Annotated in this window: 25 protein-coding genes (1 of these 25 running past the window's edge); all 25 read right to left on the bottom strand. The window is 42.6% G+C overall.

Annotated features, from left to right (window positions below):
- A partial coding sequence (locus tag FHX64_RS14230; RefSeq protein WP_183414491.1) for an S-adenosylmethionine:tRNA ribosyltransferase-isomerase occupies positions 1-732 on the bottom strand: 732 nt, incomplete at its 3' end.
- A gap of 185 nt (positions 733-917) precedes the next feature.
- Positions 918-1,613, bottom strand: coding sequence for a tRNA pseudouridine(55) synthase TruB (gene truB / locus FHX64_RS14225; protein WP_183413469.1), 696 nt, complete (start codon positions 1,611-1,613; stop codon positions 918-920).
- A 21-nt stretch (positions 1,614-1,634) separates the two neighbouring features.
- Positions 1,635-2,438 (bottom strand): undecaprenyl-diphosphate phosphatase, encoded by an 804-nt coding sequence (locus FHX64_RS14220; protein ID WP_183413470.1) that lies wholly within the window; start codon positions 2,436-2,438, stop codon positions 1,635-1,637.
- Complete coding sequence (locus tag FHX64_RS14215; RefSeq protein ID WP_183413471.1) at positions 2,435-2,710, bottom strand: DUF3098 domain-containing protein; 276 nt, start codon at positions 2,708-2,710, stop codon at positions 2,435-2,437. The genes FHX64_RS14220 and FHX64_RS14215 overlap by 4 nt, the downstream gene beginning before the upstream one ends.
- Before the next feature lie 37 nt (positions 2,711-2,747).
- The gene (locus tag FHX64_RS14210; protein ID WP_183413472.1) at positions 2,748-3,626 is read right to left on the bottom strand and encodes a cell division protein FtsX; all 879 of its coding nucleotides are present in this window, start codon (positions 3,624-3,626) and stop codon (positions 2,748-2,750) included.
- A gap of 130 nt (positions 3,627-3,756) precedes the next feature.
- Positions 3,757-6,237, bottom strand: a complete 2,481-nt coding sequence (locus FHX64_RS14205; RefSeq protein WP_183413473.1) for a YfhO family protein — start codon at positions 6,235-6,237, stop codon at positions 3,757-3,759.
- A 63-nt stretch (positions 6,238-6,300) separates the two neighbouring features.
- Complete coding sequence (miaB, locus tag FHX64_RS14200; protein ID WP_183413474.1) at positions 6,301-7,674, bottom strand: tRNA (N6-isopentenyl adenosine(37)-C2)-methylthiotransferase MiaB; 1,374 nt, start codon at positions 7,672-7,674, stop codon at positions 6,301-6,303.
- A gap of 303 nt (positions 7,675-7,977) precedes the next feature.
- The gene (locus FHX64_RS14195) at positions 7,978-9,204 is read right to left on the bottom strand and encodes a hypothetical protein (RefSeq protein WP_183414490.1); all 1,227 of its coding nucleotides are present in this window, start codon (positions 9,202-9,204) and stop codon (positions 7,978-7,980) included.
- Positions 9,205-9,435: 231 nt separating this feature from the next.
- Entirely contained in the window at positions 9,436-11,616 is a 2,181-nt protein-coding gene (locus FHX64_RS14190) for a glycoside hydrolase family 3 C-terminal domain-containing protein (protein ID WP_425487975.1), read from the bottom strand.
- A 159-nt stretch (positions 11,617-11,775) separates the two neighbouring features.
- Positions 11,776-13,962 carry a beta-glucosidase gene (locus FHX64_RS14185; RefSeq protein ID WP_183414488.1) on the bottom strand — a complete coding sequence of 729 codons (2,187 nt, stop codon included), beginning with the start codon at positions 13,960-13,962 and terminating at the stop codon, positions 11,776-11,778.
- Positions 13,963-14,132: 170 nt separating this feature from the next.
- Positions 14,133-16,466 carry a glycoside hydrolase family 3 N-terminal domain-containing protein gene (locus FHX64_RS14180; protein WP_183414487.1) on the bottom strand — a complete coding sequence of 778 codons (2,334 nt, stop codon included), beginning with the start codon at positions 16,464-16,466 and terminating at the stop codon, positions 14,133-14,135.
- A gap of 418 nt (positions 16,467-16,884) precedes the next feature.
- Positions 16,885-18,681, bottom strand: a complete 1,797-nt coding sequence (locus FHX64_RS14175) for a glycoside hydrolase family 2 protein (RefSeq protein WP_183414486.1) — start codon at positions 18,679-18,681, stop codon at positions 16,885-16,887.
- A gap of 128 nt (positions 18,682-18,809) precedes the next feature.
- Entirely contained in the window at positions 18,810-21,224 is a 2,415-nt protein-coding gene (locus FHX64_RS14170; RefSeq protein WP_183414485.1) for a glycoside hydrolase family 2 TIM barrel-domain containing protein, read from the bottom strand.
- Positions 21,225-21,521: 297 nt separating this feature from the next.
- The gene (locus tag FHX64_RS14165) at positions 21,522-24,332 is read right to left on the bottom strand and encodes a glycoside hydrolase family 31 protein (protein ID WP_183414484.1); all 2,811 of its coding nucleotides are present in this window, start codon (positions 24,330-24,332) and stop codon (positions 21,522-21,524) included.
- A 1,101-nt stretch (positions 24,333-25,433) separates the two neighbouring features.
- On the bottom strand, positions 25,434-32,084 hold the full coding sequence (locus tag FHX64_RS14160; RefSeq protein WP_183414483.1) for a right-handed parallel beta-helix repeat-containing protein: 6,651 nt from the start codon (positions 32,082-32,084) through the stop codon (positions 25,434-25,436).
- Positions 32,085-32,532: 448 nt separating this feature from the next.
- The gene (locus tag FHX64_RS14155; RefSeq protein ID WP_183414482.1) at positions 32,533-33,924 is read right to left on the bottom strand and encodes an ammonium transporter; all 1,392 of its coding nucleotides are present in this window, start codon (positions 33,922-33,924) and stop codon (positions 32,533-32,535) included.
- Positions 33,925-34,036: 112 nt separating this feature from the next.
- Positions 34,037-34,393 carry a P-II family nitrogen regulator gene (locus tag FHX64_RS14150; protein WP_183414481.1) on the bottom strand — a complete coding sequence of 119 codons (357 nt, stop codon included), beginning with the start codon at positions 34,391-34,393 and terminating at the stop codon, positions 34,037-34,039.
- A 759-nt stretch (positions 34,394-35,152) separates the two neighbouring features.
- On the bottom strand, positions 35,153-35,926 hold the full coding sequence (locus FHX64_RS14145) for a DeoR/GlpR family DNA-binding transcription regulator (protein ID WP_183414480.1): 774 nt from the start codon (positions 35,924-35,926) through the stop codon (positions 35,153-35,155).
- A gap of 5 nt (positions 35,927-35,931) precedes the next feature.
- Positions 35,932-36,555, bottom strand: a complete 624-nt coding sequence (ribB, locus tag FHX64_RS14140) for a 3,4-dihydroxy-2-butanone-4-phosphate synthase (protein ID WP_183414479.1) — start codon at positions 36,553-36,555, stop codon at positions 35,932-35,934.
- An 84-nt stretch (positions 36,556-36,639) separates the two neighbouring features.
- Positions 36,640-37,503 (bottom strand): sugar ABC transporter substrate-binding protein, encoded by an 864-nt coding sequence (locus tag FHX64_RS14135; protein ID WP_183414478.1) that lies wholly within the window; start codon positions 37,501-37,503, stop codon positions 36,640-36,642.
- A gap of 59 nt (positions 37,504-37,562) precedes the next feature.
- Positions 37,563-38,567, bottom strand: a complete 1,005-nt coding sequence (locus tag FHX64_RS14130; RefSeq protein ID WP_183414477.1) for a GRP family sugar transporter — start codon at positions 38,565-38,567, stop codon at positions 37,563-37,565.
- 119 nt (positions 38,568-38,686) lie between these two features.
- Positions 38,687-40,105: an L-fucose/L-arabinose isomerase family protein gene (locus FHX64_RS14125; protein WP_183414476.1), complete on the bottom strand. Its 1,419-nt coding sequence runs from the start codon at positions 40,103-40,105 to the stop codon at positions 38,687-38,689.
- 94 nt (positions 40,106-40,199) lie between these two features.
- Positions 40,200-41,681, bottom strand: coding sequence for a glycerol kinase GlpK (gene glpK / locus FHX64_RS14120; RefSeq protein WP_183414475.1), 1,482 nt, complete (start codon positions 41,679-41,681; stop codon positions 40,200-40,202).
- A gap of 103 nt (positions 41,682-41,784) precedes the next feature.
- Positions 41,785-42,738 carry a transketolase family protein gene (locus FHX64_RS14115; RefSeq protein ID WP_183414474.1) on the bottom strand — a complete coding sequence of 318 codons (954 nt, stop codon included), beginning with the start codon at positions 42,736-42,738 and terminating at the stop codon, positions 41,785-41,787.
- On the bottom strand, positions 42,735-43,413 hold the 3' portion of the coding sequence (locus FHX64_RS14110) for a transketolase (RefSeq protein WP_183414473.1). It continues 170 nt past the right edge of the window; only the last 679 of its 849 coding nucleotides appear in the window; its start codon lies beyond the right edge, outside the window; its stop codon occupies positions 42,735-42,737. The genes FHX64_RS14115 and FHX64_RS14110 overlap by 4 nt, the downstream gene beginning before the upstream one ends.

Genomic DNA, 43,413 nt, shown 5'->3' with positions numbered 1-43,413 from the left:
TGCAGTATCCGGGGTAAGCAACATTTGCTCGGAATCCATCTTGTTCTTGGTCAGATCCTCAACATCAATTTCACGGTAATTGCACAAACCGGCATGCAACGTTAGAAAAGCAAAGTTTACGCCTAAAATTTCAAGACGTTTCATCAACTCGCGACTAAAGTGCAATCCTGCAGTGGGAGCAACGACAGCACCTTCGTTTCGGGCAAAAATCGTTTGATAGCGACTCGCATCTTCCGGCTCAACTTGCCGTTGAATAAAACGGGGAAGAGGAGTCTCTCCCAAAGCATAAAGGGTCTTTCGGAAGTCTTCATATTCACCATCATACAGAAAACGGACAGTCCGGCCACGTGAGGTTGTGTTATCAATGACTTCGGCAACCAACTCATTATTTTGTCCAAAATAAAGTTTGTTCCCGACACGAATTTTACGGGCAGGATCAACCAGCACATCCCACATGCGCAGGTTATGATTTAATTCCCGCAACAAAAAAACTTCGATTTTTGCCTCGGAATTATCTTTTGTCCCGTATAAACGGGCAGGAAATACCCGTGTATCATTAAAAACAAATACATCCTGATCGTTGAAATAAGCAAGGATATCGGTAAAATAGCGATGTTCAATTTCTCCGGTTTTTCGGTGTAAGACTAAAAGGCGTGATTCGTCTCTGTGTTTAGTAGGATAGAGGGCGATTAATTCGTCAGGTAATTTAAATTTGAACTGGGAAAGCTTCATAATATGAATTAATTAGATAATAAAGAATCTCGCGATTATTTGATTAAGCTTATTAGAATAGATCACAGATGAGATTACAAAACAGCAAATTGTGTGCAAAAGTACGCTTTGCAGATAGGCAATGTCAATAGACAAACGGTTAAATTACCGTAACATTTGACTGAGAATGTGCTAACAAGGAAACTTTAGGGCTCCTTTTGTGGTAATTTAAGGAACTTTTCAAAATCCTCCGGCGTCATGCACTGGTCAATGGTAACATTTCCAATGCGTGTGCGTGTAAGTTCGGTAAGATGAGCTCCGCTGTCGAGTGCTTGCCCGATATCTCTTGCCAAAGCCCGGATATAAGTTCCTTTGCTACACACGATACGAAGTTTTAAGACAGGCAGGTCAAAAGCAAGGATTTCCAGCTCGTCAATGACCAGCGTTTTTGAAGCCAGCTCTACATCGGCACCTTCACGTGCATATTCATACGCTCTTTTCCCATCCACTTTCACGGCGGAGTAAACGGGTGGAATCTGCTCTATAGAGCCAATAAACTGTTGCAATTTAGTCTCTACTAATTCTCTTGTGATATGGCTTGTGGGATATTCTTTATCAATTGGTTTTTCAAGGTCGAATGAAGGCGTAGTGGCGCCCAGAAAAAGCGTTGCCACATATTCTTTTGTCTGATATTGAAAAGATTCAATCAGTTTGGTGGCCCGCCCGGTACAAAGAATCATCACGCCGGTTGCAAGAGGATCAAGCGTTCCGGCGTGGCCTACCTTTATTTTTTTGACTTTAAGCTGTTTACTGATTAACCAACGAATTTTGTTGACTAAGCTAAATGAAGTCCAATGCAGGGGTTTATTGAAATAAAGAACTTCTCCTTCGATAAAATCCATGTAAAAAAATTTCGTATCGCATTAAAAGTCAACGTGGACGTGCAATAGTAACAGTACAATAATGATAAAACCGAAGATAATACGGTAATAGCCGAAAAATTTGAATCCGTGTTTGGTTAAATAAGCAATAAAACCTTTGATGGCAAAGATAGCTACCACAAACCCGATAAAGTTACCTGCTGCGAGCAGCATAAGGTTATGGTGCGTCAGCAATTCAGGAGTTTTCTTATAAGCATCCCAAAAGCTTACTACAAATGCGCCTGCCAGGGTAGGCACTCCAAGAAAAAACGAAAACTCGGCAGCGGCTTTACGCGTCAGTTTTTGTTGCATCCCGCCGATAATTGTCGAAGCGCTTCTGCTCAATCCGGGAAGCACAACCGATAATATCTGATACACACCGATCATCCATGCTTTTTTATAAGGAATTTCTTCTTCGGAATGAATCGTTGGATTCAGGAACCATTTGTCAACGAACAAAAGGACAAAGCCACCTCCGAACATGGTAAACGCAATCATCAACGGAGTTTGCAGGGCGTTGTCGATATAACTCTTCAACAACAAACCAACCACAGCAGAAGGAATCAATGCCAGGATTAATTTGAGATAAAAATGCCAGCTTTTGAAGTCAATAAATTTTCTCCAATACACAACAACCACCGATAAAATGGTTCCAAACTGGATATTCTCAATAAATAATTTAGTAAAAGCGTTTTTATCAATGCCCATAAAAGCTCCGGCTAAAGCCATGTGACCAGTTGATGAAACGGGCAAAAATTCGGTAAGGCCTTCTATAACCGATAAGATGAGGGTATGTAACCAGGTCATTTATTCTCGTCCTCCTTTTTGTTACGCCACATGATAGAAAAGAACATAGATAAGAAGCCAAATAAAGAAATCATTGGGCCAACAGTGATGCGTCGTGTGCTAAAAATATCCGGATTAAATACCGATCCTGACTTACCGCCTGTCATGAGAAGAAAACCTAAAATGATCATAAACACAGAAACGCCTATTAAAATCCAATTGGTCTTTCCCAGGGCAAAATCCCTCTGGTTTTGCGTTTCATCGGTTTTTACCGGTTGTTTTGTCTGTTTCATCAGTAGAAAGTATTAATGTTTTGGTAAATACTATGGACTAAATAAAATACATATCATTAGTTCGCATCCGTATATAGCGGTTTACGGCAAAAAGGGCAGCAAAGAAGCTGATCAGCAATCCGAACAGGACTACTACCCCGCTAACCATCAGCTCAACACGAAGGTTGTACAGATTAAAGTTGACGCCAAGGGCAATCTGAACATAATAGGCAGCAACACCAAGCAACGCCAGCGCTATTACAGCGGCAATGAGTCCGTTCCACAAATACCGCCACACAAACGCCCGGCGGATAAACCATGCCTTAGCGCCTACCAAACGCATGGTATTAATCACAAACCGCTTGGAATAAATACTCAACCGGATCGTATTATTCAGCAATACCGTCGAAATAAAGATCAGAATAGCCGCTATCCCCATCAGGAAATAGCCTGTCTTGGTTAAATTATCATTTACCAGCTGGATAATATCTTTTTGGTAAATAACCTGCTTCACGCCGGCATATTTTTTCAACCGTTTCTCGATATGGGACACACTGTCTGTATTAGCATAAAAAGAGGTCAGTTTCACTTCAAAAGAAGCCAGCAAAGGATTGTAGCCCAGAAAATCGGCAGGATTTTCTCCCAAATCGCGGATATGATCTTTTAAGGCCTGCTCCTTGCTGATATATTCATAGGATTTTACACCAGGCATTGTTTGAATCAATTGCTGCACCACCTGCAAATCATGCGGGGAAATGCTATCCTCGATGACAACTGACATGTTCACGTTTTCCTTCACATAGTTTGATACATCATTCCCAATAATAACCAGTATGGAGATGAGTCCTATGAGGAAAAGTACAAATGCAATACTTATCGTGGAGATAACATGCAAGTTAAAAAACCGCTTTTTTTGCCTTGATGCACGATGTGACATTCTCTTTCTGCTTTAACCGTGTTTCCTGTAAATGCTTCAGAATAATCCTTCCCGAAAACCGGGTTGGTTTCACGCCTGCAAAGATAGCGTTTTATGTCTGTTATTTATCCGAAGCTAACCAATCAATCGTTTATTGTTCTCTTTTTTTCCTGCATTTTCTGAAAAGCAAAAACAGACCACCCAGCACAAAGAGGATCAACAGGATAGAAGAAATCATCGAAATGGCATTTCCAAGTGAATATGATTTCGGATCAAACCGGAACATAATCTGATACTGACCTGCATTAAGCGCCATTGCGCGCAACAGGTAATCTGCTTTGACAAACGGCACCTTCTTCCCGTCAATATAAGCGTTCCATCCTTTGGGATAATAAATTTCCGAGAAGACAGCAATCTGGGGACTCTTTGACTGATAATCATAGACCAGTTTATTGGGTTCATATTTCTGCAGGGTAATTGTAGCTGTAGTATCGCTCCCGAATGACGATGGCAGAGTAGTTGCCACAGATTGTGTCACTACTGCCTCATGTTTGGTATCAATCTGTCCTACTTTCTGAAGGGCAGCTGCCTGATCGGGTACCGTAACGACTTTCCGGATCAGCCATTGGCTTCCGTTAGCATATGGATTAAGGATCGGGGGAGCCTGCGGATCGTAGATCAGGTATTTCATATCAAGCATATTCAACACTACCTGTGCTGCCAGGGGCTGTTGTATGTCTGCTGCTGTTTTGGCCTGTTTGAACGAACTAAAGATGGATTCAATTTCAGGAATCAGTTGTGCGTCTATCAAATCCTGATATTCGCGCAATTTTGCGCCATGATAACCTCCGATGCTCTTATGAAAATAGGAAGTCGAGGCATCATTAAACGGACTTACCGATAAATTCAGCACACGATAATACGTTGTGTCCTGCAAAATGGCTTTATCGGCAACACTGGGTTTAATGCTTGCAGCAACTGTCTTCGATTCAAAGTTGCTATCGTTCAGATAGCGTTTTGCGACGGGATACATGTCAAGTAAAATCAAAACACCAAGACTGATGTAAAGCCATGAGGTATTGATTTTCTTTTTTGTAAACAACCAGATGGCAGCTCCTGCCAACAGGATGAAGATGAACGAACGGAACGCGTCAGAGCGAAGCAACGATTCACGGTCTATTGGCAATGTGTTTTGCAGGAAAGCATAATTTCCGGTAAACTGGTTATCTGACGGTGACATAAAATTACCGGCCAGCGAAGGTATCAGCGCAAAAAGCAAACTCAGACCTCCCGTGATGCCCAATGACCAGTAAAGCGCTTTTTTGAATTTTTCCTGATCATATTCGCCCTTCACAATACGCTGTATGGCCAACACGGCCAAAATCGGCATGGTATATCCGGCAATGACCAGAATCATGGATACCGTTCGGAACTTATTATACATAGGTACATGATCGATAAAGAAGTCTGTCATCAGTCCGAAGTTTTTACCCCATGCCAGCATAACAGACAGGATAGTAGCTGCCAGAAGCCACCACTTATAACGTCCTTCCACCAAAAACAATCCAAGGACAAAAAGGAAGCAAACAATAGCCCCTACATAAACAGGGCCTGAGGTCATTGGTTGGTTCCCCCAGTAAAGCGGCCATTTTTGAGTACTCATTATCTGTGAAGCATCCGCTCCCAAAGCGTCGAGCTTCTGACCCGTTGCCGAATTCTCCGTCAATGTTCCATCGCTTGCACCGCCACGGAAATCGGGGATCAGCAATGTTAATGTTTCTCCAATCCCATAACTCCATTGGGTAATATAATCCTTATCCAGTCCGCCTTTGTTACTCTGGTGATTTTGAGAGGCCGATGATCCTTGTCCCCGCATCGAATACTGGCCATATTCATAAGTGGTAAGCAACGTTGTGGCATTAATCCCTACAGCCAGCACCAGGCTGATGCCCAATGCGCCAAGTGTTTTCAGAAAGTCACCAAACTGTTTGTCTTTTATGCTGTAAATCAGTTCCGAAATGCCCAGGATAAGAATAATAATCAGCACATAATAGACAATCTGGAAATGTCCTGCTTTAATGCCCAGTCCCAGGAAGATAGCAGTCAATATTGCCCCGAGCCATCGTCGTTCCCTGAAAGCCATCACCACGCTGCCAATCACAGGCGCCATGTAGGCAATTGTAATCGCCTTGCTGCTATGTCCGGCGGCAATGATGATAAAATTATATGAAGCAAAAGCAAACGCCGCCGCACCTATCATGCTCAGCCACGGATTGATGCGCAAAGCAAGCATTAGGATATAAAAACCGATTAGATATAATATCAGGTAGTAAACCGGACGTGGGAAAACCGTAAAAAAGGAATAAATGAAGCTCACTGCGTCGGCAGGTGTTTTCATTGCAATCTGATAGGTCGGCATTCCGCCAAACATACTGTTTGTCCATAGCGTAGGCGTTTTATGGGTGGCATTATAATCCATTGTTTCTTTTGACATGCCCGCCCATGTCTGGTTATCATGGCCAATCACGACCTTTCCTTCAATAACCGGACTGAAATAGATATAAGAAACGATAATGAAAAAAAGAATTGCCACAAGGTGCGGTACTGATTTCGACCAAATTTGTTTGTTCATTTGTGCTGTGTTTTTTAATGTTTTACGGCAATATCTGATGACTCTTCAAGTGTTTTGAAATAATTATGAATGCATTATGGGTTCTCCCTGGAGGGTTGCCGACGAAGCATCGGTAATGCGTACCTCAACCCGGTCGCCGATGTGATAACCCGCCTTGGGGAAAACAACCACCTTGTTCTGGGATGTCCTTCCAAAGAAATGTTCACGCGACCTTTTTGAAAATCCTTCCACCAACACCTCAAAGGTTTTGCCAATAGCTGCTTTGTTGCTTTCGGCCGAGAGTTGGTTTTGCAAATCAATGATCTCCTGCAACCGTTTCACTTTTACCGGCTCGGAGATATCGTCCGGCAAATGTTTTGCGGCAAAAGTGCCCGGCCTTTCCGAATATTTGAACATAAAGGCGGCGTCGAAACCCACCTCACGCATCAATGAAAGGGTCTGTTCATGATCTTCATCCGTCTCTGTCGGGAATCCGCAAAAAACGTCCGTCGTGATGCTCGCTTCAGGTAAGATCCGCCGGATAGCTGCAATACGGTCCAGATACCACTCGCGTGTGTATTTGCGGTTCATCTTGTGCAATATGCGATTGCTTCCTGACTGCACGGGAAGGTGGATATTTTTGCATAAATTCGGATAAGCCGCCATAACTTCCAGTGTTTTATCGCTCATGTCCTTGGGATGTGATGTTGTAAAGCGGATACGCAATCCGGGAGCTGCTTCGGCAACGAGTTTCAGCAATGCGGGGAAATCAATGTTGCTATCGGGTTGACGCGACAAATAAGAGTTCACGTTTTGCCCCAGGAGGATCACTTCGCGGTATCCTTTTTGCTGCAAATCGGCCACTTCCTGCAAAATACTTTCCACATCACGGCTGCGTTCGCGCCCCCGGGTGTAAGGCACTATGCAGTAAGAACAAAAATTGTTGCATCCCCGCGTAATGGAAACATATCCCGAAATAGAAGCCCCAATACGTGCCGGAAGCACTTTGCTATACGTCTCTGTTGTGGAGAGATTCACATTGATGGCTTTTTCGCCCTGCAACGCGCTTTGCATCAGATGCGGAAGATCAAGATAGGCATCAGGGCCGGCAACTACATCAACACCATAATGATTGATGAGATCTTCTTTTGCCCTCTCGGCCATACAGCCGATAACGCCTACGATCAACCGTTCCTTTTTCTTTTTCAGGCTGTCAAACTGCTGCAAACGGTGGATGACACGCTGCTCTGCATTGTCCCTCACGGAACAGGTGTTCATCAGGATAGCGTCCGCTTCGTTCAGCTGATCGGTTAGCTCGTAGTCATCCATTTTCAGGATGGAAGCCACAACCTCCGAATCTGCTGCATTCATCTGGCATCCATAAGTTTCAATGTATAATTTTTTAGGAAGAGCAGGCGTTCCTGTCTCTTCTGTATCTTTGTTGTATGTTGATTGCATGAATAGTAAGCACTTAATTTGTGGCAAAGATACGCATTTTTTGAATATTGTTCCATGACGCGGGAAAGGGAGGAAAAGGGATCGTTTCTCTTCATCCGGTAATCTTTAACTCTGCCCAAGAAACAATGATATTCCAGAAATCTTTCCTGGAATGGACCAAAATACATAGATACTGAGGCACATGTGCATCCCAATATTAAAGCCGTTCCCTAAATTCCTCTAACACAAGAGAGGAACTTTATTGATTTCAATCGGGAAGATTTACAATATTATTTCCTACTTAAATCACTAAGGATAAATACGTTATTTCTGATATTTTGTCCTTGTTCCGAATATCCGGATCCCAACTATAAGGGCTACTCTGTTGTAATTAGAGTCCCAATTAATATAATTATCCAGAAAGTTTGTAGAAGTATAATACCGGAGTTCCACGCTAAGCAGAGAATAACCGAATCCTCCTCCTATAGCAAAACTTCCACCGACTCTTTTTATTTTGTAAGGCGTCTCAAAATAAAAAGGATCTACCTGGAAGTTGGAATTGAATGTCAGTCCATAATCATTGGTATAGAAGCCATCAAGGAATAGCTTCCAGTTCTTAAAGACAAAATAACGCCGTAGTCCTACCGGAAATTCAACAAAACTCAGATGCACGGTGGAACTTGAGCCTTTAGGATGTGCATTAAGCAATTGATATGCCGGTTCAATGACAACACCCCAATTATGATGATTAAATGGTAACAGGAATTCTCCTTCCAATCCTATTCTAAATACTGATGCATGTCCATAATCTGCATATCGCGGTGAGCCAACAAAATTATTTTCAATAGCTAATGATGTAACGTCGATTCCTGGGGTGATCCTTATGTTTACTGGGACTTGTATATCCTGCGTTGTTTCGAACTGTGCAGATGCGTATGCTCCCGAATATTCGGTGTTATATTTATTAAAATAATGCTCCAGATCACTTACGCCGTACGAGATATAACGCATAGAATTCATTGTTGCTCCTTTTGCCCTGACATACAACCATAATTGATTTTGATAATCGGAGTTCGTCGCTATTCCGGTTTCACCTGTCAGATATTCTTTATAAATCAACTGCTGAATAGGAGTGCTTGCCACCGAATAGAAGAATCGCACAATGTATCCATTATCATAATAATAAAGAGAGGCCTTCCCTTCAAGAATCACTTTCAGAAACAATGTATCTTTTTCCCAAACAGGATTTCGTGTGTTGGAAAGATCGGATGTTAACATTGGAGAACGATCGATATTGACAGAAGTTCTTACATATTTTGAATAACCATCTATGCCAAACTCTTTGACAGTAGCCAGATTTCCCTGTTTAACCTCACCCCTTTCATTGATCTTATATTCAAATGACTTCGGATTATTTTTCCAGTCATCATTTTTGATCAAACATTCTGTCTTTTGGTTGCTATTGTTTATGAAATATCCTTTTTTAAAGGGAGCCTGGGCAAAACAACCGGTTGCAACAAAGGCAAGCAGGACAAGTACATGTGTTCTCATACGATTAGTAATGGTTTATGATTGCTTATTATCATTCAACTCATTTTCATTGATATTTTTTGGTAACATAGCCAAGTCGCGATGTTAGGAGGATATCTGTTCGAATAAATATTAACGTAATAGCTTTCATATTAAAACTTAATACAAAGATATGAATTATATTGTGTGAGATTTATGGCCATGAAATGGCATATAAATTCTTTACATTCAAGATATGATAATAGGGAATGGTCATTCATAATTGTCTATTTTCACGTTCTTGTGCAAGCGTATATCAGTTGATGAAGCGCCTATTTTCAGGATTACTTTGCCAGGTTCGATGGTAAAGGCATGTTTGGTTGTATTCCAATAGGCAAGATCGGAAACTTTCAGCGGGAAGGTGACGGTTTTTGTTTCTCCCGTTTTGATAAAAACGCGTTGAAATCCCCTGAGTTCTTCCATGGGACGGGATACTTTTGAATCGGGGAATGATACATATAATTGAGGGACTTCATCTCCGTCATATTTTCCCGTGTTTTTTATAGCAACTGAGACCAGCAAGGTGTCGTTGGGATGTATAACGGTAGCATTTGTTTTCAAATGCGAATAGGCGAAAGTAGTGTAGCTAAGCCCATAGCCAAAAGGATAAAGGGGGTTCCCTTTAAAGTACATATAGGTACGTCCGTCGCGAATGTTATAATCCATCATTGGAGGGAGGTCGGCAATAGATTTTACCCATGTTTGTGTAGTGCGTCCGGCAGGGTCGACCTTTCCGAACAGGACATCTGCCACGCCGTTGCCTAGCTCCTGGCTGCATTGTGTGACGTGTAAAATAGCCGGCAGATGTTGTTCCGACCAGTTGATGGCAAAGGGGAAACTGCTAATAAGGAGTAATATGGTATTGGGATTGGCTTTATAAACTACTTTGGCCAGGTCTTCCATTTCGAGCGATAAGGCTTTGCGGTCAACACCCTCGCGCCCGTCACTTGGGATAGGCGAATACATCCATTTCGGATCGGTTCCATAGGGATGGTTCCCTATACATACAATGGCTACATCGGACGCTTTTGCAGCATTGGCCGCCTCATCCATCTGGTCGGATGGTGCATAGCGTACGATGACATTCTTTCCGACGGCATTTCTAATTCCCTGCAATACTGACACTCTATAGGGAGGTGTCCCGCTGTACCAGTCGAGAATCACACTGTTTGCCCGCGGGCCGATGACGGCAATGGATTTGATTTTATGCAAATCGAGCGGGAGCAAATGGTCATTGTTCTTGAGCAATACGATCGATTTAGCAGTAACGAGCCGCACGAATTGATGCACCTTCGGGCTGCGCCAGGGAGCTACCGTATCGGTGACGCCGATATTGGCATAAGGCACTTTGGTTTGATTTCCATCCAGGAGTCCCAGCCGGAGAGCAACGTAAAAATTATCTTTTAATACCTTGTCAATGTCTGCCACAGTGATATATCCTTTTCGCAACGCTTCGTAAACAGCCGGTTTGTAATTGTCCAGAAACTGACCGACACCTGCTTTGATAGTGGCAGCCGCTCCCTGTGCCAATGTTGGATAGGCATGATGTGCAGTAATGAGCAGCTTCAGTGCGCCGCCGTCGGTACAGATAATGCCATGATTGCCCCATTCTTTGCGCACGACATGGTTCAAAACAGGGTTGACACACATGGGTGTGCCGTTCCACGAGTTGTAGGATGCCATTATGGCTTGCGCCCCGCCTTCAGTGATGCCTTTATAGAATGGGTACCCATAATATTCGCGGAAGAGCCGTTCGTCAAAATTTGACGACGTAGAGTCGCGCCCGTCTTCGTTGCTGTTTGCCATGAAATGTTTCATCAATGAAGCCGTTTTCCAATAGCGTGGGTTGTCGCCTTGCAATCCTTTTATAAATGCAACAGCCATACATGAAGTAAGATAAGGATCTTCCCCATAACTCTCTTCCGTTCTGCCCCAGCGAGGATCACGCGCCAGATCGGCATTGGGCGCCCGCACAACAAGCCCTCCTTTTTCGAAGTTCGGATTTTGTACATAATATCGTACTTCCGTTGCTTCCACATCAGCTACCTTGCGAATGAGCGCAGTATCCCATGTTTCTCCCAAACCATAGGCTTGCGGAAAGATGGTAGTAGGATAAGTAACAGGTTTAGGAGAACCATAGCTTCCCCAATTGGCTGGTCCTCCGAGCGCCATGCCATGTAAGCCTTCGGAATGGCCTATAGCACGGATGCCAAGTCTAGGCACACCGAAAGATGTTGACAATGCATTGACCTTTTCCGCCAAAGTCATCAATGAAATAAGATTATTGATCCGCACGCTGTCCGGTAATTGGGGATTCTGAAAAGGATAACATTGCGCAGATAGGGGAAGAGAAAGGACAGCACAAAGGAACCAAATAAAAATACGTTTCATGATGAGTATGTATGGATTAAATTATTTGCCGAATCAATTCTAATTTGCATTGTTTCATGTTTTATAATGACCTATAATCCTGATGAATGGATTTAATGATATTACATCAATAAGGGAAAGGGTTATGATGTTATTCATTTTCTATTTCGATGCATGGGAGGATTACTTCACCACTACACTTGCTTCTCCCTTAATATCACTTGATGAGCTTGCCAATAACAAATTATAAGCTCCGGGTTCGACTATCCAACCGTTTTTTGCCTCATCATAATAGGCCAGGGACTTTACAGGTACCGATAAAATGACAGCTTTTGTTTCTCCGGGCTGCAAGAATACTTTCTGAAAGGCTTTCAATTCTTTCTCGGCGCGCATGACCTTCGATTGGGGTTTGCTTACGTACAACTGGGCGGTTTCGGCTCCGGCTCTTTTCCCGCTGTTGGTCAATCTGAACCGGACATGAATCGTGTCATTCAAAGCATACTCGTGCCGGCTGGCTTCGGGTTTCGAATAGGCGAATGTGGTGTAGGAAAGTCCGAAACCAAATGGGAATAATGGCCGGATATGTTTCGTGTCGTACCATCGGTATCCTACCAGAATGCCCTCTTTGTACACTTCTTTCTTGTCGATGCCAGGATAGGCGATGGCGCCGAAAGAATGCGCCCCGCAATCAGACAGTTTCACCGGGAAAGTGAAAGGTAATTTCCCCGAAGGGTTGACATCACCACTGAGAATATCGGCAATGGCGTTACCGGCCTGCGAACCAAGATACCACGCCTGCACAATGGCTTGCACATCGTTAGCCCACGGCATGGCAACTGCATTTCCACTGACCAGAACAACTACCACATGCTTGTTGACTTTCTCCAGACTGTCGATTAACTGATCCTGCCCGTAAGGTAATCCGTATGACAACCTATCCGTCCCTTCACAATCTTGGTGAGGATCTTTATTCAAACCTCCGATGAAAAGGACAATATCGGCTTTCTTCGCCACATTGATGGCAGCTTGCCTCAAGGAATCGGCTTCGGCACTGTTTTTGACTTCGGAGCTATATCCGATAGAATACAGCAGTGTATATTCGTTGCCAAAACGGGCTTGTAACCCTTCAAGAGGGACAATTTCCTGCTTTACTTTCAATGATGAACTTCCTCCTCCTATCGTCATTCTGTGGGTAGCATTTTCACCGATGACAGCGATAGTTTTGATGCTACTGGAAACGATTGGGAGAATATGATCTTCATCTTTTAATAGCACAATCCCTTCATCGGCTATCTTGCGGTCTGCCTCGGCATGAGCTGCCGTAGCAAAGCTTCCCCACGGACGGTGCGTGTTCATCGCCGTACGGAAAATAAGGCGCAAGATCCGGCGGGCCTTGTCGTTCAATCCACTTATGCTGTACTTTTCTCCCTTTAACCCTTTAAGATAAGGATTGGCAAGATAATAGTCCGAGTAAGAAAATGAGCTGTTGGTTGTCAATCCGTTGGTGTATGTCCCCATTTCAATGTCCAGTCCGTTATTGACCGCCTGAGTGGTATTATGAACTCCACCCCAGTCGCTAATCACCACACCGTCAAATTTCCATCGGCCTTTCAGTATCTTATTCAACAAGAGATTATTTTCACAGCAGTGTTCTCCCCGGAACTGGTTGTAGGAACCCATGATCGCCCATGCTTTCCCTTTGGTTACGGCTGCTTTGAATGCCGGCAAATAGATTTCATGTAGCGCCCGGTCGCTGACATTCACATCCACATCGCCACGCCATGTCTCCTGGTTGTTGAGTGCAAAGTGCTTGACACAGGCAGCTACCCCATTTGACTGTACGCCTCTGATATAAGGGACAACCATTTGCGATGCAAGGAAAGGATCTTCTCCCATAAACTCGAAGTTTCGTCCGCCTAAAGGAGTCCGGTAAATATTTACGCCGGGGCCAAGCAAAACGCTTTTGTTACGGTAACGTGCTTCTTCTCCGATTGATTTTCCATACAGATAAGCCATCTTCGGATTAAACGTAGCGGCTAAACAGGTTAAGGCAGGAAATGCTGTGCAGGAATCGTTGGTCCAATGAGCTCCGTTCCATTCATCCCAATAGACTTCTTCCCGGATTCCCATCGGGCCATCATCCATCCATAGTTCAGGAATTCCTAAACGGGGGACACCTTTTGAACTGAATTTTGATTGCGCATGGCATAAATCGACTTTTTCCCGGGTAGTCATCAGGGAAAGAGCATTCTCCACCCGTTGTTCGATGGGCTTTGTGACGTCCAGATAAACAGGGAGCTTTTGTTGTGAATAAATGATGAATGTGCCAGAAAAAAAGACACTTAACAGAATTTCTTTTAGATAACGCATGGTATATGGAATGAGCTGCAAAGCAATGAATTTGGCTGCAAAAGATAAATAATCAAAGTAATGGGAAAAAAGAACGGATGATTCTGTTGTCTCCTCATCTCTCTGGTTAGTGGAGAGATGAGGAGTATTGCATGAATAAAGGGAACAACAGAATAGGAAGAATCAGAAGCTTATTCTTTCAGGTAGTTCTGCCAGATTTTAGTGGTGTCGGCATAAATTTTCAAGGATTGACTGCCGACATGAATGTCGAACGCACCTTTTTCGAGATGCCACTTGTGATCTAATCCGATAAACGAAAGATCAGAAGCTTTCACTTTTAATGTGACCACTTTGGTTTCACCCGGGGCAAGTTCAATTTTGTCAAATGCTCGCAAGCGGCGGTTATCGGGTGTTATCGAGGCAACTTCTTCCGATGAATAGAGCAAAACAGTCTCTTTACCGGCTACTTTACCGGTGTTCTTCACATTCACAGTAAAGATTAATTCATCATTGGGCAAGAAATGTGTCTTATTCACCTTCAAACCGGAATATTCGAACGTAGTGTAGCTTAATCCGTATCCAAAAGGATATTGAACAGTGTTGTTAGCAGCATAAAAATAAGTTCCATTCATTGTAGCCCGGTTTTCACAGGGTTTGTAATCGTAGGTTGTAAGTAAATTAGTATATTTGGGATACGTAAATGGCAAACGACCTGAAGGATTTACCTCCCCGAACAGGATATTAGCCAATGCTAATCCACCTTCACTTCCGGGCAGGTAGATATCGAGCACAGCTTTTGTAAGCGGTTCAATGCCTGAGAAGATTCGTGGACGGCCTTCATTTAGAATCAGGATAATGGGTTTTCCTGTTTTTGCAAGTTCTTTTACCAATTCCTGTTGATTTTCTGATAATTGCAGGTCGTTGAGGTTCCCGGGTGTTTCGGCGTAAGAATTTTCACCAACACAGGCAACAATCACGTCGACATCTTTAGCTGCTGCAACGGCTTTGGCAAAGTCGGGCTTGTTTTCGGCATAATATGGCCCATTCATATCGTATGTAACGCCTGGTTCGTAAATGACGTTGTCTTTGCCTACTTTCTCCTGAAGCGCTTTCAGAATTGTGATGCCGTTTGGCAGGTATTGATCTGCTTTATCTCCTTGCCATGAGATGGTCCATCCACCGTTAAGCGTACGCATTGAATTGGCATTTGGACCGGTAAGCAAAATTTTGGTATTCTTTGAAAGCGGTAAAATATGATCATCATTTTTCAGCAAAGTAATCGATTCATCAGCAGCTTCTTCAGCCAGTTTTTGATGAGCATCGGAGGCATATTGTGTATAAGGTGCGATATTCCAGGTGGGTTTTGAGAATAATCCCAGGCGGTATTTCAATCGCAGGATACGACGCACTGCATCATCAATGCGCGATATGGAAACTTTCTTTTCTAAAACCAGTTCTTTCAGGTCACTGCAGAATGAAGGATCATAAGGAATCATCGCCATGTCGATACCTGCATTAATAGCCAGGCGAATGGCATCTTTATTACTGGAAGCAACATGATCACGCACGTAAAGATTGTTGATATCCTGCCAGTCGGTTACTACCACACCATCAAAATGAAGATCATTTTTCAATACATCAGTAATCAAATGATGATTGGCATGTACCGGTAAATCATTGACAATACTTGAATTGACCATTACGGAAAGTGCGCCGGCTTTAATTGCTTCTGCAAAGGGTTTCAAATGCCGCTCAAGAAGTTCGATTTGTGGAATCATGGCCGGTGTCCGATCCTGACCGCTGACGGGAACTCCATATCCGACATAATGTTTCAGGCAAGCTGCTACATTGTCCATGCCGATTTTGTTTCTATCTTTTCCCTGGTATCCTTCTACACAGGCTACGCCCATTGTGGAATTAAGATAGGTATCTTCTCCATATGTCTCCCACATACGTGGCCATAACGGCATCCGTCCCATATCAAGTACAGGAGAAAAGCTCCATGGAATATCACATGCCCTTGTTTCGTAAGCACTTACCTCGGCACCTTTGTAAACAAGTTCCGGGTTGAACGTAGCTCCCATTGCGATTTCTTGTGGGAACAGTGTTGCACCACGCGAATATGTTCCGCCATGAATGGCGTCAATTCCATAAATCATAGGGATTCCTGTCGCCTTGATTGCTTCTTTTTGCATTTCAGATATGATCTTTTCCCATAAAGCAGGCTTTTGAGCTACGCCGGCAGGTACATTCAGGATCGATCCTGCTTTTAAATGGCCCAGAATATAATTGACTTTGTTCGTATCGAGTTCAATTGGCTCTACAGGAACATTGTCTTTCGTTTTCAGCAACACATCAATGGCAAATTGGGACATTTGCCCAATCTTTTCATCCAATGTCATTTTTGACATCAATTGTGTAATTTGATTTTCGTACGGAGAAACCTCTTGTGGCGGTGTAAAACTGTATGACATACATCCAATCATTAATAGGGTGATCCCGGTTAGTAATTTCCTTGCTTTCATAATCTTCTCATAATTTGAAATTGGGTTAATACATTATATTTCGTCTTTCTCATTCAATCTACATAATACCGTACATTTTGTTCCTTTTCTAATTTGATTTCACAGGAACGATTGCCGGTTCATTCGTCTATACACAGATATTCGTCTGTCACAACTCCTGCTTTTGTATCGAAAATCAAATAACGAAACAAAAATAATTTTCCTCTTTCTGGTTGTCATTATATATATACTCTACAAATTCTCTATTCAGGTAAAAGTACACCTCTATTAATCTTCTACACAAAAGCAAGCAAATAATTATTTGTCAATTAAATAAGCGATGATTCAAAATGATTTTTTATAGTTCAGTCAAAAAATGTTTTTATGAAGGCATCTGGTCAAATGGAACTTAACCCTGTATTCATAGAAGGTCACTTTCTTATTTATGCTTGTACCATGCCTGTAATACATAAAATGCCTCTTTCTTTTGGCCCTGGTCAGAAATGAGTCCCTTACGATTGAATCCATCCTGAATATGCGGCAACACCCGTAGCGGAGAACGAAAGTCTTTAAGAATCCATGGAGACATTCCGGCAATTTTAGGCATACGCTCATCAATCATCTTCAAGGTCTTTCGGTAGAACTCAGCCTGGTATTCTTCAGTCCACCGTTCCGTAGGTGATCCGTGCAACCCGGCAACAGCACCGGCTCCAAATTCACTGATGATTAATGGTTTGTTGTAATCAATCTGCCAGCTAACCTGATCAATACGACTGTTGTCTCCTTCGTACCAACCCACATATTCATTAAAGCTGATAACATCCACCTTGTTGGCCATGCTATCATTAACCGAAAGCAGGTTATGCGACTTATCACCCCGTAACATGGCCATACTGACAAGGCGTGTATTATCGTGAGTGTGGGTATAATCTACAAGATTGGAAAGAAACCGGTTTCGGGCAGGTGTTTGAGGAGTTTCATTGGCCATTGACCAAATAATGACATTCGCTCTGTTCTGGTCACGCGAAATCATTTCACTGACCTGATTCAGGGAATTGGCATAAGTCTCTGGATTATTCCATTCAATATCCCAATAATTTGGCACTTCCTCCCATACCATAATCCCCATCTTTTCGGCTGTACGCACCATATCTTCGTTATGAGGATAGTGTGCTAACCGTACATAATTACATCCCAGTTCTTTTGCCCAGGTAAGCAATATCTTACTCTCGGAAGCTGAAAAAATGCGTCCGTTTCGATAGGCAGCTTCATCATGAATACTGATTCCTTTCAGAAAAACAGGTTTCCCGTTGAGTAAAATATCACGCCCTTGTGTCTCAATACTTCGGAAGCCTATGTCATCTTTTACCGTGTCATCTTTTGTCGCAATAGTGACTTCATACAATTTAGGGGTCTGAGGAGACCAGAGTATTAGTTGCTTAGCAGGAAGATTAAGATTAACAGCCACATATCCTTTTGCATCAGTGGTAAATGTCCGGACAAGTTTCAGTTCCGGAATAGAAACCGTAACTGCCTGCGAGGGTGTTGTTCCATTGAGTTGAACATAACCTGCCACATGATGCAGACTCTTTTTTTGCAGTTGTATTTTGTAATTTTCAATGAATGTTGCGGGTTCTTCGAGCAAACGCACTTTACGGGTGATACCTCCATAATTAAACCAATCGTATTTCAAGGTTGGTACACCATCTGCCTGCCGTGTATCGTTAACCCATACAATGAGACTATTCTCGCCCTCTTTCAATTGAGATGTAGCATCTACATTAAAGGGAGTAAAGCCCCCGATATGTTCTCCTATCTTTTCCCCGTTGAGATAGACAATAGCACGGTAATTTACTGCTCCAAAGTAGATAAAATAACGCATGCCGGATTGCGGATGAAACAGAAACGCTTTTTTCAACCACATGCTTCCTTCATAATTCAGCAATGTGGCATTTTGGGTATTCCAATCCCCGGGAACATTCAAAGTGGGCGATGTTGAAAAGTCATACTCTTTAAACGTAGTCTTATTATCCACATGGGGCTCTTTAAAATATCCGTTTGCAGAGAGTCCGTTATTCATCGGATCGAGAATATAGTTCCATTTCCCGTCAAGCGACATGAAATGACGTCCCTGTGGATTTTGAATCAAAGGAAGTAATCCGGGTGTCGTTTGAGCCTGAAGGAAAGTCGCGACAAACAGGATTATACAAAATAGAGTTGCTTTTGTGGCGTTCATGCGATCATAATTTATTTTTTATGGTTGCATGAAATTCGCATGCCGATGTTATCATAATTATGGATGTAAAATTGGTTCAAAAATAAGAAGCCTGATTCTGAAAAGTCCCAGGCTTCTTATGGCGTAATTTATTTACTGAAAATAGGCAGATTCCGGGCTGGCAATCCTTCCGAAGTGGCAGTCAAATGAATGACTCCCGGTTTATGGGTCGATTGGATCACTACCAGGCATTTTCCAAAGAATGCATGGCAATAATTTGCCTTAAACGGATCGTGGTCAATCTCACTGCCATTGTCTACGCCTACGATCTTTCCAGGCCCGGTAACGGTGAAATGTACCAGATTATCTGCCGTCGGCACCATGGTTCCGTTTTTGTCTGTTATCTTTACCGTAACAAAGGACAGGTCGCTGTTATCGGCATGGATCAAATTCCGGTCTGCCGCCAGGGTAATATGGTCTGCTGGCCCTGCCGTCCTTTCCTCTACCATTTTCACCGCCTTGCCGTTCTTGTAGGAGACAGCCTTGAGAACCCCCGGTTCAAAGGGCACGCTCCACATTACATGGAGTTCATCTCCTGTTTTATGCCGTTTCCCCAGTGACTTCCCGTTAAGGAACAACTCTACTTCGTCGGCATTGTTGTAATAGCACCAGATATCCACCATTTGTCCGGGCTTCCAGTTCCAGTGCGGGAAGATATGCAATACGGTCTTGTGTGTCCATTCACTTTGGTACATGTAATAAACATCTTTCGGGAAGCCGGCCAGATCAATGATCCCGAAATAGGAACTGCGTGATGGCCATGTGTAGGGAGTGGGTTCCCCGATGTAATCGAATCCTGTCCAGATAAACATTCCCGATATGTAGGGATGGGCTTTCACAACTTTCCATGTTTCTTCGTGTGTCGATCCCCATGGAGCAGATGTGTTATCGTAAGCTGAGCATAAATGGTTTGGCGTGCTATAGGGTATATTCCATTCTTTGGGTACCCGGATAATTGAATCAGAAGGCATCCTGTACCATCCACGGGTCTCCAGTGCTGAAGTGGATTCGGTAATAATGAGTTTCTTCCCCGGATATACCTTGGGGAAGGTAAGCCAGTCTTCAATATGATAATTCATTCCTATCAGGTCAGTTGCCCCGCAGCTAATCAATGGATTTGTGGGTTCGGGATTGCTGTTGGCGGTAACAATAGGGCGGGTGTCATCCAGACCGCGGACGATCGAACACAGCTCTTTCATTATAGCAGCTCCCCTGTCTTCCGGACTTCCTTTCTTGGCAGCCTGTTCAGGTATCTCATTTCCCACGCTCCAGATGATAACACTGGGATGATTCCGGTCACGGCGTATCTGGTCACTCAGGTCTTCTTTGTGCCATTGGGCAAAGTAGCGTGAGTAATCATATTTCGTCTTGTGAATCATCCACATGTCGAAGGCTTCATCCATGATCAGGAACCCCATGTGATCGGCCAGATCCAGCAGTTCCGGTGCAGGGGGGTTATGGGAGGTACGGATGGCATTGCAGCCCATGTTTTTTAATATCTCCAACTGACGCTCAATTGCTCGTTTGTTGACGGCACTTCCCAGACAACCCAGGTCGTGATGGTCGCATACGCCCAGGATCTTCATCGGTTTCCCGTTCAGGGAAAAGCCTTTATTCACATCGAAATTAAAATAACGGATCCCTACACTGGTGCTTACCTGATCCTCTATTTTGTTTCCAACATAAAGTGAAGAGACCAGAGTGTAGAGGTAAGGGTCTGTTGTTGACCACAGGTGGGGGGTGTTAATTTCTATCGTAGTGGCATTCAGGGTGTCCTTAACGGGAATTGCTTTTGCTGAGGCTACCAGTTTCCCGTGTGCATCATAGAGTTGTGCCTGGATAGTAACCGGCTCTTTCGTGGGTTCTACCTTGGTTTGGAATTGTACTTTTACTGTCGCTTTGGCCTGGCTCACTTCCGGGGTGGTGACATAAATGCCCCAGTGGGCAAAGCGGTCCTGATGGGTAAATACCAAATGAACATTACGATAGATGCCCGACCCCGAGTACCACCGGGAATTAGGTTGTTGCGAGTTGTCCACCTTCACGGCGATCACGTTGGGTTTGTCCCAGTGGAGATAGGGTGTGAGATCATACCGGAAAGAGATGTAACCATAGGGGCGGAAGCCGAGCTCATGCCCGTTAATCCATACGGTGCTGTTGCGGTATACGCCGTCAAAATCGATAAATACTTTTTCCCCTTTTTGGGATGGGCTCAGTGTAAAGGTTTTCCGGTACCATCCCAGACCTCCGTTGAGATAGCCGCCTCCGGCACCTGCAGGACTGTTCCTGTCAAAACGGCCTTCGATGCTCCAGTCATGGGGTAGGTCAAGTTTACGCCACATGCCATCATTAAAGGTTGGGGATTGCGCATTGAGCGTGTCTCCTAAATGAAACCGCCACCCTTCATCAAAATTATTCACCTGCCGTACATGTCCTGTCGACCGGCACGAAACCGACATAAACAAACAACTTACCACAAAGAAAAACTGTACCACATTTTTCATACTCCGATCATTTAATACGTTAACAAATTAGAAATTGAGATAGTAAAATAAACTGTTCCTGATCTTCCTGTTATTTTTAGATGAACAGAATTGTTTTATATCTCAAAGGTATTCATAAATTGCAATCATTCAAACTAATTGTTATATTATTTTGCCAAACTGTATAGATAATGGTCTTGTATATCATGATCAAAATAATCAGTGATTTCCCATCATCCATTTGAAAAAATGCAAGGGATATGGGTGCGAGCATACAACATATCCCTATGCAAAAATCAACAATCACATCTTGTTTTGTCAAATAGATACAACTACTTTGTGCCCATTATAGTGAACTAATACCGGTTTTGATTCTCCCTTTTTATCAATTAATACGATTTTGAAAATACGATTTTTGAGCATTCCGTTGAAGTTGCCTATCCTGTCGCCGATGCTCAGGGTCTTTGTTTTATCGTTATACCTGAAAGGGATATTGGAATAGTCTCCTTTTTCATAATTATAATTGATACCTTCGTCTTCATAAAGAGAAAATAGCCCGTTGCATCCGGCATAAACCCGTATCTCCAGTTCTGTAGCAGGTGTCTGACGGGTATATTCCATCACCGGCCCCATAGGTAAAATAGCGCCGGCAGCCACATAAAGCGGCATCCGTGATAAAGGCGCTTCTACCTGTTTCTTTTCTCCTCCTGTAATATATTGGCCGGAATAAAAATCATACCATCCTGCCGATGCGGGGAAATATATTTCACGAGTGCGTGCCAGGTATTTATACACAGGGCATACCATCAAAGCAGGGCCAAACATATATTGGTCTTTCACGTCAAAAGTTTTCGAATCGCTTTCAAAGTTCATCGCCAGGGGACGCATAATAGTATAGTTATCCAAATAGGTCATTCCGTCCAGGGTATAAATATAAGGCATCAGGCGATATCGCAACCGGTCATAATATGCCATGATATTATATATAGGGCTATTGACAGGTGAAATGTTATAAATCTCACGATAAGGGAACTGTCCGTGACTACGGAAAAGCGGACAGAATGTGCCAAACTGGAACCATCGGGCATTCAGTTCTCTCCATTCTGTCAAATCAGAGGATCCTTCTTTCGCAGTTTCGTAACGATGTTCCACACAGAATCCTCCGATATCCATTGTCCAGAACGGAATCCCCGACATAGCAAAATTAAGCCCGGCAGGGATTTGTGCCTGCATATCTTCCCAGCGGGTACCAATATCGCCACTCCAGGTAGCTGCTGCATAATGCTGAGACCCGGCAAAAGCCGAACGGGTCAATATAAATACCCGCTTATTGGGATCGGTTGTCCGCTGTCCTTCATAGATACCTTTGGCATTCATCAATGCATACGCATTAAAGTATTTATCCGAACTTCCCAAAGCGGTCGGATTCATCAATGCTTTGCGGTATGTAATGCTGGAGTTTGATTCGATATCCGGTTCGGAAGCGTCCATCCACCATGCATCTATCCCTTTGCTGAAGAGATTTGCATTGATCTGATCCCAGAAAAGTTTTCGTGCTCCGGGGCTATATGCGTCGTAGAAAGAACCGACATAACCTTTTCCAACCCAATCCCGGATGCTGTCATGAATGGCTCTCATATACATCCAGCCATGTTGGGCAAATTCCTTAAAGTGTTTGGTGGTTGCATAAAATTTTGGCCAGACTGAGATCATAATATGTGCATGCATCAAATGAACCGAATCAATCATTGCGGTAGGATGGGGGAACCGTTGCTTGTCGAATCTATGACTGCCCCATGCATTTTCAGGCCAGTAGAACCAGTCCTGCACAATGTTGTCCAGTGGTAACCGGAGTTTCCTATACTCTTTTACCACCGACAAAAGTTCTTCCTGCGTTTTATAGCGTTCCCTGCTTTGCCAGTAACCCATTGCCCAACTTGGCATGATAGTTGCCTTTCCCGTAATGGTGCGGTATCCGCTGATCACCTGATCAAGTGAGTTGCCATCTATAAAGTAATAATCAATTTTATCCCCAATTTCAGACCAGAATGAGATATTGCCATTTTTTTCTATCGGACAAATGGACAATGCTTTTAGTCCGATGTACGAAATACCTCCGTCAGGATGCCAAACCAGTTTAAGACGAGTCCGTTTACCGGCTGTCAGGTGAATCTGATAACGATATGTATTTGGATTCCATGCCGTACGCCAGCGTTCCGGGACAATCAATGAATCATTCATATAGACGGTGGTGTATCCTGCGTAATAAAGGTTGAATTTGTAATCTCCCGATATTCGGGGTTCAATCCATCCTTCCCAGGTAATAGTTGCGTTGTTGAAGTTAAAGTGATCAGGAAAATTTTTCACAGTGGTCAGATTCTCATAATCGATGCTGTCTTCCTGTCTGACAAAAGAATGACCATTTGCTTCGGTATATGTAGCTGTTAATGAACCTTGTTCCCCGTTTTTATTAAACAGGACAAACTGGTTCAGATTGCAATAGTTCCGTGGATCGCCATATTTACTCAGGGAATAATTGTCCCACAAAATGCCATAATTTTTGGTAGAAGTAATAAAAGGAATTGATACTTTGGTGTTGTATTGATACAATATTTCGCTTTTATGTTTATAGTCAAGAACGTCCGATTGCTGTTGCCCAAGGCCATAAATAGCTTCTCCGGAAGATCCGTTGAATACCTGTTGAATGGTATATCCTTTGTCCTGACCTGCTTGAGCCGGATGAAACATGCTGCTATCCTGCATCTCGGATAAAATTGGACTTCCATCCCGGTGTGCAAATGCAACAACGCCTGTTTTCAACGAAACACTAACATTAAGTTTCTGAGTCGAAAGGATAATCAGGTCTCCCTTCTTGGTAACCGAAAAGTGGGCATATTGTTTCGGTGGTATGGCGATAAGGCTTTTTTCTTCAGGCATGATTGAAGCGGGAGATTCGGTCACATGAATAATGGCAGCGGTAACCGGTTCGAGTTCGATTAAATGTTTGGTATTTGCGTGTGTAGGATGCAACGTAATTAAGATGCCGGAAGGAAGGACTTTGTATGACTGGCAGAATCCGGTTGCTGTTATAAAAACCAAAGAGAAGACAAATGCGAAGCGTTTTTTCATGCGTTTTGATTGTTTTTTATGGCTGTATCATATAAAGAATAAGGTTTGCCTGATCTTCAATCTATTGCTACTAAGGTTCAGCTACTTTCAAAATAAGGCTTTAATCGTATCGCTAACTATTTTTCTGGCTTGGGTCTCCTTTGGTAGAAAAAATATAACCAGGCTAATAATTGACCTTTAAGTAGATGCAAACGTAGCGCTTCTTCCCCAAAACGAAGAGGATAAAATGTCAAAAAAGAGGGCATCATTTGTCAAATATATCAATGACATGATCATCAAGTGCGGAGGGGTTGGAAATCAAATCACTGAATAATAGAACCATTTATAGGGGCGTTAGCCCTGTAATCTTCGTAGAAAGGAATCCCAAAGGAAGAAAGGGGCGTTAGCCCTGCGATCTGTTTTATTCATATGAGCCTGGATTGCCAAATTATCAGGAATTAAAGACGTCACCGCTACGCGGCTATTTTGATGTAATTGATGCCGTTTCCTATGAAGATGCCAGAGCTACACTCCTTATGATGCTGAAGATCCGGCAGATTTACTCCCCGCTATTGGAGGGGATGGGGGAGGTCAAATGCTGCCTGCCTACTGCCTGCCCCCCATCGGATTTGTAAATCCGGCGTGACAGGGAACTTTCCTTCAACATAAGGGAAGAGGAATCTGCCAAACAAGCCAATGCTGCCATGGTTACCAATACATGATCATCAAGTGTTGTCCCCTTTGGCTAAAGGGGACGAGCGGAGCGGAGGGGTTGGAAATCAAATCACTGAATAATAGAACCATTTATAGGGGCGTTAGCCCTGTAATCTTCATAGAAAAATGGATCCCAAAGGAAGAAAGGGGCGTTAGCCCTGCGATCTGTTTTATTCATATGAGCCTGGATTGCCAAATTATCAGGAATTAAAGACGTCACCGCTACGCGGCTATTTTGATGTAATTGATGCCGTTTCCTACGAAGATGCCAGAGCTACGCTTCTTATGATACTGAAGATCCGGCAGATTTACTCCCCGCTATTGGAGGGGATGGGGGAGGTCAAGTGCTGCCTGCCTACTGCCTGCCCCCCATCGGATTTGTAAATCCGATGAGACGGGAAAGAGATTTTACCAGCTAACGAGTTTTTTTGTAACGACTCCCTGTGCGGTAACGATTTTGAGCAAATAGAGAGCCGGGGTTTGGGGCAGTTGTAGGGAAACCTGCGTTGCCATGGGATTGCTGCTATAACAGATTTGTCCGTTTTCACCCACAAGCATGACCTGTTGCATGGATGAGACACTGGTGACCCATACCTGGCGGTGGTCCTGAATAACGCTCACGCCCTTGTCTGCTTTGGTAGCTGAGAGGGCTGTAGAACCAAACACCAGGATATAGTTTAGGGAGAGTCCATCCTGTGCAGTGGAGAAAGTATATCCACCAGTAGAAAGGTTATGCATGTTTCCCAGGGAATCTTCCAGCAGTACGGTCTTTGCAATGGTGTCCGACTGGGGCATGGTAATGGTGTAGCTTCCGGCTTTTGGAGCATATAGTTGTAGGGGCACGGTCATGGATGATCCGGAGAAAGGAAGCCTGTTTATAGCCAGCGGCATTGAACTGCCGGTAGCTGTTGTGCTGAGCTGCAACGCAGGATCCCCGGAAATACCCCCCATTGTTGGGTTATCTTCCATCGGTTCCATAGCGGTATGGGCACGGGAATCGAAAATGACGTAGGTATTGGAATAGTCTCCGCCACCTGTGATATGGAACTGGAAAGTGGCAGGCTTAGTAGTAGTGGTAGCAGCCGCAGCCATTGCGGGACGGGAGTATGCCACGGATTGCAAAACAGGGTTTGATGCACTTGTTGACTGAAAGGCAGTCGTTGCCCCATTTACATCGGTTTGTACAAAGAAGGCTTGCCCCGGTGCAATCGTAGAGTTGGCTGTGGCAGCAATAATATCAGAGGCCGGAACGACATTGTAACTATCCGTATAGGGTTTGTACACATAGACGGCTCCATAGTATGAAGAGGATGAAGAGTTCCACATCGTACTAATCACTGAGCTTTGAGGCAACGGGTTTGCAATCAGGTTCCATCCGCAGTTGTACCAAAGGGGACTTGGTGTACCTGACGGGGTTTCAGCTAGCGTCATATTTTGCGTTACAGGAGATGCTGTCTCATTAAAAGTAACCTGCGAAGGCGATGGGAAGATTACCGTTTGCCCGATATCATTCTGAGGCACCTTCTGATTAAAGGAGAGGGCATATCCTTTGCCGGCCCGCATGGTGGAGTCAGCCGTTAGGCGGGCAGATGCCCAGGCGTAGCCAACGCCGTTGACAGCCCTTGCATTTTCACTGTATCCTTCGATACGTACCGTATTTTCATCAACAGCGCCGTCAAGGGAAGATAAAGAAGCTGTAGTCAAGGGTAATCCCAGGAATGTCCAGATACCGAGCGATCCATCCGCTCCTGGCAATGTTTTTGAGAAACGGCGTACATAGAGGACCGAGTCCGCTGTTAATGTTCCGATGGAGAGCTGTGCGGCTAAATGGGTTGATACGGTATCCTGCATAAGTTCGAGCCAATGAGTGTCGATGGAAGCATTTCCCATAGCAAAGTTAGTTCCGGGAGTAACACAGATTTCCAGGCTATCCTTTGCAGCAGCGGCTAATGTGGCGGGAGTGTATGAGGTTCCGGTGCGGATATCGGATAGAGTGCTGCCATTCACGGTGACGCCATCCCATTTTTCAAATGCGCCCATGTCAATGGTACTGTTATAGGTACGGGGATTTCCGTTGGCATCGATGGTAAGAGGATTGGCAGCTACCGACCCGTTTCCCAAACAGGGAGAGATCAGCAGGAGTTCGTAGTTCCGGTTAAGGATATTATTGTTCTTTGGATTTTTGAAGTTGGGAGAACGCTGCAGCAGGTCAATATCTCCTGTACCAGACGACCATGTCATGCTTCCATAATTGGAAGAACCGGCACTATAGGTAACAGCCGGTGCTGTTGATCCCGAGAAGTTGTTATAGTTGTTCCATACAATGGAGTTTGCCACTGTATTAGATCCGTCGCTGCATGCAATAGCGGCTCCGGTGTTATTGGTAATAGTTGCATTAACTACCTTAGCCGAAGCACCTGCAAAGTTAATTCCTACGCCGCTGTTATCGGCTACCAGAAGATTAATGGCTTTCGAAGTACTGCCTAAACTAAGGCCTCCTCCGCTATTATTAATGATTTTGCAGTTTTCTACTTTTACTGTATCTGTAGGCGTTACCACGGCAAAATTTCCGGTGGTAGCGCCGGTAATTGTAAATCCGTCAAGTAAAGCGGCAATACTTCCCACGGATGCATAATTTGAGGCAGGCCCTACTACCGTTGCAGATGAATTTCCTGCTAATGTAGTCTGATGTACCTTCAAATTACGATGATTCAAAATCGTACTTATCATGGATAGAGTAGTAGGATATTCCGTTGCCTGATTCCCGGCAAAACCTCCGTAGATAGACATGTTCTTGTTCAGGAGAAACGAAGAACCTGAGGCGGGGGTATAATTTGCGTTTCCGGCAGCTACCCAAATCTGGGGATAATCATATTGACTGTACTGGCTGATGGCGTAGGAGAGCGTCTTATAGGGATTCGACCAATTCAACCCATAACCTGCAGCATCCGTTCCGGTGGCATTATTTACATAGTACAGCCTCGAAGCCAGTTCGTAACACCCGATATCCGGGATGGCATCCCTGAATACTCCCCGGATGTCTGTGGTGGGAACTAAACTGCTCACACTATAACTCCCTTTGTTCCATAAAGCAGAAGAAGAGCTTTGTAACCGATAATCCGCTGCTGCACTTGTGGTTGGATTTACAAAATAAGGTGCGATTGTTCCAGTGTTTGAACTATTCAGCACAAAACTACCTGTACCTAAAGTTCCACTGTATCCGTTAGACCATGCATTGTCTTGTTCATTAGCTTGTGTTACTCCAGATACACATGTGTAGGAAGCTGTTCCATTCCAAACGGCATTATTGTAAAAGTAGCATACACCACTACCTCCAAACACATGAATTTCAGCGCCATTACTCGAAGTAGACACTGTGTTTTGCGACATGGTGTTATTAATAATATAACACGGTGTAGATGTGCTCGTATATAAATTAATAGACATACTGCCTCCGGCCATATACATATGATTATTGTATATTAGGCAGTTAATTACATTTGATCCTCCGGATCGAATATTGATTGTGCCGGCAGAACTATTACCAGTCCCATTATTATTATGTATTATACACCCCAAAACAGTTCCCCCATTCATTTCAACTGCTGCTCCATCATTAGAACTACTGCCAACAGTATTATTTTCAACCATGCAATTGGATAAAGTGCTATTGGCAACCGTAAATGCACCTGCACCGCAGACATCATCACCTCCACCGGCATTATCGGGGATATTCGCTCCGGTCAGGTCAAATCCATCCCATTTGGTAGGAGTGGTAAATCCGCCTCCCCCACCTATTGGGGTAATAGAATATACCGGTCCCAATACACGGTAATCGGTAGTGGTTGCTCCCTGAGGTCCTGCGTGTAAAATGGTTTCGTAAAGAGCATGCGTACTTAACGGCTCTCGCATGGTAGTATCGGCAGCAACGCCGCTCTCATTTGTGTTATTGGCATTACCGAATTCCGGGAAAGCTCCATACACGTTCACCCCTTGACGCATTACAAACGTATTTGCCCAACCATTCCAATTGCCATTCGAATATTTTGCATAATCACCTGTAGTGTAATTTGGATCCTGATAATAGTCTCCTGCTGCAACATAGACAGGCAACTTTGTAACCATCGAGTTCGATGTTTCAACCGCTTTCTGAACTGTAGCCATTGCATTTGACCAGGAAGATCCATCTTGTCTGCCATAACCTCCTTTTCGTACATAAATGGCTCCATGAAAAACAGTACCGGTTATGGTGAAATAGGAGGTGCCTGACGGGAAAGGAATCGTGGTGCTATATAGTGTTCCTGAAATATGAGTCAAAGGATATTCTGTTCCTCCACTGCTAAAATTAGTATTGTTGTCTACTAAAATGGCATAAGCACCGGATGAAGGATAACCGCTGAGATCGATCTGAAAATAAACGGCTCCTACGTTTCCGGTATTTTGTACTTTCCATGTCCGGTTGACAATCTGGTAAGGACCTGAAGTTGTCCAAGTACTACTACTGATGGCGTTGCCGTTATCTCCCCAAATCAGGTATTGTCCGTTAGTCAGGGAGGTTCTGCTGCCGGAAAGGTTGCTGGAAGTAAAATCATTGGTGGTTGCCATCACAATACGCGATGATGTGCTGGATGGGAGATTGTTACTTGCAGATACTTTCTGGTTCAGTCCATAGGTATTGTCATCCCCTAAGCCGGCAATATTATTGGCATACCCCGAAATAGCATAGACGTTTGTTGATCCATCCCCGGCGATGTAATCATGACCAAGCGTAATGCCATATTTAATTGCCAAATAGGTTTCCACGCTGTTTTGATGTGTTACAGAGCCTGCAAAGGCCATAACCTCGGCAATATTTCCCCAGTAAGGACGTGGTGAAAAATAATAACCTCCCAAATAATATTGCAAATTCAAGGACGAACTACTGGTTTGGGTGACGATGTGCCATCCTGTAAATGAAGAAGTTCCGCTTGTTCCATTGATCCAGCTTGTTCCATTGCTTCCGTATACCCAATCATTCCCATTAACATCTCCGTTCCAGTTGTAAGGGGAAGTTGTGGCCCCTACCCGTATTCCATTATCAGTGGTAGCTCCAATAAGACCACCAAGATGTTGTGTGGTAGATGATGAGATATTGGGAAGGGTAACAACAACAAATGATTTTACACTGGCACTGGAGTTGGTCAACATTTGCCGACTTACATTTGTAAAAGCAAGTGAAGGGTTAAAGTTGATGGTATTGTCGGCATAGGTAATTGTTCCTGTTCCTGTTGTCAAAACAGTGGCATTATTGTTTGCTCCTGACTGGTCGTTCCATTGGGTGATTCCTGTACCATTCGTCGTCGTACTGGTTCCGAAATCAGCCTTATACCAGAAAGATGGTGTGGGAATACTATTGATATTGACATAAAACGTTTTTACATAGCCATTGGCATCAGTGGCAGTAAAAGTAACAGTCCCCGTATTGAGTAACTTTACATTTTCTGCTGTGCTTCCATTGGAAAAAGAGAGCATGCCCGAAGGAGACTGGTTTCCCCATGTCAATGTACTACTGGCAGTGCCGGATGATGTTAACGGTGCCGTGAAGTTATAATTCACACTATTACTGTTATCGGTACTGTTTAGATTAAGAGGAACTGCTGAAAGAGATGACCACCCATTAATAACTGCATTTGCGTTGTTGTAAAACACCGTTAGCTGAGGGTAATAGCCGCTTACATTGGTATAGCCGGATATAGATAAAGAACTTATTTGTGAAGTTGTCTCTCCTGTGATACTACCATATCCACCAGATGTTTGTCCGGTACCTTGAGTGTCAAAATAACAATTAGAAAAAGTACCACCCGCACAGCTCCCAACATAACCATTTGCATTAGAACTCCCAATAACACTACCTGTAGCATAACAAGAAGTATTTGTAACCCAATTTTGGGTTTTACCAACAAATCCACCTACATTAGAGCTACCAATAACACTACCTGTAGCATAACAAAAGGTATTTGTAAGACCATTGGCATATCCACAAAATCCCCCCGCATATTGATTACCAGAAACACTTCCCATTGCATAACAATTTGAAATATTAGACCCATTATTAGTTGGTTCATAGCCAATAAAACCACCTATATAGTTATTGGATCCAGAAATATTTCCCGCAGCATATGAGCTAGAAATACTGCCTCCTCCATCCCAATAACCCAAGAATCCTCCTATGTAGTTATTAGCTGAAGTCCCAATATTTCCAGTAGCATAACAATTACTGATAGTTGCTTGTCCTGACAATCGCCCGATTAACCCTCCTGTATAGTCTCCTCCTGAAATGGCACCTGTAGCACTACAGTTTGTCATGGTAAAACTTCCCGAAGTAACATACCCTATTAAGCCTCCTGTATAATCATTATTATTAGTACTAGTTACACTGGCTGAAGAAGAACAACCACTCATAGTCACGCTGTTATTCAGGCTATAATAGCCAACCAATCCCCCAACATAAGCGTTATTACTTTCTGTTGAAGCTGTCACGTTACCAGAAACTGAACAATTAGTTATAGGTACTTGCCCAGAAATATAACCAACCAATCCCCCAACATAAGCATTTCCTGTAATAGTTGCATTAGTAATGATAAGATTTTGTATGGCCGCTGTTGGAGTTGGCCAATACGTAAACGTGACATACCCAAAAAAACCAATATCATTAGATGAAGAATTCACTGTCACATTTGAAATAATATGATTTTGACCGTTAAATACTCCATAGAATGAATGATTACTCGAAGTTCCTATAGGAGTCCATACGTAATTACTTCCGTTTAAGTCTATATCTACATTCAAAATAATAGTTTGGCCTGCAAATGTTGTTGTGCCATGATTCACCAGATATGCCATCTGAGCTAGGTCCTGGGAAGAATTAATATATAGCGTAGAGCCTGAATAAGACCATGAGGTATTTCTTGTTCCATCCCACGTATCAGCTAACATACTATTACCCCCAATAACAAAGAATAAAAGAATTACCCACGCAATTCGGCGGCATGACGTATAAAAAAAAGGCAATATTTGCATAAATAGTCTGTTTAGAAGGTAAATAAGTACATTAAACGCATCTTCGCACATTATCGGTAAGATTATCATCAAAATGGTACCTCGCTACTAATCATACCATTAACAAGCATCATTATCTTCTATATATCCAACCGAAGTTGAGAACAAAAATAAGCACAAAAACAGGTAGAAACAAGGAAAAGAAGAGATTAAATCAATTTCATCAAGATCACCTTATATTTAGACGCAAGAAAGAATGAAAATGAAGGAGAACAATCAAAGTTTTATTGCAACACAAGAATCCTTGTAGTATAATACGTTTGAAAAAAGATATTGTGTAGATCTGTGGGTTCAACAGAAGACAAAACAAGAAGGGGTTTAGTTCACTATCCGCGACTAAACCCCTTCTTCACTCAAAATCCAGCAATTGACGCTCTGCCAACCGCTGGATATCTATAAGACTCCTTCATCAATCAAATGTTGTATAAGCTGTTTCTCCGTGCATAGATTCGTCCATGCCGAGTGCTTCTTCTTTGTCGTTGGCACGTAATCCGAAAATTTTGTCAACAATTTTAAAGAGGATAAATGTCCCTATTGACGTATAAACTATCGTCGATAGAACCGCAATCAATTGGACAATAAGTTGGTGAGGATTACCGTAAAACGCACCACTATAAGCTGCCTGAATAGCAGGAGTTGCTAATAAACCTGTAAATATTGCCCCTACAATACCACCTATACCATGTACGCCAAAGGCATCCAGAGTATCGTCGTACCCCAATTTTGGTTTTACGTAGGCCACCATAAAGAAACAAACCAATGAAACGACAGCTCCAATAATGAGCGCTCCCGTGACATCAACAAATCCGGAAGCGGGGGTAATGGCAACTAATCCGGCAACAGCTCCCGTTGCAATACCAACAAGAGTTGGCTTTTTGCCGATAATCCAATCCAGAAGCATCCATGTTAAAGCAGCAGCAGCAGTGGCAATATGAGTTGCAAGGAATGCACTTCCAGCCAGGCTATCAGCAGCCAATCCGCTACCGGCATTGAATCCAAACCAGCCAAACCACAGCAGGGCAGCTCCAATGGCTACAAAAGGGATGTTATGTGGAGGTATAGCATGCCCTTGGTAGTCCCGACGTTTACCCAACATCAGGGCCATGACTAAAGCTGCAATGCCGGCATTAATATGCACTACTGTTCCTCCTGCAAAATCAAGAGCACCCAATTTTGCTAGCCAACCATTCGACGACCATACCCAGTGGGCAATCGGATTGTAAATAAATAGTGCCCACAGCAATGAAAAAACTACAAAGCCTTTAAATTTGATACGTTCAGCAAAGGCTCCAATAATTAAAGCTGGAGTAATTACAGCAAACATCATCTGGAATAAGATAAACACAATGTGAGGAATGGTTCCTATCATTACAGGAACACCGTTGACTACTTCTCCGCTTGGTTGCGAATGGGAAATAAAATATGGGCTTAAATCGCCAATATGAATTCCGTGTAAAAACGACCATTGAAATCCACCAATAAAAGGTGCTAATGCGCCACTCGAACTTCCAAAGGCAAGACTATAACCACAGGCTACCCATTCGATACTAATAACAGCAGTAATAACAAAACATTGCATCAGTACATTTAATACGTTTTTACGACGAACCAACCCCCCGTAAAAGAGAGCCAACCCAGGTATGGTCATTAACATCACCAAAGCAGTGGCTACAATCATCCATGCAGTATCTCCGGTATTAATGGTAGGCGCCACAGCAGTACCCGCGGAAGTGCCTTGTGCCATTGCAGGCAAACTCGTCAAAGTCAAAAGAGCCATAATTGCTATACTTATTTTTTTCATTGTAATTCGGTTTACGATTATAATCCATCCCAAGACTATTACTCCCCCTAAGAATCAATCTAAATGATCCTGGAAAGTCTTTTATGTTTTACAATCAGTTAGTTAACAGATATTATTCTTCCTTTTCTTTATTGTATAATGCCTCAGGACCACTTTCGCCCGTGCGGATACGGTAGGATGATTCAATATCCGACACAAAGATTTTTCCATCCCCCATGTCCCCTGTACGAGCCGCATTCATAATAGCATTTACGGTCTTTTCCAAATTCTGGTCGCGTACAACAATCGACAGCATGTGCCGTTGTATGTAATTGGACTGAAAAATCTGTCCTCTCACTACTTGTTCTTCCGTCGATTTCCCCAAACCCGTAATATCCCAGTAGGAAAACCACTCGATCCCTGCTTCATACAAAGCCTCTTTGACATCTTCGAATTTTGATTTGCGAATAATCGCCTTAATCTCTTTCATGTTTTTACTGTTTTATTGTTTATATGCTGATGGTTGTACTTCCTAACTGATATTGATAAAAACGACAATGGATTTTTGATTGAGATTATATCCAAATCATGGGATAGTATCTTGAATTACCTGACTAATGTTTCTATGTTTAATATAAACTAAAAAAATGCCCTCTACTTCAATTTTAGATGCATTTGTTCATCAGGGAACAAGATCTCTATTTTTGATACCGAATTATATATACTGCATGTTTTTTTCAGTGCAAATGTACATATAAGTATATATTCTTCCAAATAAAATGTGTTTTTTGAACTAATACCCAATTATTTTTGGGGGTAATTTTCATTTTCGTGATTTTTGTGCAAAAATAAGCCATTAAAGATTACACAAAAAACATTTTGGTAATTATAATAGATAAATAAGTTACATTTAGATACTAATACACCAAATATTCAATACATAATCCAACAAAACAAGGCATTATTATGCCATTTAGACATTAAGCAATCACCGCAAAATGCAAAATGATATATTGAGCATTTTAAATATAATTTATACGAGAAATAGATCTCACGGAAAGGGTATGTCTATTACACCCTACATGCGGAGCAAATGTTTTATAGAAAAACAGCGGAGCCAACGTCAGATTTAGATAATCAAACAGAAGCTAATAAGAGGGAGCAAACAAAAAAAATACTTTTGCAAAAATTAGAAGCAAAAGTATTTTATCAAAATGATTTACATGAAATTGTGACTGAGATTGGTTGGTTATTCTGTGGCTTCGGCAATAATAAATTGCACATCATAATTTTTTAACCACTCAATATCTTCAGGCTTAATTTTAGAATCAGTGATAAGATAATTAATAAGAGATAAAGCACCGAGACTGGCAAATGAACTCTTCCCAATTTTAGTAGAATCTGCCACAAGATATATCTCATCCGCTGACTCAATCATAGCTCTTTTGACGCAAATATCGCTGATACCAGGATAAGTTAGCCCCGATTTTAGGGCTATTCCGGCTGTAGCAAGGAATAATTTGTCAACATGTAAGCTTTGGAAAAAATCTGCAGCTTTCTCTCCTGTCAATGAAAGAGTAGGTGCTTTGAACTCACCACCTGTAACTACAACATTGATCCCCATTTGAGCGCCTAATATTAAAGCGATATTAAGAGCATTGGTTATAACGGTTAATTCCTGATATCCGGTCAGTAATTTAGCTATTTCTGTAGTAGTGGAACCGGAATCAAGAATAATCGTATTGCCATCGTGGATAAATTCAACGGCTTTTTGGGCGATAGCCATTTTTTCGGCAAGATTTTGCTGATTCTGCAAGCTAAAATTGCGGACATTCGAATCAATATCTTTTAAATATGCTCCTCCATGTTCACGAACAATCAAGCCTTCCTTCTCAATCCTTTCAAGATCCTGACGGATAGTTACTTCTGTTACTTTAAAGATGCGACTTAAATCCAACACCTTGGCATGTCCATCTTCCCGTATTAATTCTAAAATTTTTTCGCGTCGTTGGTTTGGAAGCATAATCGTTACTTATTATATTGTTTTCTGTATTCTGCGAGCTGTGTAATAGAAATCAATTTAATGGAATGGTGCTGTGCCACTTTTACCAAATCATCCCAACGGGCCATTGTTCCGTCGTCATTCATCACTTCTACCAAAACACCACATGGATTCAATCCAGCCAATAAAGGAAGATCTACTGAAGCCTCGGTGTGCCCCATCCTTCCCAAAACTCCTTTAGGGTGTGCAATAAGAGGAAAGATGTGCCCCGGACGGGCAAGATTTTCCGGCTTTATTGCTTTATCTACCAATGCTCTGACCGTTTTAGCTCTGTCATGAGCTGAAATACCCGTTGTACAACCATGACCTTTTAAATCGACGGATACCGTAAAATTAGTTGCCATCAAAGCCGTATTACTTTGAACCATTCGCTCAAGCGCTAACTCATCACTCCGTTCCTGCGTTATTGCGACGCAAATAAGTCCCCGTCCATATTTTGCCATGAAATTAATAACAGAAGGAGTAACCAAATCGGCAGCAGCTATAAAATCTCCTTCATTTTCACGAGCTATATCATCAAATACTAATACAATTTTGCCTTTTCGAATATCTTCTATTGCCTCTTCTACTTTATTCAATTGTAATGACATTTTCTTCCTTTAATGCTACGAAAATTTTCTATGTGCAAAGATAAGGCTTTATTTTAAATTTACTAAAGATGAAATGCGGTCTCTTTATAGGTTAGCCAAAGATTCAATTAATTTGAAATCAGTGGCATAAGAACCTTTATTGTCCAGCCCACCTATTATTTTGAGCGCATATTCAATGCCTTGTACAGCCATTTGTGATCCAAATATATCAATCGTAGCAACCATTACCCCTGATATCAGATAAGGTTGTATAGACGCATCATTATCAAAGCCAACCACAGGAATACTCCCTGCTTTACCTTTTCTCTCAAGCACCTTGATAACGCCTAAGGCCATGGCATCATTACTGCACATTACTCCTTTAACATCAGGATGTTGATAAATTAGATTGCTAAAAACTTCTTCTGCTTTCTTTGTCTCCCAATCGGCAGGTTCAGAAGCGATCAAGTCAAGCTGATGTTCTGTTACTGATTTCAGAAAACCCTGCTTGCGCTGTTGTGCATTTTCGGCAACTGGAAGTCCCTCAATGAGAATTACCTTTGCTCCTTCGCCTATTTTTTCAGCTAAGACATCTCCAACTAATTTCGCGGCAGTCACATTATCAGGCCCAACGTATGTAAGCTCGATCCCATATTGTTGCAAAAGATCTTCATCCAAACGAATATCAATATTAACCACTTTAACTCCAGCCAATACAGCTTTAGCCACAACGGGGACCAACGCCTTGGAATCAATCGGGATGACAACCAATCCATCTACTTTCTGTTGAATAAGTGACTCAATCAGTTCAATTTGAAGTTCAATTTCTGTTTGAGAATTCGTTCCAGTGGTGATTAATTGAAAATTATTTTGTTCAGCTGCAAACTTCAAAGCACCTTTTCGCATTGTTTGAAAGAACTCTGCTTTCAATGACTTCATGACTAATCCAATAACAGGTTTTTTCTTCATATGAAACATAGATGAATAATTATCCCTTGCAATTTATTTTCAACAAAGATGCGGCATGATTATGCTTTTGAGAAGGTGATTAACACCAAACCTAAAATAAAAAGAGCAAACATTGCCGTTAGTAATTTGTTAGTTCCACGAGGTGCCGTCCTGAATTCTTTCCAGACAAAGACACCCCAAAACATTGCCACAACAGGTGCTCCATTAGTCAATGCATATGAAATTGTAGGCCCTGCTTTAGGAACTGACATGAAACTGATCACCATCCCCGACATCCATATTATGCCACCCAATACACCAGTAAAATGAGTCTTCAAATCACCTTTGAAATATTCTTTATAAGAAACTACATCTCCGTGAACCGGGTGTTTCATTACAAAAAGATTAAAAAAGGGAGTACTGATTACAGCACCAATCGTAAAGAAAAATACGCCGGTAAATGGAGTAAGATTCCCGCTTCCGCCACTGACATATGCCGGATCGAGGGATTTGACAACCAATCCATAGAAAAATGCGATGGTGACGCCAGCCAATAGAGAGACGATAATACCCTTCGAAGTGGTTCCCTTCTGCCCTGTCGCCAATTTCTTATAAGCAAACATACAAAAGATGATAGCTGCAACAATAAATGCCACTCCTAGAAATAAAAGGACAATATTATTTCCCTGAGAACCAGCAATAAAAAAGTTTACAATAATGCCTAAAACCCAAGCAAGTCCTCCTCCAATAGGAAACCCGACAGACATGCCTGCAATTGCCATAGCTGCAACCAACAAAAACGTTCCAAGATTCCAAACAACACCTCCCGCAAATGCATACGCAATACTGGCAGTATCTGCCTGATGAATATCCTCCAAAAAGCTGCGGCCATCAGGGCCAAAACTACCTAGGGTAAATGCAGCAACAATTGCAGTTAATAACAGTCCCCAGACAAAATCAAAATAAAAGAGCTCAAAACGCCAGGCTTTTGCTGCCATTTTTTGTGTGTTTGCCCACGATCCCCAGCATATCATGCTAAATATGAGAAATAAAACAGCCGGAATATAATGTTGGATTAGCGTCATTGTCTATTGTATTAAAATGGTTAGGATAAGGCAGATATGAGTGTGATAAAATTAGAAAAGATAAAAGGGAATTCCCCCCTTATCTTTTACCCGAAAGTGTAAGAAACCAATTATCAGGATTATTCGTGTTTATATAATGACCAGCCGAGATACGTATTGATAGATTCTTCGAGAATATCAGCCACATATCCCCGTGCCATGGCAACATGGTGTTCAAATCCGTTTTTACACATATATTTGAGCAGCTTCTGTAAATTGTTTACTTCAGACACGGCGATACCTCCATCCATACCGTAAGGATCATTCGTAAATTTACCTTCTCCGAGATATGATTTGATAATTCCGTTGGTATCATCGGTAGAGATACGGAAGAATGTGAACGGACCTTCGGTGACTTTGCCTTTAACGGCTCCGAAGGTATTGACTTTCCCCAAAACATTTCCTAATACGCCAAGTGTTCCTAATTCGATATCATTCTGTGTAAAGCTCTTTGGGAAGTTTCCACAGTGTGTACAAACGCATTTATTCCTTTCTTCAGCAAAATTATTGTTCCAATCGAGCAATGCAGCAGGATTACCGGACGCAAGCATTAAGGCATACATGGAAACAGCTCCGGCAATATCCACTTCACACGCACTTGGCATCATTTTTTCTCCCATCATACTCATGGTGACGCATGCGGCACATCCATAATTTTTTTCAAGAGAATCCCAACACTGAACAGCCGTAGCATCAACCTCATTTTCTGCTACCCATTCATCAACCGCTAATCCGAATTTTGCTTGTGTAATAAGCTTCTCTTCATAAGCCGCTGGGACTTTGGCATACGCTTTGATTTCTCCAAGTCTGGATTTTAATATAGCAGCCTGGTTGTCAATTTTATTTGCTGATGCTATTATCTCTGATAAATCGACAGGTACAACGGTTATACCGGTTGCTTGTAAAATTTTTTCACTGGCGCGTACTGTCTGAAATCCTGCCGGACGTGTCCCTATTGCTCCAATGCGGGCATTACGTAATCCGTTTACAGTACGGCATACTCCTGCAAAAAACTTCAGGTCTTTTTTAAACGTTTCACTGTGGATTGAATAAGTGTGGAAAGTAGTATCCGTAAAGGGAATCCCGTATTGATAAAGGTTATTGCAAACTGACAGCTTGCCACAAAAAGCATCGCGACGTTTATCAAGCGTCACTTTATCATTTTCGTCGTCGCAAGCTTGTACTAATATAGGAACACGGAGTTCTGACAAGCTAAGAGCATTGATAATTCCAATTTCAAAACCGAAATTGGGTAAGGAAATGATAATCCCGTCAATACGATCTCTGTTTGTACGGAATAGCTGAGCGCATTTTTTCCCATCTTCCCGCGTTTCAATACTTCCTGTTTGAGTTTCCGCTTCGTCGAGGATAACATAGTCATATCCTTGAGCTTCAAGTTCTTTAAGCAGGGTTATCCGGACATCTCCTGCCAGATCCGAATTGAAATAATTCCGTGTGCCGATAATTATCCCGAAAGTGAGTTTTTGTTTGTAAGCCATTGGTTAATATTTTAGATTAAAGGATTTGTTGTTGTTTTTTGCACGATAAATATTAATAAATCAACAGTAAGAAATAGCGTGTGGAGACTGATGATTATTTCATCAGAGTGCGTTTCACAGCATTCTGCCATTCACCATACAGCCTGTTTACGTTTGAAATTTCCATAGAGGGAATAATGTAATCATTTCCCAACCTTAACTTCATTGCATCTTCAACATCAGCCAATTGTTTCATCGCAAATTGACTCATCAGGACAGCTCCTAATGCAGAAGCTTCTTCAATGGGACTACGGTTTATTTTTGACTGAAGCATATCAGCCTGGAATTGCATGAGAAAATTATTTTTTACCGGGCCTCCGTCTACCCGTAACTCATTCAATTCTACTCCAGACCGTTGAATAAGTTCTATGAGATCTTTCACTTGAAATGCAATAGATTCTAAAGCAGCCCGAACAACATGCGCTTTATTGGTACCACGGGTCATACCACAAATCAACGCCCTGGCATCATTGTCCCACCATGGCGCTCCCAAGCCGGCAAAAGCAGGGACCAGATAAACGCCATCAGTACTTTCGATGGATGTTGCCAAAGCTTCCGTTTCTTCTGCAGACTGGATAAGCTGCAAATCATCTTGCAACCATTTGATAGTAGCACCTGTACAATGAATATTGCCTTCGAATGCATAATATATTTTGCCTTTTGCAGCAAATGCAATTGAGGTAACTAATCCTTTCGGAGCGGTTAGTGCTTTCTCCCCGATATTGATCATAATGGATGATCCGGTTCCAAAAGTTGCCTTCCCCATACCGCTTGTGAAGCACATCTGTCCGGCTAATGCGCCGTGTGAATCTCCCAACACACCGGCAATAATGGTTTCAGGAATTAACCCGTTCAACGTTGTTGATCCATATATGGCATCGCAGGGCAATACTTCCGGGACCATTGAAGATGGAACAGTAAACATGTCAAGAAGCTCATCATCCCAGTTCAGAGTATGGATATTAAACAATAAGGTACGCGAAGCATTGGTATAGTCTGTTGCATGATTTTTCCCGTTCGTGAAATTCCAGATTAACCAGGTATCCATAGTCCCTATCAGCAGTCTTCCGGCTTCTGCGTGCTCACGTGCACCTTCGACATTATCGAGAATCCATTTTACACCACTGGCGGAAAAATAGGGATTGATAATTAATCCTGTCTTGGCCGACACCTCCGATTCGCGTCCTTGACGAATTAATTCCTCGCAGATATGGGCGCCACGGTTGCATTGCCAGACTATCGCGTTATACACTGGCTTCCCAGTATTTCTATCCCAGACAACTACCGTTTCGCGTTGATTGGTAATAGCAATCGAAATAATATTTTTCTTTACCGATTTATCTTTTTCTAAAATCAGTCCAATGGCTTTATATGTGTTGTGAAGTATTTCTTCAGGATCATGTTCCACCCACCCAGGCTGCGGATAAAATTGTTTATGATCGACAGAAGCACGGCTAACCAGCCTTGCCTTTTCATCAAAAAGCATTGCTTTGGTTGTTGATGTGCTTTGATCAATAGCTAAGGTGTATTTCATCATGGATAATTTAATGATTATGGAATATGCCCTATATTATTAACGATACATTGCTTCTTGTCGGATAAGATAAAAATTTCTCCAAAGTTAATACTACCTGCTCTTTTTATTGACACATCTCCACAGCGGTTTTTACAATACCATCTGCATCAATATTATAATAATGAAAAATCTCCAGTGGTTTGGCATGAATAGCATATTCATCGGGAATTCCGAGAATTCGCATTGGGACTGGATGGCACTCTGCTACAATTTCAGCAACAGCGCCTCCTAAACCTCCGTTTACACTATGCTCTTCCACAGTGATAATACGCCCGGTTTCTTTTGCCGCTTTTTCTACAATATCTCTGTCAAAAGGCTTAAGAGTATGCATATCGATTACCCTGGCATTAATACCTTGTTCTTTCAGCCTCTGCCCTGCCTGCAAGCAGTGATAAACCATTTCACCGGTGCCAATGATGGTAAGATCGTTGCCATCTGCCAAAAGATTAGCTTTCCCTATTTTAAATTCTATATTCTCCGGATCGTAAATATTGGGAACAGCATTTCTCCCTACGCGGACATAGACAGGAAAAGGATAATCTATCAACTCCTGAACCAACTTACGGGTTTGATAAATATCACTTGGCAGCACAATATGCATGCCCGGGAAAGTTCTCAATGCGGCAATATCGTGCAAACTATGATGTGAAAATCCGAGTGCTCCATAACTTACGCCTCCACTAACTCCTAAGATTTTAACAGGATTAGCCGAATACGCTATATCGATTTTCACCTGTTCAAGGCTGCGGGCAACATAAAAGCAGGCAGGACCACACACAAAAGTTTTTTTCCCTGCCGAAGCCAATCCGGCGGCAACTCCAACCGCATTCTGTTCGGCAATCCCCATCTCTATGAACTGATTTGGAAGTTCTCTTGCAAAAACGTCCAGGGTTACCGAACCACGTGCGTCTGTTGTCACCGCCATGATGTCTTTATCTTTTTTTGCCAGTTCTACCAACGTGTCGGTGAACATTCTACGGCAAGGCACCGTGTTAGTATTATCTATCTTAATATTCATCCCCTCAAGTTGTTAATACGTTCTTCAATTTCAGCAATTGCCTCTTTATACTGCTCTTCGTTAGGTATGCCATGATGCCATTTAGCGACTTTTTCCATAAAAGTAATTCCACATCCCTTTGTTGTATGAGCAATAATCAACTTTGGTTTTGAATTGTTGTAATTTATGTTTGCAAAGGTGTTGATAATATCTTCCATATCATTCCCTTCCATATCAAACACTTCCCATCCGAAAGATTCCCACCGTTCACGCATAGGCTCAAGCGACATTACATCTTCGGTACTTCCGCTTATTTGCAATTGATTCCGATCAATAATTGCTACAAGATTATCAAGCTTATAATGGCTTGCCGACATGGCAGCTTCGTATATAGACCCTTCCCCTTGTTCTCCATCACCCATGAGAACATAGGTTTTATACCCTTTTTTATCCCGTTTTGCAGCAATGGACAAACCAACTCCGACAGACAATCCATGGCCTAAAGCTCCACTATTTAACTCTATGCCTGGAATTTTCTTTATTGGGTGACCGGCAAGCATGGAATTAAACTTCCCGTAAGTATTTAATAAAGCGTCATCAATAAAACCTGCTGCGGCCAACACTGAATAAAGAGCTTCTACACTATGACCTTTGCTTAATATGAAACGATCGCGATCGTCTTTTTGTGGATTCTTC

Origin of the sequence: Microbacter margulisiae (assembly GCF_014192515.1) — a bacterium.
Taxonomy (GTDB): domain Bacteria; phylum Bacteroidota; class Bacteroidia; order Bacteroidales; family Paludibacteraceae; genus Microbacter; species Microbacter margulisiae.
Note: the sequence above shows the minus strand (reverse complement) of the source record. Positions and strands in the feature narration are given on the sequence as shown.

Excerpts from the sequence above, each read along its gene's own strand:
- FHX64_RS14150 (WP_183414481.1), bottom strand. The coding sequence starts at position 34,393 with ATGAAAGAGATTAAGGCGATTATTCGCAAATCAAAATTCGAAGATGTC.
- FHX64_RS14135 (WP_183414478.1), bottom strand. The coding sequence starts at position 37,503 with ATGAAGAAAAAACCTGTTATTGGATTAGTCATGAAGTCATTGAAAGCA.
- glpK (WP_183414475.1), bottom strand. The coding sequence starts at position 41,681 with ATGATGAAATACACCTTAGCTATTGATCAAAGCACATCAACAACCAAA.
- FHX64_RS14165 (WP_183414484.1), bottom strand. The coding sequence starts at position 24,332 with ATGAAAAAACGCTTCGCATTTGTCTTCTCTTTGGTTTTTATAACAGCA.
- ribB (WP_183414479.1), bottom strand. The coding sequence starts at position 36,555 with ATGTCATTACAATTGAATAAAGTAGAAGAGGCAATAGAAGATATTCGA.
- FHX64_RS14115 (WP_183414474.1), bottom strand. The coding sequence starts at position 42,738 with ATGAATATTAAGATAGATAATACTAACACGGTGCCTTGCCGTAGAATG.
- FHX64_RS14155 (WP_183414482.1), bottom strand. The coding sequence starts at position 33,924 with ATGAAAAAAATAAGTATAGCAATTATGGCTCTTTTGACTTTGACGAGT.
- FHX64_RS14215 (WP_183413471.1), bottom strand. The coding sequence starts at position 2,710 with ATGAAACAGACAAAACAACCGGTAAAAACCGATGAAACGCAAAACCAG.
- FHX64_RS14220 (WP_183413470.1), bottom strand. The coding sequence starts at position 2,438 with ATGACCTGGTTACATACCCTCATCTTATCGGTTATAGAAGGCCTTACC.
- FHX64_RS14195 (WP_183414490.1), bottom strand. The coding sequence starts at position 9,204 with ATGAGAACACATGTACTTGTCCTGCTTGCCTTTGTTGCAACCGGTTGT.
- FHX64_RS14160 (WP_183414483.1), bottom strand. The coding sequence starts at position 32,084 with ATGCAAATATTGCCTTTTTTTTATACGTCATGCCGCCGAATTGCGTGG.
- miaB (WP_183413474.1), bottom strand. The coding sequence starts at position 7,674 with ATGCAATCAACATACAACAAAGATACAGAAGAGACAGGAACGCCTGCT.
- FHX64_RS14175 (WP_183414486.1), bottom strand. The coding sequence starts at position 18,681 with ATGAACGCCACAAAAGCAACTCTATTTTGTATAATCCTGTTTGTCGCG.
- FHX64_RS14125 (WP_183414476.1), bottom strand. The coding sequence starts at position 40,105 with ATGGCTTACAAACAAAAACTCACTTTCGGGATAATTATCGGCACACGG.
- FHX64_RS14185 (WP_183414488.1), bottom strand. The coding sequence starts at position 13,962 with ATGCGTTATCTAAAAGAAATTCTGTTAAGTGTCTTTTTTTCTGGCACA.
- FHX64_RS14210 (WP_183413472.1), bottom strand. The coding sequence starts at position 3,626 with ATGTCACATCGTGCATCAAGGCAAAAAAAGCGGTTTTTTAACTTGCAT.
- FHX64_RS14130 (WP_183414477.1), bottom strand. The coding sequence starts at position 38,567 with ATGACGCTAATCCAACATTATATTCCGGCTGTTTTATTTCTCATATTT.
- FHX64_RS14180 (WP_183414487.1), bottom strand. The coding sequence starts at position 16,466 with ATGAAAGCAAGGAAATTACTAACCGGGATCACCCTATTAATGATTGGA.
- truB (WP_183413469.1), bottom strand. The coding sequence starts at position 1,613 with ATGGATTTTATCGAAGGAGAAGTTCTTTATTTCAATAAACCCCTGCAT.
- FHX64_RS14145 (WP_183414480.1), bottom strand. The coding sequence starts at position 35,926 with ATGCTTCCAAACCAACGACGCGAAAAAATTTTAGAATTAATACGGGAA.
- FHX64_RS14170 (WP_183414485.1), bottom strand. The coding sequence starts at position 21,224 with ATGAAAAATGTGGTACAGTTTTTCTTTGTGGTAAGTTGTTTGTTTATG.
- FHX64_RS14205 (WP_183413473.1), bottom strand. The coding sequence starts at position 6,237 with ATGAACAAACAAATTTGGTCGAAATCAGTACCGCACCTTGTGGCAATT.